Source organism: Yunchengibacter salinarum (genome assembly GCF_037658235.1).
In the GTDB taxonomy this organism is placed as follows: Bacteria; Pseudomonadota; Alphaproteobacteria; order Sphingomonadales; family Kordiimonadaceae; genus Yunchengibacter; species Yunchengibacter salinarum.
Genome location: NZ_JBBJLN010000004.1, coordinates 1 through 57,671, shown reverse-complemented (window position 1 = coordinate 57,671; position 57,671 = coordinate 1). Strand labels below are relative to the sequence as shown.

The following is a 57,671-nucleotide window of genomic DNA, read 5'->3' as shown; positions in this document are numbered from 1 at the left end:
CTCTCCGGGCTCAGGGGATATGCATTTCAGAAATGGCGATAGCCGATGGTGTCAGTTTGCATCACCGCGCCGCTGCGATCAAGCAGGCGCACGGTGGGGCCGTCCGTTTCCACGCTGTGCTCCAGTTCACCGATATCGGTAAGCTGAATGCCAAGTGCTACCCCGGCCCGCATGAAATCAGGGGCCTTTTCCGGGCGTACCGCCAGAAGCGGGGTATAGTCATCGCCGCCAGACAAGAGCGCCAACAGGTCTTCAGGGTGATCATCCAGGTGCGCGCGCGCCGCATCCGAAAACGGGATCAGGCCCACATGAAGGCTGGCGCTTTCGCCGCTGGCGCGGGCCAGATGGGCGCTGTCCGCCAGCAGGCCATCGGAAATATCCACCCCGGCGCAGGCCATGCTGGCTATGGCACCAGCCAGCGCCACAGGCGGACAGGGGCGTTGATAGGCGGCAAGCAGGGCATCACCGGGCGCCGCGCCTTTTTCAAAGCGCTTCAGGGCAAGCGCGGCATCGCCTATCGTTCCCGCCAGAATCAGCCTGTCCCCGTCCCGCCCGCCTTGCCTGCGAACGCCCGTACCGCTTTCCGGCGCGCCGAAGGCGGTGATGGTGATGGTGGTCGGCCCCGTGATCACGGTGGTATCCCCGCCCACAAGCGACGCGTTGAAAAAGGCGCCCGCCTCCGCCAGCCCGGCGGTGAAGCTCTGCATATAGGCGTCGGCATTGTCCCGGTCACGCTCGCCAAGGGCCAGCGCCAGTGTGTAACGGCAGTGCCCCACCCCCTTTGCCAGAAGGTCGGACACATTCACCGCCAGCGCTTTCCAGGCCACGCGATCCGGTGGGTCCTCGCCGCGGAAATGGGTGCCGCAACTGATGGTGTCCGTGGTCATCACGAGCGGCGCCGAGCCATCCACCACCATGAAGGCGGCATCGTCCGTCAATCCCAGGCCCGCTTCATCGGCAAGCGGGGCAAAATAGCGGTGTATCAGCTCAAATTCGTCCAATCGGTCCTCGTCTGGCGCTCGGCGGCACGCGCTTCAGCGCACGTCCCTGGCAATGCGATCCAGCACACCATTGACGAAGCGCGCTTCCGCCCGCTCCACAAAGGCATGGGCCACATCCACATATTCAGTGATCACAACGGCGGTGGGCACATCGGGCCGCGCCAGCAATTCATAGGCGCCCGCGCGCAGAACGGCCCGGATCAGACGCTCCAGCCGATCCAGCGGCCAGTCCGCGCTCAGGGTGTCACTGAGAAGGGGGTCGATCTCGGCGCGGCGCCCCCAGGCGCCTTCCACAATGTCCCGGAACAGGTCGGAATCCGCCTCCACATACTGCTCGCCCTCGATCTCAGCGCCGAGACGGTGGCTGATATATTCCTGAATTGCCGTGGTGGGCTTCAGGTCCGGGTCCATCTCAAGCTGGTAAAGCGCCTGCACCGCCGCAAGCCGGGCGGCGCTACGCGGCCCGCCCTGTTGGCCGCCGCCTTTTCGCGCGGTTGCGTTCATGCCGATTCCCCAAAAAAGCGCTGCTTCAAGGCAGCCATGGCCATGGCCGCCTCGGCGGCATCGCGGCCCTTGTTTTTTTGCGCCCGATCGGCACGCGCCCAGGCCTGTTCACGATTTTCCACCGTCAGGATACCATTGCCCAGCGCCACATTGGAGAACAGCGCAATATCCATCAGGCCACGGGCGGATTCGCCACACACATAATCATAATGGCTGGTTTCACCCCGGATCACGCAGCCCAATGCCACATAGGCATCGAAATGCTCCAGATCGCCATCCTCGGCCATCTGGATCGCCGCAGGTATTTCCAGCGCGCCGGGCACCTGCACCCGCTCCACGGTGCCGCCAGCGGCTTCCACCGCGGCAATGGCACCCGCCGCCAGTTCATCGGCAATATCGTCATAAAAGCGTGCCTCGACGATCAGCACGCGCATCGCATTGGACATGATCTATCCCTTTTGGCCGTCGGCGAACCGGGTGGTCGCCGGGATCGGGCGCTGTTCTACAATGTCCAGGCCGAAACCTTCAAGGCCGATCACATGGCTGGGCGTGTTGGACAGCAGAATCATGTTGCGCACGCCCAGATCCCGCAGGATTTGCGCGCCGATGCCATAATCCCGAAGCGCGCCATCGCCGCCCCTGCCAGTGCCTTCTTCCAGCAGTGTGCTGGGCCGCTCCGCCATCATGCCGGGCAGCAGCACCAGAACACCGCGCCCTTCGGCCTCGATACAGTCCATGGCCCTTTGCAACTGACCGCTGCGGGGGCTGTCCTGGCCGAGAATATCCTCGAACGGGTTGAGCGCGTGCATCCGCACCGGCACCGGCGCGGTGCCCGAAACATCCCCCAGCACCAGCGAGACGGTTTCACGATTATCAGCATCCGCCCGGTGGACGGCCAGTTGCCAGTCTATGCCGCTGGCACGGGTAAAGGGCGCGGTGGTCACGCGCGTTACCATATGGTCATGCTTGAGGCGGTAAGCGATCAGATCCCGGATGGTGGCCACCTTCAGGTCGTGATCGCGCGCCACTTTGACCAGATCGGGCAGGCGCGCCATGGTGCCGTCATCATTCATGATCTCGCAGATCACGGCGCTGGGGTTGAGCCCGGCAAGGCGGGCAATGTCCACCGACGCCTCCGTATGCCCTGCGCGCACCAGAACACCCCCATCCCGCGCCTGAAGCGGGAACACATGGCCCGGCGTGGCGATATCGTGTTTACCCTTGGTGGCATCGATCGCCACGGCAATGGTGCGCGCCCGGTCGGCGGCGGAAATCCCGGTGGTGACGCCCGTGCGGGCCTCGATCGAAACGGTGAAAGCGGTCTGGTGCCGGCTTTCATTATGGCTGGCCATCAGGGGCAGGCCCAGTGCCTCGATGCGTTCCGCCGTCAATGTAAGGCAGATCAGCCCCCGGCCATGCTTGGCCATGAAATTCACCGCATCGGGCGTGGCCATCTGGGCTGGAATGACCAGATCGCCCTCATTCTCCCGGTCCTCATCGTCCACCAGAATGAACATGCGCCCGTTTCGGGCGTCGGCGATCACATCCTCGATCGGTGACAAAAAGCGTTCCGACACGATACGTCAGCCCCTTTCCCTGAGCCGCGCCACATAGCGCGCAAGCACATCAAGTTCCACATTTACCCGATCCCCCGCCTTTGTGGCACGGAAGGCCGTTACCTCCCGCGTGTGGGGAATCATGTTGATACTGAATACGGTGGCCTCTGCGCGGTCCTCCACCGTGTTGACGGTCAGGGACACGCCGTCCAGCGACACGCTGCCCTTGGGCGCGATCAGGGCGCCCGATGCAGCGGGAATAACCACATCCATTCTCATGCTGTCGCCCACGGGCTCCCACACCTCGATGGTGCCCACACAGTCCACATGGCCCGCCACGATATGGCCGCCAAGCTCATCCCCCACCTTCAGGGACCGTTCCAGATTGACCAGGCTGCCTTCCCGCCAGCCCCCAAGCGCGGTGACCCGCAGCGTTTCGGCGGACACATCCGCGGCAAACCACGCTGCCTCAGCGCCGGGGCCGCTTTTATCCACCACGGTCAGGCAGACCCCGGAACAGGCAATGGACGCGCCGATCTCCAGCCCGGTCAGGTCCTGCCCGGTGGCGATGCGAAGGCGGGTATCGCCGCGTTGCTCCACTGAAAGCACGCGGCCCACATCGGTGACAATGCCGGTAAACACGGGGTTATTCCTCCCTCGTCATGGTCCATTTCAGGTCTTTGCCGATCGTCGCGGGCGGTGTGCCCGTGAAGGTGGGGGCGCCGTCCAGATTGGCAAGGCCCAGCGGGCCCACCACGGGTCGTCCATCCGCCCCGATCACCTTCGGCGCCTGATACTGCACCAGATGATCCACCAGACCGGCCTGAATGACACTGGCCACAAGCGTTCCGCCGCCTTCCACCAGCAGGCGGGTAATGCCACGTTCCGCCAGATGCGCCAGAACGGTTCTGATGTCGCGGGTGTCCGGCACGGAGATGATATCCACTCCGGCGGGCATGGCGAGGCGGGCCGTCGCCACATCCTTTCGGGGTGCATCCGTGATCACCCAGGTGGGTACCTGCCCCGCCGTCTGCGCCAATCCACTGTTCACAGGCAGTCGCAAGCGGCTGTCCATCACCACGCGCACCGGGCTGTAGGGTGTGCGCCGCGGCAGGCCCGGCAGACGGCAGGTGAGCGCCGGGTCATCCTGAAGCACGGTTTCGGACCCCACCATGATGGCATCATGGTGAAGCCGCAAGCGGTGGCCGTCCTGGCGCGCCTGCGGCCCCGTGATCCACTGGCTTTCGCCGGACGACAGCGCGATGCGCCCATCCAGGCTGGATGCCAGCTTGCAGGTAACCAGTGGCCGGTTTTCCGTTTTGGTCAGGAAAAAACCCCGGTTGAGCGCCGTGGCCTCCGCCGCCAGCACGCCCTTGCTCGCGGCGATTCCGGCGGCGATGAAGCGATCCTCACCCTGGCTCCGCATATCGGGGTTGGGGTCGTCCACGGCAAAGACCAGCCGGGCGATGCCCGCCTCCACCAGTGCCTCCGCGCAGGGGCCGGTCTGCCCTTCATGGGTGCAGGGCGCCAGCGTCACATAGGCCGTGGCGCCGCGGGCGGCTTCCCCCGCCCGGTCCAGCGCCACCCGCTCCGCGTGTGGGCGCCCCGCCTCGGCGGTGACACCGGCGGCGATAAGCCGCCCATCCTTCACCAAAACGCATCCCACGCTCGGATTGGGCGCGGTGAGCCCCAGCCCCTGTTCGGCCAGCGCCAAAGCGTGGCGCATCCAGCGCACATCCTCTCCCGATGGGGCGGCGGGCATTACATGTCTCCGTCGGAGCAATGGGAAACGGGCTGTGTGGCGGTCAGGCCCTCGATCACTTCTTCCCTGGTGACCACGCTGCCCAGACCACCCAGGAATTTCTCGAAATCGGATGCTTCCCGGAAATTGCGATACACGCTGGCATAGCGCACATAGGCCACCTGATCCAGCGAGGCGAGCCCCTCCATCACCAGGCGACCGATCTCGTCGGACGGCACGTCGCCATCCCCGGTACTTTCCAGTTGCCGCACAATGCCATTGATCATGCGCTCCACATGATCCGGGTCCACCGGGCGTTTGCGCAGCGCGATGGACAGCGAGCGCTCCAGCTTGTCCCGGTCAAAAGGCGCACGGCGGCCATTTTTCTTCACCACGGTCAGTTCACGCAGTTGCACCCGCTCAAAAGTGGTGAAGCGGGCGCCGCAACCGGGGCAGAACCGCCGCCGACGGATGGCGGATCGGTCCTCGGTGGGCCGCGAATCCTTTACCTGGGTATCTTCATGGCTGCAAAACGGACACCGCATGGCCCCCTCCCCCCTGTTTCGGCGTCAGCGGTAAATGGGGAACTGCGCGCACAGGTCCGCCACCCGGCCACGCACATCCTGCTCCACCGCCGTATTGCCGGAGTCGCCATTTTCCTTGAGCCCGTCCAGCACTTCAGTCATCCAATCCGCAACCTGCCGGAATTCCGCTTCCGTGAACCCGCGCGTGGTGGCGGCGGGGGAGCCGACCCGGATACCCGATGTGACGAAGGGCTTTTCCGGGTCAAAGGGCACGCCATTCTTGTTGCAGGTGATTCCGGCGCGTTCCAGCGCGGCATCCGCCGCCTTGCCGGTCAGGCTCTTGGGGCGCAGGTCCACCAGCGCCAGATGAGTATCCGTGCCGCCGGAAACGATATCGAAGCCGTTTTCCTTCAAGCGGTTCGCCAGCACCTGAGCGTTAGCGATCACCTGGCTGGCATAGGTACGGAAGCTGTCGTCCAACGCCTCGTGAAACGCCACGGCCTTGGCCGCGATCACATGCATGAGCGGGCCGCCCTGCAAGCCGGGAAAGATCGCGGAATTGACCTTTTTCGCCAGTTTTTCGTCATTGGTGAGGATCATGCCGCCACGCGGGCCGCGCAGGGTCTTGTGCGTGGTGGTGGTAACGATATGCGCATGGGGAAAGGGGCCGGGATGCGCCTTGCCCGCCACCAGGCCGGAGAAATGCGCCATATCCACCATCAGCCATGCGCCCACTTCGTCGGCGATGGCACGGAAGCGGGCAAAGTCGATCTGGCGCGGATAGGCGGAACCGCCCGCAATGATCAATTCTGGCTTGTGCTCCCGTGCCAGGCGCGCCACTTCGTCAAAGTCGATCAGGCCGTCTTCCCGACGCACACCATATTGCACCGCATTGAACCATTTGCCGGACAGGGCCGGCGGGGCACCGTGGGTCAGATGGCCGCCCGCATCCAGGGACATGCCCATGACCGTCGCCCCCGGCTGCAACAGCGCCAGCATGACCGCGCCATTGGCCTGCGCGCCCGAATGGGGCTGCACATTGGCAAAGTCGCAGTCGAACAGTTTGCAGGCCCGCTCGATGGCCAGATTTTCCGCCACATCCACGAATTCGCAGCCCTGATAATAGCGCTTGCCGGGATAGCCTTCGGCATATTTGTTGGTCAGCACCGAGCCCTGGGCTTCCATTACCGCGCGAGAGGCAAGATTCTCCGAAGCGATCAACTCAATCTGGGTTTGCTGCCGGTGCAGTTCCCGATCAATGGCGCCCTGGATTTCCGGGTCCGTCTCGGCGATCGGACGGTCGAATGCGCGACGTTCAGGTGCATGGTTCATGGCGATCTCCCTGCCCCGGTCAGAGCTTGGCCACGCGATCCGCGTGGCGCCCGCCTTCGAACGGGGTTTCCAAAAAGGTGAACAGACAGTCTTCCGCCACGGCGGGGCCGATCAGGCGGGCGCCGAGGCTCAGTACATTGGCATCATTGTGTTCCCGCGACAGCCGGGCGCTCACATGGTCGTGAACCGTGGCGGCCCGCACGGCGGGAAAGCGATTGGCGGCGATGGCAATACCGATTCCGCTGCCGCATACGATCACGCCGCGGCCCGCCTTGCCTTCGGTAATGGCGCGCCCCATGGCGGCCCCGTAATCGGGATAATCCACCCGGTCCTCGCTATGGGTGCCCAGGTCGATCACGGCATATCCCGCCGCTTCCAGCGCGCCGCGAAGCTGCTCCTTCAGGGCAAAGCCCGCATGATCGCTGGCAAGAGCGACGGATTCGGTAATGGTGGTCATGGTTCTAGCCCCCACAGTCCTGATGGCTGCCGACAGCCCCGGCGGGCCGAACGGATCATCGTCTGGCCACGGGTCTAACCCATTTTTATGCCCCGATGAAACGCTTAAGTGACCCCCTTGGCGGGCAACCACAAAAATCGGACGGAAAATCCCCGTCAGCGCCGACCGCGCGGGGACTCCGCCGCCTTTTTCGCCTTCACCCGCTCCAGCTTGCGCGCGGCAATGGTGCGCAGAGTGTTATCGCTCGCCATGGCATCGCCCACAATGCTCACCTCAACACCGGTGCGGGTGCAAATGGCGCTGACCTTCACATAAAGCCCCCGGGGAATGAACTCGAAAATGATTCCGCCCCGCTCTTCCATGCCCTACCTCAGGAAACCGCGCTGATGGCGCCCGGATTGCGCGGCAGGCCATGGCGCTCCCACACGGTTTCCAGCGCGCGGATCAGGTCGTCCATCGCGGCATCGCCGTGATAGGGGCCGGGCGTGAAGCGCAGGCGCTCGGTCCCGCGCGGGACGGTTGGGAAATTGATCGGCTGCACATAAATGCCGAATTCGTCCAGGAGATCATCCGATACCTGCTTGCACAGAACCGGATCGCCCACGAACAGTGGCACGATATGGCTCTGCGAGTCCATGACCGGCAGCCGGGATGCAGCCATTTCGGCCTTGAGCCGGGCCGCCCGCTCCTGATGGGCGGCGCGCTCCGCGTCCGACTGGCGCAGATGGCGGATGGAGGCCAGCGCACCAGCCGCCAGCACCGGGCTCAGCGCCGTTGTGAAAATAAAGCTGGAAGCATAGGAGCGGATCACATCCACCAGAGCCTGCGAACTGGCGATATATCCGCCCATCACGCCAAAAGCCTTGCCGAGTGTGCCCTCTATCACGGTGAGGCGATGCGCCACGCCGTCCCGCTCCGCCACGCCGCCGCCCTGATGGCCATACATGCCCACAGCGTGCACTTCGTCCAGATAGGTCATGGCGCCGTACTTGTCCGCCAGGTCGCAGATGCGGCCAATGGGGGCGATGTCCCCGTCCATGGAATAAACGGATTCAAAGGCGATCAGCTTCGGCGCGGCCGGGTCCGCCGCTGCCAGAAGCTCTTCCAGATGATCCAGATCATTATGGCGGAAGATATGCTTTTCCGCGCCGCTGCCGCGAATACCCTGAATCATGGAGGCATGGTTCAGCGCATCGGAAAAAACGATGCAGCCCGGCAGCACCCGCGCCAGGGTGGAAAGGGTCGCTTCGTTGGAGATATAGCCGCTGGTGAACAGCAGCGCCGCTTCCTTGCCGTGCAGCTCCGCCAGTTCCTGTTCCAGCAGCACATGATAATGGTTGGTACCGCTGATATTGCGCGTGCCGCCCGCGCCCGCGCCGGTTTCATCCAGCGCCTTGTGCATGGCATCCAGCACATCCGGGTGCTGGCCCATGCCCAGATAATCGTTCGAGCACCAGACCGTGACGGTTTTCGCATTGTCGCCCGCATCATAGCGGTGCGCACGGGGATAGTTCCCGCGTTCCCGCTTGATATCGGCAAACACACGATAGCGGCCTTCCCGCTGGATGGCCTCGATAGCGTCTGCGAAAACCTTTTCGTAATCCATGGACTCTCTCTGTGTTAGGCGCACAGCATAAACCGCCGGTCCCGGCCCCGGCAAGCGGGGAGACCCGATCAGTGTGATCGCTTCAGGCCCCGGTTTCGCGCCCACATGAATAGGGACACTGCCGCGCCGGGTCCAGAGTTGTTTTGTCGCACAGGCTCCGGCCTAGAGGCCGAAATGCAGTTTGTCCGACCAGAAACGCTCCAGATTGCGCAGATTGCGGCGCAAAACCTTGAGGTCTTCGCTGGACATCAGTTCGTCCGCCAGTAATTCATCAAGCTGCTGCATGTACAATTCGTCGATTACATCGCGCACGGCGCGGCCCTCGTCGGTCAGGGAAATGCGCACGGCGCGCCGGTCATAGTCGCTGCGTTCATGGGACAGATAGCCCATTTCCACCAGCTTCTTGAGATTATAGGACACGTTGGAACCCTGATAATAGCCGCGGGATTTCAGCTCCCCCGCTGTCAGGTCGCTTTCGCCGATATTATAGAGCAACAGCGCCTGCACCGGGTTCAGGTCTTCCCGGCCCACCCCTTCGAGATGCTTCTTGAGCACGTCCAGCAAACGCCTGTGAAGGCGCTCCACCAGCGACAGGATGTCGAGAAAAAGGAATTTCGGCTCGTCGAAGGTATATGTGGTCATGGCCCCTGCCCTCAATTGTTACCTTTTGGCTTGCCTGCGAGTGTGCCACCGCATCTCCTAAGGCTTGGTTAAACCAAATTGCCGAAAATTTCATGCTTTTTTCTCGACAGACAGGGCCCGCTTCCATAATCGAAAAGGGTGGATTACCCTGCTTCGCCTGACAAAAAAGGAGACTCCATGGCCATGCGCTTTCCCCACACCCGCCTGCGCCGGACCCGCGCCCATGACTGGTCCCGCCGCCTCGTGCGTGAAAGCCGCCTGAGTGTGGACGACCTGATCTGGCCGCTTTTCGTGCGTGACGGCGAAGGAGAGCGGGAACCGGTTCCCTCCATGCCCGGCGTGGCGCGACTGAGCATCGACCTGCTTGTGACTGAAGCCAGAAAGGCAAGGGATCTGGGCATTCCCCTGATCGCGCTGTTTCCCAACACGCCATCCGATCGCCGCAGCGAACGGGGCGATGAAGCACTCAACAGCGACAATCTGGTGAACCGCGCCCTGCGCGCGGTGCGGGATGCGGTGCCCGATATCGGCCTGATGGCCGATGTGGCGCTGGACCCCTATACCAGCCACGGGCAGGACGGGCTGGTGGAAGATGGCCGGATTCTTAATGACGAAACCGTGGGCGTTCTGGTGCAGCAGGCAGTGTTGCAGGCCGAAGCCGGGGCGGACGTGATCGCACCCAGCGACATGATGGATGGCCGCGTCGGGGCCATTCGCACGGAACTGGACAAGGCCGGGCACCAGCATGTGCAGATCATGGCCTATAGCGCCAAATATGCGTCGGCCTTTTACGGGCCGTTCCGGGATGCCGTGGGCAGCGGCGGTGTGCTGAAGGGGGACAAGAAAACCTATCAGATGGACCCGGCCAATCTGGAAGAGGCCCTGCGCGAAGTGGCCATGGATATTGACGAGGGCGCCGACTGCGTGATGGTCAAACCCGGTATGCCCTATCTGGATGTGGTCCATGCGGTACGCGCACGGTTCGGGGTTCCCACCTTCGCCTATCAGGTGTCCGGCGAATACGCCATGATGATGGCGGCCCATGAACGGGGCTGGCTGGATGCGGACAGCGCCTTTCTGGAAGCGCTGGGTGCCTTCAAGCGCGCGGGCGCCAGCGGCATATTGAGCTATTTCGCGCCGCGCGCGGCGGAATTGCTGTCCGGGGATTGATCGCCGCTATCACGGTCCTCCCCCTGCCCTTCGCCGCCCTTCTCCTGGTCTGCGCCAGTGTCCGGCTGGTCCGGGTCCGATTCCGGGTCTTGCTGCGGGAATTCCACCAGCATCAGCCGCTGATTGGCGTTTGAGCGGGTGACACGCCAGCGGGTGCCGAATTCGCTCGGCTCGTAAAACACCGGCAGCCGGGTCCCCTCCGGGGCGCGGTCACACAGCGTGCGTGCCTGTTCGCGGGCGCCGGCTGCCCAGGCACGAAAGGGGGATTGTGACAGCGGTTCCCCGCTCACCCATTGAAATTCGATCCCGCGCCCGCATTCGCCCACAAGGCCGATCCAGGCCGGGGCGCTGCGCAAAACCGGAAATTCCACCATCAGGAAATAGTGGGTGTCCGCCTGCTTGATGCGCGCCAACTGGCCCGGCACGCCCTTGTACTCATAGCCCGGCACCATGGCCGATGCGTGGCGCCAGCTATAGGGCTGCGGGCCATAGAACTCAAAAAGCTGGAAATAACTGCCGCTGGTGGGGTCCTGAACGGCCTGCCCCCGCGGTTTGGCCACTGCGGTCCCCGTGGAATCCACCCCCTGCCCCACTGCGCCGGATGACAATGCCATGCCGACGGCAAAAAAGGCCGCGATCAACAGACTTGTCAGGCGTGGAATGGCGTGCATACCCGTTTCCTTTGCACCAACCCGGTACATCATGGTCGGATCGGTAGGCTACAGTGTGAACCCCCAAAGCTAAACTGCGGCTGAACGGACTTGTCAACGCTCGGGCCGTGGGCGCACCAGTGTCTTGATGATCCCACGCCATGTCTGCACTTCCTGGCGGGTGAAGCGGCCACTTTGCAGCAGATTGCGCAACATGCGCCGCTGTGTGTCCCGCCGGTCCACGCTGCGATAAAAGCCGCGCGGCACCAGCTCCGCTTCCAGATGCGCCATGAGGCCGTCCAGTTCGTCCTTGGTGGCCACCTCCCGCTCACTGGCGCCCGGTGTCGCCGCCAGGTCTCTGCGATGGCGGGAAACATCATAGGCCACCAGAATCACCGCCTGCGCCAGATTGAGGCTGCCAAAGGCCGGGTTCACCGGCACGGTCAGAACCCGATCCGCATGGCTCACCTCGTCATTGTCGAGCCCCGCGGATTCCCGCCCGAACAACACCGCGGATCGGCCACCCCCGCTGGCGGCTGTGGCCATGTGAACGGCTGCTTCTTCCGCCGTGACCACGGGCTTGGACATGGCGCGGCTGCGCACCGTGCTGGCATAGACATGGGCACAGTCCGCCACCGCATCCGCCACGCAGGTGAACACCCGCGCCTGATCCAGCACACTGTCGGCCCCGCTGGCGGCGGGGCGTGCGCTTTCATTGGGCCAGCCGTCGCGCGGCGCCACAAGGCGCATGTCGGTAAGGCCGAAATTCAGCATGGCGCGCGCCGCCTTGCCGATATTCTCGCCAAGCTGCGGGCGCACCAGCACAATGGCGGGGCCCGTGGACGTGTCTGGTGCGACGGCGCCCATCAGTCCGCCCGGCGCCAGGTGGTGCCATTGGCGCCGTCCTCCAGCGCCACGCCTTTTGCCAGCAGATCATCGCGGATCCGGTCCGCGCGGGCAAAGTTCCGGTCCCGGCGCGCCTGATTGCGCTCTTCGATGGCGGCGTCGATGGTGGCCACGTCCAGCCCTTCCGGCGCGGCCTGAAACCAGTGCGCGGCGTCCTGATTCAGAAAGCCCATAAACTGTGCCCCGGCCTTGAGCTGATCGGCGGTTTCCGGCCTGGCCAACGCATCCAGGGCGGCAATGGCCTCCGGCGTGTTCACGTCCTGCGCCAGCGCCGCAAGCACGCTTTCCGGCACGGTGGGCGCCGCCTCCACGCCGTCGGTCAGCCGGTACCAGCGATCCAGATGGCGGCGCTGTTCCGACAGCGACTCCATCGAAAAATCAACGGGCTGGCGATAATGGGCTGCCAGCAACACCATGCGGATCGCCTCGCCCGCATGATCCTTCAGCAGATCGCGCACGGTGTGGAAATTCCCCAGCGACTTGGACATCTTCTCGCCCGCCACTGTCAGATAGCCATTGTGCATCCAGGTGCGCACAAAGGGCTTGTCATGGGCGCACTGGCTCTGGGCGATCTCGTTTTCATGGTGGGGGAAGATCAGGTCCTGGCCGCCGCCATGAATGTCAATGGTGTCGCCCAGATGCTTTTCGATCATGCAACTGCATTCCAGATGCCAGCCGGGGCGCCCCCGCCCCCATGGGCTGCCCCAGCCGGGCTGATCGTCGCTTGATGGCTTCCACAGCACGAAATCCGCCGGATTGCGCTTATAGGGTGCCACTTCCACGCGGGCGCCCGCTTCCAATTCGTCCTGGCTGTGCCGCGACAGGGCGCCATAATCCGGCATGGAGGAGATGTCGAACAGCACATGCCCTTCCGCCTCATAGGCGTGACCCTTTTCGATCAGGGTGCGGATCATGGCGATCATCTGCGGCAGATGCTCGGTCGCCCTGGGCTCTAGGTCCGGCATCAGGGTTCCCAGGGCGGCCATGTCCTCCCGGTAGGCATCCGCGAAACGCCGGGTGAGCGCCTTCACGCTCTCCCCCGCTTCCGCCGCGCGCTCCATGATCCTGTCGTCAATATCGGTGATATTGCGGGCATAGGTCACATGATCCGATCCGTAAACCTGCCGCAAAAGGCGGTAAAGCACATCGAACACCACCACGGGGCGGGCATTGCCGATATGGGCAAAATCATACACGGTGGGGCCGCAGACATAGAGCCGCACATTGGCCGGATCACCGGGTACGAAAGGCTCCCGCCTGCGGGTGAGCGTGTTGTAAAAGGCCAGTTCCATAACGTGCCCCAGATCCTCGATTAACGTTCCTCGCCCGCCAGCCGGGCCAACACCTTGTCCCGCCCGATCAGGGGCAGGATCGCGGCCATGTCCGGCCCATGACTCTGGCCCGTCAGCGCCTGGCGCAGCGGCATGAACAGGCCACGGCCCTTGGCGCCGGTTTCTTCCTTGATGGCATCGGTCCACTGTTTCCAGCTTTCGGCCGTGAGCGGGCCATCAGGCAGCAGATCCCGGCAACGGGCGATGTGCTCCGCGTCCTCGATCACCGGTGTCACCGGGCCCTGAATGAGCCTGTGCCAGTCACCGGCTTCATCCACACGGGCCAGGTTTTCCCGCACGGCAAGCCAGAAATCCCGGTCCACGCCTTCCGGCAGGCGGTCCCGCACCGCGTCATAGGGCATTTCATGAACGATACGGGCATTCAGCTTTTCCGTATCCTTCGGGTCCAGCCGGGCGCTGGCGCGGGAGAATTTGGCGAAATCGAACCCTTCGATCAGCGGCGTGATTTCGCTTTCCGCCTTCACCGGCTCGCTGCTGCCAAGGCGGGCCAGGTGGGAAAGCACCGCCATGGGCTCCAGCCCCGCTTCCTCGCGCACGTCCTCGATCGCCATGGCGCCGGTGCGCTTGGACAACCCCTCTCCCTTCGCGCCGGTCAGCAGCGCGAAATGGGCCATGGCGGGCGCTGTGCCGCCCACCGCCTCGAAAATCTGCATCTGCACGGCGGAATTGGTCACATGATCCTCCCCGCGCACGATATGGGTGATGCCATAATCCACATCATCCACCACGCTGGGCAGGGTATAAAGATATGAGCCATCCTCCCGGATCAGGATGGGATCGGACACGCTGGCCAGATCGATGGAGACATCACCCCGGATCAGGTCCGTCCACCGGGCGCGGGCGGGCGTGTTCAGCTTGAAGCGCCAATGGGGCCGACGGCCCTCGGCCTCATAGGCAGCCCTATCGTCATCGGACAGGGCCAGCGCCGAGCGGTCATAGACCGGCGGCTTGCCCCGCCCCATCTGAATCTTGCGCTTCATGTCCAGCTCTTCCGCCGTTTCATAGCAGGGATAGAGCCGCCCTTGTGCCTTCAGCTTTTCCACCACCGCATCATAACGGGCGAACCGGTCGCTCTGGTTGAAGGTATCGTCCCAGGTCAGCCCCAGCCAGGTCAGATCGCGCTTGATCGCCTCTTCATGGGCCTTGCTGGACCGTTCCCGATCCGTGTCATCGATGCGCAGAATGAACGTGCCGCCCTGCTGGCGCGCGAACAGCCAGTTGATCAGGGCCGCGCGAATATTGCCCACATGCAGCTTGCCTGTGGGGCTGGGGGCAAAACGTACCGTAACCGTCATCTGGGAAATCCCCGTTGTTTCAAATTGCCAACCCGGCAAAGATTCTGGCGTTAGGCCGGGCGCTGGCCGGTTCGATAGGCATTGACCAGTGGATAGCGCCGGTCACGCCCGAAATTGCGCCGGGAGACTTTCGTGCCCGGCGGCGCCTGATGGCGCTTGTACTCGGCCATGTACAGCAGCTTTTCCACCCGCGCAAGGTCGTCCCGGTCAAAGCCCCTGTCCGCCAGGTCGGCGACGCTGGCTTCCTCGTCCACAAGGCCGCGCAGCATGGCATCCAGCACATCATAGGGCGGCAGGCTGTCTTCATCCTTCTGGTCCGCACGCAGTTCAGCGCTGGGCGGCTTGGAAATCACCCGCTCCGGCATAACCGGCCCGTCCGGCCCCAGAAGGCCATCGGGCCGGTGCCCGTTGCGCCAGCGACAAAGCGCCATCACCTCGGTCTTGTACACGTCCTTGATGGCATTGAAGCCGCCATTCATGTCGCCATAGAGCGTGGCATAGCCCACCGCCAGTTCCGACTTGTTGCCGGTGGACAGCACCATGTGCCCGAAACTGTTGGACAGCGCCATCAGCACCACGCCCCGCAGTCGGGACTGGATGTTTTCATCCGTAACGCCTCTCTCGGCGCCCGCCAGCACATCGCCGAGCATGGTGTTCATGGCCTCCACACCCGGCTCGATCGTCACCGTGTCGCAGCGGATGCCCAGCAGGTCGGCCACGGCGGCCGCGTCCTCAAGGCTTTCAGCGCTGGTGTAGCGGGATGGCATCATCACCGCCCGCACCCTGTCGGCGCCCAGCGCATCCACCGCGATGGCGGCGGCCAGCGCGCTGTCGATACCGCCGGAAAGGCCCAGCACCACACCGGGAAAGCCGATCTTGGTCACATAATCACGCAGGCCCAGCACCAGCGCGTAGTACATGGCCTCATCCCCGTCCGGCTGATAGCCACTGAGCCGGGTTGCCACGCTCCAGCCGTCGTCCGTGCGGTCAAAGGCTACCACGCACCCGCCGCTGTCCCAGGCATCCAGCCGAACGGGCATATGGTCCGCGCCATCCGTGACGAAACTGGCCCCGTCGAACACAAGCTGGTCCTGCCCTCCCACCTGATTGCAGAACACCAGCGGCACGCCGCCCGCTTCCCGGCTGCGGTCATGGGCATGGGCTTCGCGCTCCGCTTCCTTGCCCATGGTGAAAGGGCTGCATGTGGGCACCAGCAGCATATCCACGCCCGAGCGCCCCAGCGCCGTGGCACAGTGCGGCAGCCACATATCCTCACAGGTCATCAACCCCAGAGACAGCCCGCGAAAGGCCACCGGTTCGGGCAACGGGCCGGGCGTGAAATGGCGCATTTCGTCAAAAACGCCGTAATTGGGCAATTCGTGCTTGGCACGCACCGCCTGAATTTCACCGTCCGCCAGCAGGATCGCCGCATTATAGAGCGTGTCGCCATCCGCCCAGGGCGCGCCAACGATCAGGCCGGGCTCCCCCTCGCCCGCGGTGATGGCGGCCAGTGCCGTCACCGCGCGGCGGGCATCCGCCACGAAAGCGGGCTTGTTCACCAGGTCTTCGGGGGGATAGCCGATCACCGACAGTTCCGGTGTCAACACCAGATCGGCGCCCGCCATCAGCCCCGCCGCATAGGCTTCCGTAATGCGCTCGCAATTGGCCTGAATGGCGCCGAGCGTGGGGGCAAGCTGTGCCAGATATAGCGTGAAACCCGCGGCCATTGGGCTGTTCTCCCGTATGTATCGACAGGGTCTGTCTGGTTCGTGTTCCGGGCCAGCCTTGTAGCCCAGCCAACAGCACACCACAAGCATATGGCTTTGTGTGAAACCGGCTTTTCCAGAACGAGAAGCGCCGCCGACGGGCTGCGTCGGCGGCGCTTTCATTCAGGGTCACATCAGGGACCGGGGCGGACCATCAGGCCGCGTGCGTGTCTTTCATCGCGTCCCGTTCCTGTTTCAGGCAGTCCGCCACCTGAAATGCCATTTCGATGGACTGCATGGCATTGAGCCGCGGGTCGCAGTGGGTGTGATAACGGCTGGCAAGCCCGTCTTCCGTGATCGCCACGGCGCCGCCGGTGCATTCGGTCACGTTCTGGCCCGTCAGTTCCAGATGAATGCCACCCGCATAGGTGCCCGCCTCCCGGTGGCAGGCAAAGACCTGCTTCACTTCGTCCAGCACACGGTCGAAGGGCCGGGTCTTGTAGCCGTTGCCGGTCTTGATGGTATTGCCGTGCATGGGATCGCAGGACCAGATCACATTGCGGCCTTCCCGCTTCACGGTTTCCAGGATGCGCGGCAGATGGTCGGCAACCTTGCCCGCGCCGAAACGGGTGATCAGGGTTAACCGGCCCGGTTCATTGCGGGGGTTGAGAATGTCGATCAGGCGCAGCAGTTCATCCGGGTCCGTGCTTGGCCCGACCTTGGAGGCGATGGGATTGGCGATCCCGCGCAGAAATTCCAGATGCGCGCCATCGATCTGCCGGGTGCGATCCCCCACCCACAGCATATGAGCCGAAGTGTCGTACCATTCGCCGCTGGTGCTATCCACGCGGGTCATGGCCTGCTCATAGCCCAGAAGCAGCGCCTCGTGCGAGGTGTAGAAGTCCGTCCCGCTCAGTTGTTGAACGCTTTCCGGGTCCACGCCGCAGGCTTCCATGAAGGCCAGCGCTTCCGAAATGCGGCTGGCCAGTTCCTGATATTTCTCGCCCGCCGCGCTCTGCTCCACGAAATCCAGATTCCAGCGGTGCACGGAATGAAGATTGGCATAGCCGCCCTGTGCGAAGGCGCGAATCAGGTTCAGGGTGGCGGCTGCCTGGCTGTAGGCTTTGAGCAGACGGTTCGGGTCCGGCTGGCGGGCGGCATCGGTGAAATCGATGCCATTGACAATATCCCCGCGATAGCTGGGCAGTTCCACGCCGTCCTTGTTTTCCATGTCGCTGGAGCGCGGCTTGGCGAACTGACCCGCCAGGCGCCCCACCTTCACCACGGGGCAACTGGCCGCGAAGGTCATCACCACAGCCATTTGCAACAGCACCCGGAAGGTGTCGCGGATATTGTTGGGGTGAAATTCGGCAAAGCTTTCCGCGCAGTCACCGCCCTGCAACAGGAACGCCCGGCCATTGGCCACATCGGCAAGCTGACTGCGCAACTGGCGCGCTTCCCCGGCGAACACGAGCGGCGGATAGCTGGACAGCTCGCTTTCCACATTGGCCAGCAGCGCCTTGTCTGGATAGTCGGGAACCTGCCGTACCGGTTTGGTCCGCCAGCTATCCGGTTTCCAGTCACTCATCGTCAACCTCAATCCTGTTTCGCGCGGCCCATGCCGAGCCTGGCGCCTCATATCTTCCAACCCATGGCCAACATACCGGCGCGATCAAACCGGTCTGCAAAATCGCGCCCCTTTAAACATGGGGCTTTTTCCATGACAAGAAAAAAGCTGCGCAAACCACCCTGAAAAAAGCAACATTGTTTCACGGGTAACGGCCCGCCTTCGGCCTTGCCAGACCATGTGGCAGCCCCTAATGCTATGGCGGAAATTGCCATGATCAAGGGACCGCACCATGCCCCACACCCCCCCGTTTCCGGCTCGCATCATCCTGCTGGACCTGGACGGCACCCTGGTTGATACCGCGCCCGACCTGCATCGGGCAACCAATCATGTGCTGGAAAGTCTGGATCGCCCGCCTGTGTCCCTGGATCAAACCCGGCATATGGTGGGTCAGGGGGCAAGAAAGCTGATCGAACTGGGGCTCAAGGCCACTGGCGGCGACAGTGATATTGGCATGGAAACCCTGCTCGATCGCTTCCTGACCTTCTACGGCGCCCATCTGAGCGAGGCCAGCACGCCCTATCCCGGTGCCCACACGCTGCTGGGCGATCTGGCGCAGGCGGGATACTGGCCGGCGGTGTGCACCAACAAGCCTGAGGGGCTGGCCCGCCGCCTGCTGGCGGAGCTGGAGCTGGACAGGCATATCCGCACCCTCAGCGGCGGGGACAGCTTCACGTTCCGCAAGCCGGACCCCCGCCACCTGAGCGAAACCGCACGGCGGCTCGGCCCCGATCCGTTCCTGCTGGTGGGCGACAGCATCAGCGATACCCGCGCCGCCACCGCCGCCAATGTGCCCTGTATCGTTGTCAGGCACGGCTATTCGGATCGCCCGCCGGAAGAACTGGGCGGCAGTTGCCTTGTGGCGCATCTGGCGGACATTCCGGCCCTGTTGCGGCCAGTCGGCTGAGGTCGGCTCATCCCCTGATCACAAGGTCGGAACTCAGGGGGTTGGAATTCAGGGGCGCAGGCGCCGGGCCAGCTTCACGGCGGCGTGCCGCGCCAGCGCCAACAAAGGCATACGCAGCCAGTGCGCCCGGCCCCACAATACCGCCGCCGCCACCCACCCGGCCAGCCGGTAACCCGGCCCGGCGCCGGGTATTGTGGCGGCAAACCGCGCGCGGGCCAGCCGGGGCACACACCGCACCGGATGGCCGGTGTGCCGCCGCCGACCAAACAGCGCCAACAGGGCCATGGCATCCTTGTGGACACGGGCAAGCCCCACCTGCTCGGCCCGCGCGGGCAGCGCCGCCCGATCTTCCGGGTCAAGGCTGTCAAACAGGTGGGCCAGTTCCAGCACGCGGCGCACCGGCGTGTCCATCTGACCATCGCCCAGATGATGAAGTGCCGCATGAAGAAACCGGTCCACCGGCGTGAAAACGCGCACATGCGCCCCGCCCCAGCCGGGCAACGGAATCGCCGCCGCCATCATGGCTTCGTGGTCCACGCGGATGCGCCCCCGGCGCGGCGTCAGCCGGAAGTGCACATCCAGCAGGGTTCCCCTTGCCTCGTGGCGCAGGGGCGGCAATTCATGCATGTGCTGGCGGTAATAATGTTGGTCATAGGCCCCGGCGGCATGGCTGTCGATCATCCAGCCCGCCGCATGAAGGGCCGCTTCCGCCCGTCGCAGGTCCGCCGGATCGACCAGTATATCCAGATCGGACACACGCCGCCCGAAGCCCGCAGCAGCGCCAAGGGCCGCATGGGCGCCGCCTTTCAGCACCACAAAGGAAACATCCTCCGGCACGAGTATCTGCGCCACCCGGTCCAGTTCAAACAGCACCATGCGCTGATCCGGCGCCACGGCGCGCATGGTCTCCGCCAATTGATCCGGTGGTACCGGCCCATGGCCACGAGCGTGCCAGGCATGGGCCGCCTCTCCCTGTGCAAACTGCTGCCCCGCCCAGTTCCAAAGCGCCGCCGCCCGTGAACCGGACCATTGGCCCTGGCCGTCTTCCGGCGCCTCCCCCATCAGAAAGGCCAGTGCTAACGGCGGCGTAACCGGCTTCATGACAAACCTTCCCCGGTTTCACTTTCAGCGCGCGCCACCAGCGCCAATGACTGATCCGCCGTGCCATAGCGCAGTTCAAAGGCCGGGGCGCCGTCCAGCAGCGCTGTCAGGGCGGTGAAGCCTTCCTCCCCTAGCCGGTCCAGATTGGGGGAGCCGGTCATCAGCCGCATCATGGCATCGGCCTTCGGCACGGGGGTCAGGCTCCCCTCGTCGCGGCCCTGCTCAAAGACCGGGAACAGCACCCGGCTGATCCGCACCGGGCGCCCGGCGTCGGCAATGTCACTGGCGCGGGGGCGGCGATAGGCAATGCGGCCCTTGGGTGTATCGTGTAGAACCGCGGACAAGGCCCCGGCCCCGACCACGGCGCGCACCACCGGGATGGACTCGTTCTTCAACGATACCGGGCGCGGATACGGGTAAACCCGGCCCGCTGCGGCGCCCAGCGCCATCAGCGCGAATTCGTCGGACAGCAGCCGATAACCCTTTTCCATCAAAAGTGCCGTCAAGGTGGATTTCCCGCCCCCGGACGTGGCCGCCAGAAGCAGGCCGGACTCGCCCCTTGCCACCACCCCCGCATGGAACAGCGCGAACCGGGCGGTACGCAACGCCACCTGAAGATTGAACGCCATTTCGATCGCCAGCGGCGCCTGTGTGCGGGGCAAAGGCACGATATCCAGCCCGCCGCCATCCAGCGGCGTAATCTGCGGCCCGGCGGGCACGCCCGGAAGGCCGCGCAGTACCCGCGCCAATCGGCCACCGCCAGAGCCCAGCCGCACATGATGATCGCAGAAGCCTGTCTCGCCATGTGGCAGGGTGTGGATCGAAACGGCGCCATAGGCATCCTGCATATGGGCAATCCCCTCCCGGAAAGGCATGGTCAGGCGCTGGCGAAACGGGCCGAGGGTCAGCACCAGGCGGCCACTGGCCAGACGGGCCGCCAGATCGTCACGGCTGAGGCTGTCCAGCCTTTGCCCACCCGGTTGCGGCGGGGCCGTTAAAGACGGCGGCGGGCCTGGCCAAAGGGGCATGGCGGGCGGCGGGATGTGCTCTGGTGCCAGCAGCCCGAAGCGGGCCAGATCCCGCACGGTACGCTCGACCAGGCTGTCGGGGCACAGGCCATCGTCCGCGCCCACAGCGGCCCGCACGCGCGCGGCCAGTGCGGGTACCGTGTCCGGCTGTTCCCGCGCCGCATCCACAATGGCAAGCGCCAGAAAGTTCAGGGCGTGCACATCCCCTGAAACCCGATGACAGGCGAAGGAAACCTCCCCCATGGCAACATGCCGCACGGGCACATCGCGGGCCGACCAGCGCACGGCTTCAGTCACCGGCAATCAACCGCCGCGAACATAATTCAGGATGGACACATAACAGGACAGGCCCGGCAGGCTGCCGCTCTGGCCATAATGATACACATAGCGGCTCAGGATCAGGGCGAACAGTCTTTCGTTGCGGCTGCCGGGGGCGATGGCGCCGTCTTCGCTGAACAGATCGCCGATCACCGTGCCGTCCAGGCTTGACAGGTCGGTCAGCGCATAACGACATTCCAGATTGCGGGGTATGCCGCCATTGGACTCGAACTCGTCATCATCATCGTCATCATCATCCCGGTCGTCTCCGCCGCCGGGATGCGGGATTCCCTGCCGTTCGTCCTCGTCCCCGTCCTCATCCAGCGGGTCGTTCCAGAAGGCTTCCGCGTCCAGACGGTCTTCGGCATCGCACCCGCCGGGGCGAAATTCCTCGTCCACGCTGCCCTCCGGCAAATGAATGCCGAAACGCTTGAACCGGTTGACCAGCCCCGGCGTGATCTTGCCGCTGCCAACATTGATTGTGGCAACCCATGCCTGACCGTCAGAGGCCACAAGGGCATAGAAGCTGTTGGGCACATTGATCGCGCAATCCACCGCGGAAGCCAGCGCATTGGCGGCGGACGCCCGCACGGAAAACACCATGGGCGCCCCGGCCAGGCCCAGTTTCAAAAGCTGGCGCCGCCCGGCGCCCAGTTGACCGCCCGCCTCATCGGGGGCGACCACAGGGGGTTCGCCGGATCGGGGTGCGTTGCTGTGCTGGTCGTCCATGCTGGTTCATCTCCCGGATCAGCCTTGCGCTGCCATGCTTTCAATCTAGAGGAAAGAGAGAACAGACGCCACCCTTTATCATTGCATCGCGCCGGGGCTTTGCCCACACTGGTCCGGCCTTGTCGCGGTCCTGCAAAGGCGTGTTTCAAGGGAACAATCCGAAATGAGCCTTTCATGAAAACACCGTCAAACAAGCGCCTGGAATCATCCCTGTTCAATGAATATGCCCTTGCGGCGGCGGTCACATTGCTGGCCGCACTGGCCTATGCCCTGGGGGATGCGGCGGTGTGGCTGCCCATCACGGTTGCCGTCCTGGCTTTCTATATCGCCGCGCGACTCGTGATTCGGCGGCGATTTGAGACCCTCCAAGGGCATCGGGAACAAATGCGCGCTGGCCGGCCCGGCCAGAACCGGGCCGTGAAAGCGGTTCGCGCAAAGGCCCTGAACGCGCTGCCCTCGCCGATTCTGGTGGTGGCGCAGGATCATCGCATCGCCTTTGCCAACAGCGCGGCGAAGGCATTGCTCGGCGCGGACGTGGTGGGCAGCGATGCCTTTCTGCACCTGCGCCAGCCGAACCTTGTAGCCAGCCTTGAATCCGCCCTTGAGGGGGAGGCCGACCGGCTGGACGGCGTACAGTATCATACCACATCGGGCCGCGCCTTTGATGTGACCATCGCCCGTGTGCCCGGCGCGAACAAGGGCGATGCCCCGCAGGTAATGGTGTTTTTCTATGAAGTAACCAGCCTTTTGCGCACCGAGCAGATGCGGGTGGACTTTATCGCTAATGCCAGCCACGAACTGCGCACGCCGCTGGCGTCCATCATGGGGTGCATCGAAACGCTTCAGGGGCCCGCCGCCGACGATACCGAAGCGCAGGCACGGTTTCTCGATATCATGGGGCGGGAATCCACCCGAATGACACGGCTGATCGATGACCTTCTTTCCCTGTCGCGGATCGAGGCCGCGCGCCATGTGGACCCGCAGTCCCGCGTGGATGTGGCACAACTGATCCAGCATACCATCCGCGCCGTGGAAGCCATCCGTTCCGAACGGGGTATCACTATGACGGCGGATGTGGCACCCGATCTGCCCCCCGCCGTGGGCGACGCGGACCAGATCGCCCAGGTAATGACCAATCTGGCCATGAACGCCGCCAAATATGCCACGGAAAACACCCGTGTCACGCTGCGCGCACGCCTTGGGGAAAGTGGCCGGCAGATTCATCTGAGCGTGCGGGACGAAGGCCCCGGTATCGCGCCCGAACACCTGGCCCGGCTGACGGAGCGGTTCTACAGGGTCGATGCGGCCCGATCCCGCAAGATGGGTGGCACCGGGCTTGGCCTTGCCATCGTCAAGCACATTCTGCTGCGTCATGACAGCCAGTTGGACATGCGCTCCGAGCCGGGCAAGGGGTCGGTCTTTTCCTTCAAGCTGAAAGTGGCGCCGAACGCACGGGGCGAACGGAGCGAACGAGCGGGCGCAAAGGCGGAGCAGAAAAGCGGTGCGGACGCAAACCGCGCGGCCACTGAAACAAAGCCGCCTCAATGATGGCATGGCGGGACCGGCCAGCATGAGCCGAAAGCGGAATGACGGGGCGACTCCGCGCCGTTGTAACATGTCCATTGACGAGCGAGAGGGCTGAAGCGCGGCCCTTTCAGGCGAGCATCCCTATAAAAATGCGGCCTGTCATGAGTCTGTCATAAAGGATCGATAGGCAGTGTCCGGGCGCCGCCGCAGGGCGACGCACCCTTCATCCCTGTTGGAGTGTCATAATGCGCAAGCGCCAGACAGGCTCCCCACATCCCGCCCGAAACGCCAGCCTGACCGGTTCGCGGGCAAGCGCCCCGGCATATCGCTCCGCCCCCGGTATTGTCCGCCTGTCCTGCCGTCTGGGGGCATTGATGGCCGCCATGCTGACCGGCCTCGTTTTTGGCGCCGAAAGCGAGGCCCAGAGTCGCAATCAGATGCGGATTACCGGGTCGTCCTCGGTCTTTCCCTTCTCCACGCTGGTGGCCGAGGAATTTGGTCGCTCCACCCGATTCCGCGCGCCCATTGTGGAAAGCATCGGCTCTGGCGGCGGCTTGCAACAATTCTGTCAGGGGCTTGGAGCCAACACACCGGATATTGCGAACGCATCCCGGCGGATCAAGCAGTCGGAAGTGGATCTGTGCGCCAGCAACGGCGTACGGGACATTGTGGAAATCCGGTTCGGCTATGACGGAATCGTCCTTGCCAATACCAAGGCGGGCGATGCGTTCCGACTCAGCCTGCGGGAAATCTATCTGGCCCTGGCCAAGTCCGTGCCCGCCCGGCTTGCGGGCACGAAATCCACCCCGACGGGTGACGCCGCATTCATGGAAAATCCGTTCGACAACTGGACGGACATCAACCCGGACCTGCCCGATCAGGAAATCATCATACTCGGCCCGCCGCCCACAAGCGGCACGCGGGATGCCTTCAATGAACGCGCCATGGAAGCCGGCTGCAACATGATCCCGGAAATCCGCGCGCTGGAGCATGATCAGCCAGGCCGTCACAAACAGCTCTGCCGGGCTTACCGGGAAGATGGCCGCTATGTGGAAAGCGGCGAAAACGACAATCTGATCGTGCAGAAAATCCAGGCGGACCCGGATGCGATCGGCATTTTCGCCTTCAGCTTTCTGGACCAGAACAGCGACATTCTTCAGCCCATAGGCGTGCGCAACAAGGCGGGTGAACCGATCTATCCCACATTCGCCAATATCGGCGAGGGGCGTTATCCGATTTTCCGCTCCCTGTTCTTTTATGTGAAAGCGGCCCATGCGCAGGTGATCCCCGGCGTGAAGCCCTTCCTGCTGGAATTTACGCGCGAACGCACCTGGGGTCCGTTCGGTTATCTGGTGGATCGGGGTCTGATTCCGCTGTCTGAAAAGGATCGGAAACTGTACCGGCTGACGGCACGGGAGTTGATTCCACTGGATCTGTCTGTCAACGGGCCGGCGCCCGAAGCGCGGCGCCTGCTTGAACAGAGGCGCAAGTCGGATATGGCCCAGGACGAGGAGCCGACCGGATGACCAATGCGGCAATCTTCATCCTGATCATCATTCTGGCACTGGCGGGCTTCACCGTCGCGCGGGAGCGTGCCATCCGTTCGGCAACTGCGGCGGGCCGGGCACTGCATTCCCTGCCCCGGCATTATGGCTATCTCACCGCCACGGCGGGCTTTCTGCCGGGCCTGATGGTTCTGGTCGCGTGGCTGCTTTTCGGCGAAGGCGTGATTGAAAAGCTGGTGATCCAATCCCTGAATGCCGCCACCCGGGGCGAGTTGGCGGAAACCCGCGACCTGCTGATCAACCGGCTTCAGGTGGCCGTTCGGTATGGTGAAAAGCTGGAATCCGATCCCGTGATCCTGAACGCGGCAGAGCGGTACCGCGCCCTTTATACCCAGGGCATCTGGGGCACCTTCCTGCTGGCCGTGGGCAGCGGCATTGCTGGAACGCTGTTGACCCTGAGGCGGATCAACCCGGATTTCCGGGCCCGCAACCGCTTTGAAAGCGTGCTGATGTGGGTGCTGATCCTGTCTTCCGGTATCGCCATCCTGACCACTGTGGGCATCGTGGCATCCCTGCTTTATGAAAGCGTGCGCTTTTTCCAGGATGTGCCGATCCACGACTTCCTGTTCGGCCTGAAATGGAGCCCGCAAACGGCCCTGCGTGCGGATCAGGTGGGGTCGAGCGGGGCGTTCGGCGCGGTGCCACTGTTTGCCGGAACCTTCCTGATCAGCCTGATCGCCATGCTGATCGCCGGGCCGATCGGCCTGATGGGGGCAATCTATCTAACCCAATACGCCTCGGCGCGGATGCGCAATATCGCCAAACCGCTACTGGAAATCCTCGCCGGTGTGCCAACGGTGGTTTACGGCTTTTTCGCCGCCATCACCGTGGCGCCTTTCTTCCGTGAAAGCGGCGATTTTTTTGGCCTGCCCATCGCCAGTGAAAGCGCGCTGGCCGCCGGGGTCGTCATGGGTATCATGATCATACCCTTCGTTTCCTCGCTGTCCGACGATGCCCTGACAGCGGTGCCACGCCCCCTGCGGGACGGGTCCTATGCCCTGGGCGCCACCAAATCGGAAACCATCATCAAGGTGCTGCTTCCCGCCGCCCTGCCCGGTATTGTGGGCGCCTTCCTGCTGGCCATCAGCCGCGCCGTCGGGGAAACCATGATCGTGGTCATGGCTGCCGGTATGCGTCCGAACCTGACCGCCAACCCGTTCGAGGCCGTGACCACCGTAACGGTACAGATCGTTGCCCTGCTCACCGGGGATCAGGAATTTGACAGCGCCAAGACACTGAGCGCCTTCGCGCTGGGGCTGGCCCTGTTCGTCATCACCCTTGGCCTGAACATGCTGGCGCTTCGCATCGTGCGCAAGCACCGTGAAATCTACGAGTGAGGCCGCCCATGGAAGACCATGACATGCCATCAAGGGAAACCGGGCGCGACGCCCGTCACCCAACCGACTGGATGGGTCCGGCCATGCAGGCACAGCTCAGGCGGCGCTATCGCCGTGAAAGGCTGTTCCGCGGAATCGGGCTGGGCGCGCTGCTGGTGGCCGGGCTGTTTCTGGCCACCCTGTTGTTCACCATTGTGCGGGATGGCGCGGGCGGCTTTTTCCAGACCGAGATCGCGCTCGATGTTCCGATACAGGAAGATGTGGTGGGCGATCCCGAAAGCATGACCCCAAGCGCTTTCGCGGATCGGGTGAAAAAGGCCAATATGCTGGACCTGATCATGCCGGCCCTGCTGAACCAGTTTCCCGAAGTGGAAACGCCCGCCATGCAGCGCCGCCTGCGCAAGATCCTGAGCCGGGGTGCGCGGATGGAAGTGCGTGATTTCATCCTGTCCAACCCGAAGAGCGTTGGCGAAACCCGCCGCCTGTGGCTGCTGGCGTCGGACGACCTGGACCAGGTGAACAAGGGCAATGTGGATATCTCCCTGCCCGAAAGCGACCGCCCCATCAAGGATCTGGAGCTGGGCTGGTTCAACGACCTGGAAAGTGCGGGGCAGGTGGACACGCGCTTCCATACCCTTTTCCTGTCCACCGGCGCCTCGCGGGACCCGGAACTGGCCGGCATCTGGGGGGCGGCTGTGGGCTCGTTCCTGACCCTGTTGGTCACTTTTCTTGTGGCGTTTCCGCTGGGGGTGCTGTCCGCCATCTATCTGGAAGAATTCGCCCCAAGCAATCGCATCACCGACTTTATCGAAATCAACATCAACAATCTGGCCGCCGTGCCCAGCATCGTTTTCGGCCTGCTGGGGCTCGCGGTCTTTCTGGGGACGTTCGACCTGCCGCGTTCCGCGCCGCTGGTAGGGGGGCTGACCCTGTCGCTGATGACGCTGCCCACCATCATCATTTCCAGCCGGGCGGCAATCAAGGCGGTGCCCTCCTCGCTTCGGGATGCGGCCCGCGGGCTCGGCGCCTCGCCCATGCAGGTGGTTTTCCATCAGGTGGTGCCCAGCGCCATGCCCGGTATGCTCACCGGCTCCATCATTGGCATGGCACAGGCGCTGGGTGAAACGGCGCCGCTGTTGATGATCGGCATGGTCGCCTTCATCGTGGATGTGCCCACGGGCATTACGGATGCGGCCACCGCCCTGCCCGTTCAGATATATCTATGGGCGGACAGCCCGGAACGGGCCTTTGTGGAAAAGACATCCGCCGCCATCATGGTGCTTCTGGCATTCCTGATCTTCATGAATGCCATCGCCATCTGGCTGCGCAACAAGTTCGAGACCAAGTGATAACCGGTTCGGCTGACACAGGGCCGACAAGTATGAGACCGTCATGACCCAGAGAGGCAACACCAAGGTATCCGCGCGCAACGTTCATGTGCACTATGGCGACACCCATGCCATCAAGGGTGTGGACCTGGACCTTCACATGGATGAGGTGACCGCCCTGATCGGCCCGTCCGGTTGCGGCAAATCCACCTTTCTGCGCTGCTTCAACCGGATGAACGACGTGGTGGAAAACTGCCGCGTCACCGGCACCATCACGCTGGATGGTCAGGACATTTACGATCCCAAGATCGATGTGGTCCAGTTGCGTGCCCAGGTGGGCATGGTGTTTCAAAAGCCCAACCCGTTTCCCAAGTCGATCTATGATAATGTGGCTTACGGCCCGCGTATTCACGGCCTGGTGGCCAATCGCGCGGAACTGGATGAGGTGGTCTCCACCTCGCTGGAAAAGGCGGGTCTGTGGGATGAAGTAAAAGACCGCCTGGATGCGCCCGGAACGGCCCTGTCCGGCGGGCAGCAGCAGCGGCTGTGTATCGCCCGCGCCATCGCGGTCAGCCCGGAAGTGATCCTGATGGACGAGCCCTGTTCGGCGCTGGACCCGATCGCCACTGCCAAGGTGGAAAGCCTGATCGAGGAACTGAAAGGCCGGTACGCCATCGCCATCGTCACCCACTCCATGCAACAGGCCGCCCGAATTTCGCAGAAGACGGCCTTTTTCCACATGGGCCACCTGATCGAAGTGGGGGATACCACGGAAATTTTCACGTCTCCCACCGAGGAAAAGACGCGAGATTACATAACAGGTCGATTCGGCTAGAATCTGATGGTTCGGATTTGAACCTTTGAGGAGCAGACATGAACGAGCATATTGTGCGGTCCTATGATGACGAGTTGCAGCAATTGCGCAGCATCGTCAGTCGCATGGGCGGCATCGCTGAAAGCCAGCTTGCCGGCGCCATGGAAGCGCTGGAGACCCTGGATGTGAGCGCGGCCAACACGGTGCGCGCCACGGACAAGGATCTGGACAAGCTGGAAATGGAAGCGGAAAAGGCCGCCATTTCCATGTTCGCCCGTCGCGCGCCCGTGGCCGACGACCTGCGCGAGGTGGTTTCCATTCTGAAAATGACGGCGATGCTGGAGCGCACGGGCGATTATGCCAAGAACATCGCCAAGCGCATCACCGCCCTGAGCGCGGTGTCACAAGACCCCATGCCAGCCGTATTGGCGCGCATGTCCGGGGAGGCGCGCTTCATGATCAACCGGGTGATGGACGCCTTCGTGCACCGGGACAGCGATCTGGCCGTGGATGTGTGGGAACATGACGAAACGCTGGATACCCTGCACAACGAGGCTTACCGGCAGCTTGTGGCGCACATGAGCGAAATGCCGGACCAGATCGGCGCCCTGACCCATTATCTGATGATCGCCAAGAATATCGAGCGTATCGGGGATCAGGCCACCAACCTGGCCGAACTGATCTTCTACATCATCGAAGGCGACAAGCTGGATCGCAGACCGAAGAACGACATCACCTCGGAAGACCCGTTGGATTCCTTATAGGCCCCGACCCTTATGGGATCAGGCCCTGCTACGGAGATCGGCACGTGAAAACGCGCATTCTGCTGATTGAGGATGACGAAAACATCACCGAAATGGTGCGCTACAATCTGGAGCGTGCTGATTTCGAAATAGAGACCGCGCTCGACGGTGAAGAAGGCCTGATGCGCGCCACCGAGGAAGTGCCCGACCTGGTTCTGCTGGACTGGATGCTGCCAAACCTGTCGGGGCTAGAAATCTGCCGCCGTCTGCGCCGCACACCGGAAACCGGCAATGTGCCCATCATCATGCTGACGGCCCGCACCGAGGAATCAGACCGCGTACGCGGCCTGGATACCGGCGCCGATGATTATGTCACCAAGCCCTTCTCGCCCAAGGAACTGATCGCCCGGATACAGGCGGTTCTACGGCGGATGCGCCCGGTGCTGACCGGGCAGCAACTGACCTTCAATGAAATCACCCTGGACAATGTTTCCCATCGGGTGGACCGGGGCGGGCGTGCCGTTCATCTTGGCCCCACGGAATACCGGCTGCTGCGGCATTTCATGGAAAATCCGGGCCGGGTCTTCAGCCGGGAACAATTGCTGGATGCCGTCTGGGGCCATGATGTTTATGTGGAACCCCGCACAGTGGATGTTCACATCCGCCGCTTGCGCAAAGCCATCAATGAAAAGGGTGAACCGGATTATATCCGCACCGTGCGCTCGGCGGGCTATGCGCTGGATAACCCCTGAAGCGATGGCCTGAAGCGATGGTCTGAAGCGCACAGTTCCGCAAAGCCGCCCGCGATCGCCGGATCAAGGCCCCGTCTGGTCGGTCACGCCGGGGTCAACCCTGATATCCAGCGCTTTGGCGCAGCGATCCAGCACCAGCAGGGACCACAATATCTGGCCGTGATCCCCGTGGCCCGCCTTGTGGGCGCGCACCAGATCGGCGACCCGCCCCGGATCGAACAGACCGCTGGATGCCAGCCAGCCTTCTTCCGACAACAGGCTGTCCAGCGCCGGGGCCATGGCACCGCGCAGCCACTGGCCCAGCGGCACATCAAAGCCCTTTTTCGGGCGGTCCAGCACACTGTGCGGCACAAAGCCGCGAATGGCACGGCGCAGCGGCCATTTGCCCTGCCCTTTTGCGATCATGCCGTCAGTGGGCAGGGTCAGGGCCCAGTCCACAAAGTCCCGGTCCAGAAACGGCACCCGCACTTCCAGCCCACACGCCATGCTGGCCCGGTCCACCTTGGTCAGGATATCCCCCGGCAGCCAGGTCTTCAGATCGATGTGACGGGCGCGGGCCAATGGCGGCAGAGAGGCCGCTTCCCGATCCAGCCGCTCGAACCGGTGAACGGCCCGGTAATCCCCCAGCCGGTCGCGCGCATCCCGGCTGTAAAGCGGCAGGCGATCCCGATCCGGCCCACGGGCAACACTGTTGAAATACGCCTGGGCGCTGGTTCGGGCCAGCCCTTCCAATGTGGCCTTGGGCCGCAGCCAACGCGGCGCCCGATCCAGCTTCGGCATCAGGCGAGCCAGCGGCGCGATCACGCCTTTTTGCAGCCAGCGGGGCAGCCAGCGGCGCAGCCGCTCTTCCATCCCATGCATCCGATAACGGCGATAACCGAGGAACAGTTCATCGGCGCCGTCCCCGGAAAGGGCCACGGTCACCCTTTCGCGCGCGAGCTGCGACACCCGGAAGGTGGGCAGCGCGGAAATATCGGCCAGCGGCTCCCCGTAAAGCGCGGGGATCAGATCGAGCAAGGCGCCGTCCGTGGCGGTGGCGGTGCGCGCCTGATGGTCAGCGGCGAAATGGGTGGCTACCTCCTGCGCGGCGGCGGCCTCGTCATGGGCGGGATCATCACTGGCGATCACGCAGGTTTTCACGCCCGGCCCGTTCAGTCGCGTCATCAGGCCCACAATGGTGCTGGAATCAAGGCCGCCGGACAGAAAGGCCCCCAGCGGCACATCCGCAATCAGGCGGCGTTTCACACTGGCGCTCAGCCGGTCCAGCAGCGTGCCAGCATCAGGCCGGGCATCATCGGGCCGGGCATTCGGGTCTGGCGGTGCCACAGCGGGCGCCCAATGCTGCTGACGCCGGGCCGCACCGCGCACCGGTACGGATATCATGGACCCCGGCGGCAGCTTTTCCACGCCTGCCACCAGACAGTCCGGGTCCGGCACATAACCAAGCGCCAGATAGTCTTCCAGCGCGGTCATGGACAGCACGCGCGGGCCATTCCACGCTTCCAGCAGGGCGGGCAGTTCGCTGGCAAACAATAGCCTACCCTCATCCAGGCTGAAATAAAGCGGCTTGATGCCCAGCGGATCGCGCGCCAGATGGCAGGTCTCGCTGCGGCCATCCCACAGGGCAAAGGCGAACATGCCCCGCAGGCGGTCCACCACCGACAGCCCCCAGGCCAGATAGCCCACCAGAATCACTTCCGTATCGCAATGGGTGCGGAAGGTCCAGCCGTCCCCTTCCAGTTCCCGCCGCAACTGGCGGAAATTATAGATTTCGCCATTATAACTGATGGCCACCCGGTCGCTGTCATCCACCATGGGCTGAGCACCGGCTGCCACATCCAGAATGGCGAGCCGCCGATGGGCCAGCCCCACCGCCCCCCTCAGATAGCGGCCTTCACCGTCCGGCCCGCGATGGGCCAGCTTGTCCGCCATACGGTCCAGCACGGCGGACTCCGGCGGGGATGCATCGCCAAGGGCCAGATATCCGGCAATTCCACACATGGCTACCCGCCCCCCAGGAACGACCAGTCAAAACCCGGCGGGCCGAGCATGGGCACCGGCCAGTCCGGCAGCGTCAAGGCACCAAGGGCGAGCAGCGTAACAAGGCCGATCAATGGCCAGGGAGACACCCGGCGCGACGGCGGCAGCGCCAGATCGCACGGGGGCCGGAAAAGCAGCGCGTCCCGATCCCGCATCCACAAGGCCACGGCCACCATGGCCAGCAGTACAAGCGACAGAAAGGCCCAGCCATAGATCAGGTGATCCACCCCCTTCATGGCGTCCTGCCCTGCCGCTTCACCCAACAGGATCAGGCCGTAAACCCTGACACCATTGGCCAGTATCGGCACGCCGAGGCCCGCCAGCACAAGCGCCACCCGCTTCATCGGCCGCGTTACGGCCAGGTCCGCCAGAAACAGTCCGATCACCACGCTGGTATAGAGAAACCGAACCCCCGCACAGGCTTCGGCCACTTCGTAAAGCCCGCCGGGAAGCCGGATCAGCATGGCATCCACAATAGGGTTGAACCCGCTGAAACGGAGCGCGCCAATAACCCATTCCGCCGTCAGATGCTGAAGGGGAGTCACGATACCGGTTCGCACCGGTACCATCAGGAACAGGAACAGCAACGGCACCAGCAGGATACGCGCCGCCCGTGGCCCCAGCGCTGCCCATACCACGCCCTGACAGGCCAGCACCAGGCTGATATGGGCGGGCAACCGCGCATCCATGCCGCGCGCCGTGGCCAGCAACACCAGGGCCAGGGCGAGCAATGCCAGCCCGCCACCGCCCGGCGCCGGTTTGACCCGGATCAGCCAGGGCCGCCGCAACCACGCCATCCAGCCCGCCATGAACGGCACCGCCAGACCATAGGAATGCAGGTCCCGTGTCAGCCACAGGCCGACCATGTGCACCAGCGTATCCCGCCAGACAATAAGCACCAGCAGCACCAGCAGGCCCAGAAACCAGAGCCCGCGCGCCCAGTCATAGCGCATGGTCATGCCGTCGGTCATGCGGGTTGATCCCCTGTCAATTCCGCCACGAGGCGGTCCACATTTTTCAAAATGGCGGGCCAGGCATGATGGTGGTGCACAGCCGCCCGCGCGCGTTCACCGAGGGCCCGCGCCCTGCCGGGCTCCGCCATCAGGCCAAGCAGGCTGTCCGCCATGTCAGCAGGTGCATCCACCACCATCAGATCCTTTCCCGCCACGGCCAGAATGCCTTCATGGGCGGCGGATGTGGCCACCACGGGCCGGGCCATCGCCATGCCCTCCAGTACCTTGTTCTGCAAGCCCCGCGCCGTCTGAAGCGGGGCGATCACAATGGCCGCGGCGGCGATATGCGCGGCCATATCTTCCACCGCACCGGTCTGGCGCACATCGCCGGGTGCACGGGCCACAACCGGCCCAAGCGCCGCGCCGCCCCGCCCCGCGATCACCAGCCGGGCGTGTGGCCGGGCCGCCACCACGGTGGGCCACACATGGGCCAGAAACCAGCGCATGGCTTCCTGATTGGGGGCATAATCCATATCGCCGGTAAAGACCAGATGATCAGGCGCGTCGGGGGCGGCGTACCGATCCGGGTCAAAGGCCGACAGATCCACGCCGTTGCCGATGGCCACCACCCGATCCACCGGCACATCGGGCAAGCGCTGCCGGGCGAGTTCCGCTTCGGGTTCGGATACCAGGCTGACCCGCCGCGCCGCCGCGCTCAGGCAGGCTTCCGCCCGCGCCACCCGTCGGGCTTCAAGCCGGTACAGGGCCGCCATGAGCCCGCCCCCGGCGCCATAAGCGGCCCATTTGGCGGAATCCACATCCACCATGTCGAACCAGACGGGGCATCCATTCGGCACAAGCGGCATGGCCAGATGGGCGCTCACGCCCGAAATGCAGAGCACCAGATCAGGTGGCCGGCTGCTTAATCGCCGACGCACCCAGCGGCGCATCGCGCGTGCCGGATAGGCCCCGAAACTGAGCGGCCGCCCGGTAAACAGGGCCATCAGGGCGCCCAACCACCGGGTGGACTTCGACACCTTCACCACCTTGAGCGCGGCCAGCGCCGGGCGGAGCCGGGCCTTCAATGGCGCTATCTGTACCGCGTCCGCCGGGTCGTCCATATAACAGCCAAGGTCCAGACTGTGACTTCGGGCCAGGTGGTCCAGCAGATGGAAGGCGCGAATCTTGTCCCCCTTGTTCGGGGGGTACGGCAAGCGATGCACCAGAACCAGAATATGCGCCATCACCCTACCCCAAATGCCGCGCCAAAGGGGGGCCGAGCCGGTTCGCCACCGTCAGGGGCAGATGGCGCCATATCCGGCTGGCGAGCGCCATCAGGCCGTGTTCCCGATCCGGAGCCAGTGGCGTGGCGCCGGGCGCCAAATGCCAGGCTGTGGCCAGTGGTTGCGGCGTGAAGCCCCAGTGTTTCTTGAAGTGATAGGGGCCGCTGCCCACCCGGCTGCGGCCAAAATCAAAGCGCGTGAAGCCCCTTTCGGCGGCCCGGTTCATCAGGTCGAAATACATGAAATCATGGGCGCCGAGGCGCCGTGCCTCCGCCACGCTGCCCGCATAATAGGGCATCACCGTATGCCCGTGATAAAAGCTCATCAGGCTGGCGACGGGGCGATCATGCCGATCGCGCACCAGGGCGATTTCCACATTGTCGGGAAAGGTGCGGAGCAGCATCCGAAACAATGTTGCCGGAAAAACCGGGGTGCCCAGCCGGTGCACACTATCGGCATAGAGGGCGTAGAAGCTGTCCAACTGATCGGGCCCCAGCGTAACCCTGAGCCCGGCCTTCAGCGCCTTGCGCACCACGGCGCGCTGCTTGCGGGGAATGGCGGCAAGGCGGGCGTCTTCGCTTCCGGCCAGGGGGCCCACAAAACTGGCGCTGGTCCCGTCATCCACATGCCAGCCCGCCCGCCGGGCCTGATCCGCCGCCACCCCGCGATATTCCAGTGCCCGCCCGCCAATGGCGCGGGTGCGGCGCCACGCCTCCTCGTCCAGCGCGCGCAGGCTTTCCCCGTCGTCCGCCACCGGCCCGGCGGCGACGCAGAAGGGCAAGGACACCCCGCTGCGCCCGAAAAGCACGCTGCGCCTGAGCGCAAGCGGCAGGATACCGCTAAGGGAGCCGTTTCGCTCCGCCAGCAGGAAAGGCGTATCATAGCCGGTGGTGCGGCTCACCACATCCTGCCAGCCGGCCCTGTGCAGAAAACCCGCCTGGTCACTGGCCGCCACATAGGCATCCCAGGCCACGCGATCCGCCGATACCATGGGGCGCACGCGAATGCTCACGATGCACCCTCGCCCGGCCCATTCAGGTGAGCCACATAGGCGCCCATGGGCGACCAGACCAGCGCCCGCATCAGGCGCGGCACCTTGGCGCGCATTCGCCTGAGTCCGATGCGATGGCGAAACCGCGACTTGAGCGGCGCCGCCGGAACCCTTGGCTGGTCGGGGTCCACTTCCCAGGGGTGCATGTAAAAAATGCCCGGCGTGCCATTCTGGCGCGCCCCCGCCAGAAACAGCGCCTTTCCCAGCCAATACGGCATGAGCCGGAAATACCCCCCGCCGGATACGGGCAGATTGCGCCCCAACCAGTGCAGACGGGTCATGGGAATTTCCAGCAGCTCAGTTCCGGCCATAGGCTTGAAGGGCCGTGTTGGCGCCTCCGCCATACCATAATGGTCGGTGGTCACGGGGTACAGGCTGCTGGAATAGCTGAAGCCCTGACGGGACAGTTCCTCATACACCCACCACTGGGCGCGACCGAGCGAAAAGCTGGGCGCGCGGTAGCCCGCCACCCGCGCCCCCGTCACGTCTTCAAGCCGGCCTTTCGCGGTCTTCAGATCGGCGGCAAATCCAGCCGGGTCCAGCGCGGTCAGTCGGCGATGATCATTGCCATGACAGGCGATTTCGTGCCCCGCCTCGGCGATACGGCGGATCAGGTGCGGCTGGGTCCGCCCCACCCAGCCCAGGCAGAAAAAGGTGGCCTTCACATGGGCGGCGGCCAGGGCATCCAGCAGAAAGGGGACCTGTTCATCCAACCGACTGGAAAGGCCCGGCCAATCGGCGCGATCAATCGTGGTTTCATAAGCACCCACCTGAAACCAGTCTTCCAGATCAATGGTGAAGACGTGACCGGAAAAGGCAGCCGGGTCACCGGGTGGACGGTCAAAGCCCTCATTCTGCCCCACAGCCGCGCCCGGTTCAGGAATCATCCTTCTCATCCGCCAGACGACCCATCAACTGGGTGAGTTTGTCCAGGGTTTCGCTCTGTCTCCGCAATGTGGATTCCAGATCACCGATCCGCCCTTCCATCTCAGAAATGCGGCCCTGCTTTTCGTCCTGATCGTCCCGATTGCCGCCGCCGCGACCGATACCGAGCGTTTCGCGCCGTGGTGCGCGTTCCAGTGGCACCGTGCCGTCATTATAGGGATTTACCGGCCCGTCATCACGGCTTTTGCTGGCCTGGGCGGAGGGTGACGCCTGTTCCCCCACGGGGCGCACCTCTTCGGCCATGTCCTCGATCACCGTGGCCACAACACCCTGATCGATCTCGTGAATGTCCTCAAGTGCCCCGAAAAGCAGGATACGGGAACACAGCGCATTGAGCCGCCGCGGCACGCCGCCCGAAAAGTCATAAATGGCCTCAACGGCTTCCGGCGTGAAGGTGGGGTCATCGTCCCAGTCCACCAGCCGCAGGCGGTGCTCGATGTAATCGGCCACCTCTTCCGGGTCCATCGCCTCAAGGTGGTGGGTGGCGATCACCCGCTGGCGGAATTGTTCCAGCTCCGGCGCGGAAAAGACCCGGTCCCGAAATTCCGGCTGCCCCACAAGGAAACTTTGCAACAGCGCCATGTTGTTTTCCTGATAGTTGGACAACATGCGCATTTCTTCCAGCGCCGCATTGGACAGGTTCTGCGCCTCATCCACCACCAGAAGCGCGCGACGCCCGGCGCGGGCCTGTTCCCTGAGATAGTTTTCCAGCATGGACAGCAGCGCGCCCTTGTCCGCCGCCTTGGTGGAATCCAGCCCGAACGCCGCCACCACGCTGCGCAACAGGTCTTCCGCATTCAACTGCGTGGACACGATCATGGCGGCCACGAATTCCCGCCGGTCCAGGGTTTCGAACAGATGGCGTACCAGCGTCGTCTTGCCGGTACCGATGCCGCCCGTGACGATGATGAAGCCTTCACCCTGGCTGAGACCATAAGTCAGATAGGCCATCGCCTTCTTGTGGGTCTTGGAACCAAAGAAAAAGCGCGGGTCGGGCGTCAACTGAAACGGACGACCGGAAAGGTTGTAGACTTCTTCAAACATTCAAACCTCTAAAAAAGGGCTGTCATCTGGAATCTTACAGCGTTTTCCAACAAGTCTCCACCCGGTGTATTGGAAAAACGCTGACTGAAATCATAAGACAGGCTCATTCGTATATTTTCATAGACCCGTTTCTCCAGGCTGAGGCTGGCCAAAAGGGTTTCATCCACCCGGTCGGACCCTTCAAAGGCATTCCGCCGATAATTGCCGGAGGCACTGAACCGGGTCTGCCTATCCAACTCACGGCTGTACCGCGCACCCACGCCCCAACTTTTGGCCGTGCCGGTTTCATTGTCAAAGGTGCGGCGCTCGGTATCCGCGGAAAGGCTTACCCGATTCCGCCGATCCCGCCAGGTGAGCGATCCATTGATGGTGCGGCGGCGAAAGTCCACGTCCGACAGGGTGAAGTTGGGCTGGGAGTTTCGCACCGGCTCCCCGTCCGTCCCCAGAACCCCATCCGAAAGATTGCTCGACAGACCATCCAGACGGTCCAGGATCACGCCGGTATTGCTGGCCACGCCGTCGCTGACTTCCCCGTTCAGTGTCAACCGCGAAGACAGCGTATAGCGCAGATTGCCCCGCCAGGTGGTCCGGTCCCCCTCGGCCCCGCGAAACAGCTCCAGGCTCAGCTTGCGGCCCGGTGTCAGCCGCACACCGCCTTCCCAGGCAAAGCCGTCTTCGCTCAGGGTCGTTCGATCCAGATTGTTGTCCGACACCCCCGCCACGGCAAACAGCTTCACCATGCGGGACAGTTCCAGCGACACTTCCCCCACCGCGCGGGAACGGCGAAAATCGGTTACATCCAGCGAGCGATAAACCTTCTCAAACTGACCGTCCAGCGCAAATCCCAGATGCCCGAAGCGCTCCCCGGACTCCAGGCGCAAGCTGGCCTGATTGGAAAACGTATCGGAAAAACGCTGGGTGATGGTGTCGTCATCCAGATTGTCCGCCGGGCTCAATGTGGCGCCGAACCGGTAGGACGCGGTCCAGTCCATCAGATTGGTGAGCCGCCCCCGCACCCGCGCCGTGCCCGAATAGTTCTGCACCAGCCGCCGATTGTCGGAAATATTGGCACTATTGCCGGACAGGCTGTCCCGCTGGTTCAGAAAGGTCTGCTGCACACTGGCCCGCCCGCGCAAAAACAGGCGCCGCTTGATGGGCTCGGCATTCAAGACCCCGAACAGACGATGCCGCACATCGTCCACCCCGGCATCCAGAAAACGCAGATATTCCGCGCTGTAATCCACCGAAGCGCTGAGCCGGGGCCGATCGGTGGTGAAGCGCAGGCCCGGTTCCACGGTCAAAACGAAATCCCGTTCCCGCAGGCCCTGTCCATCGGGCTCGATGGATACATTATCGGTCCAGACACCGGCGGCGGACACCCGCACCTCCAGTTCTTCCCGCGCCTCGGCGGCTGGCACCCACAGCACGGACAGCACCACCAACAAGCCCAGCAGCACCGGCACACCACGCCTCACCGCTTCAATGCACAAGGTGGAGACATCCGGTCTCACCGGCACAGCCTAGCCCCTGCCATAGCCATAATAGGCGGCGAACTTCTTGTTGCTGCCGCTATGGCGGGTCTTGTTCAGCAGCAATGAGATATGCTCGCACCCACTGATCATGGACAGGCTTTCCTTGATCTGCGGCTCGGTGGTTTTTTCCGCCTCGACCACAAAAACGATCTGACCCATGTAAAGGGCCATGACCGAGGCGGCGGAACTGGCAAGCACCGGCGGGCTGTCGAAAATAATGATCCGGTCGGGATAACGCTCGGCGATCTCTTTCATGATGCGCTCCATCCGCTCGGAAGCCAGCATTTCGGTGGTCAGATTGTGCTGCCGCCCGGCGGGCAGAAGCACCAGATTGCTGATATTGGTGCGCACCAGGCAATCCCCCACATCCAGAGTCTTGTCCGCCACCACATCCATCAAACCCTTGCCACCCCGGACCCCCAGCCGGTTGAGCACTTCCGGCTTGGAAAAATCCGCGTCCACCAGCAGCACGGTCACATCCTGTTCGGATGCGATCGACAGCGCCAGATTGATGGCGCAGAAAGACTTTCCCTCACCCGGATTGGCGCTGGTGACAAGCACCAGATTGCCCTTCTCAACACGGCCTTCGCTTTTGGAAAAGGCATTCAGCAGCAGGCTTCGCTTGATGATGCGGAATTCCTCCGACATCAGGCTCGGCGGCATATCCGGCGTGATATAGCCCGCTTCCCTGAGAGCGTTCAGGTCCACGTCTTCGTGCAAAGGCGCAGGCCCGCCGCCTCGGCCAGTGGTTTTGGCCGGTGAGTCAGGCCGGGTGGCCGCGGAAGCCGGGCCCGGCCTTTCATGGACGGTGCCAGTGGTCCGCGCCTTACCGATCTCTCTGCCCGATCCGCGCGGCGGCGTGGACCGTGCGGCCCCACGCCCAGGAAAGGTGAAGGCATCCGCGCTGGAGCCGATAATGCCTCCCTCCCGTCGCCGTTTGGTGGCATCGGCGGCAACGCCCATGGCGCTGGGATCACGCGGGGAATCGTCATTGAATCGGGGCTGCTTGCCCGCCTCAGACTCCGTGGCGGCGCCGGATTTCTGTTCGGGCCGGTCCACACTCTTGTCCGACGGGCCTTTTCCGCGCCCCTTGCCGGGCGAACCGATGCCGCGCGTCTGCGCCTGCCCGGCACTGGTGGAGCGTTCAACCGCACGCTCCACAAGCGAAGGGCGTTTTTTCGGATCATTGGTCATAGACACCACAACAATTCCAACCGCCAGTCCGGGTCACTTAACGCCCCCCTATGGTGGGCGCGCCAAAGATATCCAGCGCGACAAACCCCACATATGCCAGAAAAAGCCCTCCGGCGATCAAGCCGAACACCAGAAGTTCCATACTTTTCTGGCGACTTTCCTCATCCGACAGAACACGGGTCACATTGCCCAGCACGGGCATGTCGAAGCTGGCGCGCAACTGATCGACGGTCACCACCACCGGGCGGATCTGACTGGCGATCAACGCCACCCCAAGACCACTGGCCAGCGCCCCGACCAGAACGAAGGTCAGATACAGCAAGCGCGGCGGACCACTGGGAAGCTGCGGGGTTACCGGCGGCTCCACCACGCGCATGGACACGGATTCATCCGCCCCTTCCACTTTCTGCTTCAATTCCAGATCCTGCTGTTCCTGCAACAATTCCGTATATTGGCGGCGAATGGTGGCATAATCCCGTCGCAGGCGTTTTTCCTCGGCCTCGATTTCGGGCACCTTCTTCGCCTTTGCCTCCATTTCCTGAACCACCAGGATCTGCTCTTCTTCCCGTTTTTCAAGCTTGGCGAGCTGGGTCCTGTTGTTGATCAGTTCCAGCATGAGCTGCTCATACAGGCGATTGGGGCTTTCCGTGCCGGACGTGGATGCCGCCCCCGCATCGGCGCTGCCTTCCAGTTGTGCGCGGGCTTCCTCGCGCTTGGCGGCCAGTTCCTCTTCCAACTGAACGATCTGGCGCTGCACATTCTGCACGTCCGGGTGCTTTTCCTTCATGCCCCGGCTTTTCAGTGTATCATACTTCTTCTTCAGTTCACTGATGCGTTCTTCCAGCGGATCGCGGTCATCCGCACCGCCCGATTGACTCGATCTGGCCTGGCGCACGGTGGGCGGCACATTCTTCAACTGCTCTTTCAACGTGTCCACGGTCACCTGAAGCTCAGACAGTTCCGAGCGCGTTTCCGACAGGTTGCGCCGCGCTGTCTCGAGGCGGGACAGAAAACTTTCCTGACCGCCCAGATATTGCATGTTTTCCTGCTTGAATTCGGCGTGGATGCGCTCGCTTTCCTCCAGCTTTTCAGTATATTCACGAATCTGGCTGGACAGAAAATCCACCGCACCGGCGGACTTGCTCTCCCCGCCACGGGAATTGCGCTCCATGAAAAAACTGAGCAGATTATTCACCACGGATTTGGCCACTTCCGCGCGCTGGCGATCGCTCAGGCGGCCATCGGCAATCTCGAACTTGATGCGGAACATGCCGCCTTCCAGCGAGATCACCTGAATATTGCGCTGAAGCATCCGAACCATCTCATCCATTTCCTTGCCTGTCTGGGCAAAGCGGTCCAGATAATCGGACCTTCGGATGATCTTTTCCAGATTGGGGCGCGTGACCAGCGTTCGGCGCACCACATCCACCTGGCGCATCACATCGATATTGATGCCCATGTTCTGCGCGATACGCGGAAGGATCGTCTGGGTGTCCACAAAAACCTGGGCCCCCGCCTCGTATCGATAAGGCATGGTGGAAACGGTACCCCACCCCACCAGACTGATGAACCAGGCCGTTGTCAGCAGGTACCAGCGCTTGCGCCAGATCCCGTAGGCAATGGACATTACCTGCTGATAAAGTTCATGTAAGCCCAGCGTATTCGCCATTACTCCGTCGCCTTTTCGGTACACGCCACCACGCGCACCCTTGTTCCCTTACAGGAAGCTTTCGGGAATGATCAGAACATCGCCTGGCATGATCTTCACATTCTTGTTTATCTTGCCGTCCCGCAACAGGCTGTCGATCTTCACCCCATATTCCCGCTGCTCGCCGTCCTCGAAACGCACCAGTGTGGCACCGTTCCCGTCAGCGAATTCCGTAAGGCCGCCCACATCGATCATCACATCCAGCAAGGTCATGTTGGCCCGATACGGGATGGTCTGCGGATTGGCCGCCTCCCCCACCACGCGCACCTGCTGGCTGAACGGCCCGGTAAATCCCTGCACGATCACTGTCACGATCGGCTGCTGCAAATAATCGCCCAGCCGGCTTTCAATATCGCGGGCCAGTTCGCTGGGGGTTTTGCCTGTCGCGGGCAGGTCATCAATCAGCGGCATGGACAATCGACCGTCGGGTCGAACGGTGACACCCACCGACAGTTCAGGATTACGCCAGACAAAGATGGATAGATCATCCAGCGGTCCCACAAGATAGCTGGGGCCCGGCCCTTCATCAGGCGCCACGAAGGGCGCCGAAGGTAATTCCGGGTGCGATCGGCCACATCCCGCGACCATCAGCAGCAACAGCGCCACCAGGAAAAATCGCCCGAAGCCAGCCGCAAAACCCGGCCATCCAGCTTCCCTTTGGCGGGTTTCCAGATGGGATGCCCCATCAGCCGTTACAAACATCGTCATCAGGTCGATCCTCACCCTTTCTGGCGCGGGGGCCGCCCAAGCAAGGCGGCCACTCTCTACCCACTGAATGAATAGAATTTTACAGAAAAGCAAGCCTGCGGCCTAAGAAAAAGTCGCGCCGCAGCGATGATGGCCATCGATATTTCAGCGGTATTCCCATTATATTTCAGTGATATTAGTGCCGACCGCCCGCCGCGCCATCACCCCCGGTGCGGTCAGGGGGCACAGCCTGATCCCTGTGGGGCATATCCTGATCCCTGTCGTCATTATGGCCCCCGCCATGCCCCCTGCCGGGGTCGTCACCTTTCGCGGGGCGCCAGCCACGGGGGCGGAACCCTTTTTTCTCAGTGGCTTGTTCGAACCGGCGCATGTCATCTTTAAAGAACCCCCAGGCGATGATGGCCACGATACCCAAGCAGAAAAACGCGAAATAAAGGGTTTCAAGCATGACTTTTCAACGTGCTGTCTGCGTTGTTTTGTCTCGCCCCGTGTTCGCCGTCACAATATCCGGCGGCCAGGCCACTTGCCTTCAGCCAGGACAGGCTGTCGGACAGAATACCATCCAGCCCGCGATGGCGGCCCTGCCAACCCAGCGCCGCCGACAGGGCACCCGGATCGGCAATCACGGAAGCCGGATCACCGGCGCGGCGGGCCACAACCCGGTGGGGCACCGCCCGGCCAAGCAGGGTGCCCACCGCATCCACCGCTTCACGCACCGATGTTCCCGCGCCATAGCCCAGATTGAACAGACGCGGCGCACCCGTTTTCAGCAGGTCTGCCAGCAAGGCCAGATGGGCGTCGGCCACATCCATCACATGAATATAGTCCCGCACGCCCGTGCCGTCGGGGGTGGGGAAATCATCACCGAAAATATCCAGCGGCGGCGCCAGGTCCAGCCCCGCCGCCAGAGCACGGCCCAGCAAGTGCTTGGGCACCGCCTGCCACTGGCCATGGCGCTGTTCCTTGTCCGCGCCCGCCACATTGAAATACCGGAACGCCCCGACGGCCAGATCGCTGGCCCGGCCCGCATCGAACAGGCAGGCTTCCGCCTGAAGCTTGCTCTGCCCATAGGGGTTGATGGGCCGGGTGGGGGTATCCTCGTTGACCACGGGGCTGTCCGGCTCGCCATACACCGCTGCGGTGGACGACAGCACGCAGGCGCGCACCCCCGCATCCACCGCCGCCCGCAGCGTGGCCATGGTGCCCAGCAGGTTATTCTCGTAATATTTCAACGGGTTTTCCAGGCTTTCATCTACCCGGATGGAGCCCGCGAAGTGCAGCACGGCCACCACATTTTCCCGCTTCATGAAGGCGCTCAGCCGGTCGCTGTCCTGCACACGCGCCCGCAGCACCGGCACATCGGACAGGAAATCCGCCTCCACACCGGTGGAAAAATCATCCACCACCGCCACAGGCACCCCCGCGTCCATCAGGGCAAGCACGGTCTGGCCACCGATATAACCAGCCCCGCCGGTCACCAGAACGCGCCCCTCACCCACCTGCTGCTTCAAGGTCCAACTCATTTGACTGTCTCCACACCTGATCCGCATTCCTGTCCATGCCTGTTTATGGCGTCCCGAAAAATATCCGCCTGTGCGCGGCTGATGCGGGACCAGCCAAAACCCGCCGCATAGGTGCGCACCGCCTTGCGGTCAATGGCGCCGTCGCTCAACAGATCGCGCACGGCGGCGGTCAGGCGGGCCACAAGCGCCTTACGGGGCGCGCCCTCTGGGCCTTCGACCATGCGCCCGGCGCGCGGGTCTTTCATCAGGTCCGGGGCGCCGCCCACATCACGGGTGACCACCGGTGTGCCACATGCCATGGCTTCCAGCAGCACATTGGCCCAGCCTTCCCGTTCGCTGGGCAATATCAACAGATCAGCCGCCGAGTAAAGCTCCGGCATGGCCTCCGGCCGCTGCTGGCCAAGAAAGCGCACCCGGCTCTGCAAGCCGCGCCGCGCCGTCTCCCGCTCCAAACCGGAACGCAAAGGTCCATCCCCGGCCAGAAGGACGGACACATCCGGCAAAGCCTCCGCCAGGTCCAGCATCAGGTCCGGCCTTTTGCGCGGGATCAGCCAACCGGCAAACAACAGCACCTGCCCCTTCAGCGCCAGCCGCCGCCGCACGGCAAGCCGGTCCCGCGGCTGGAAATACCCGATATCCACCCCGTTGCGCAAAACACTGATGCGATCAGCCGCCACGCCCATATCCATCAGTTCGTTCGCCAGAGCGCGGGAAACCGTTATAATCCTGTGCGCGGCCTGCGCGGCGGCAAGAATCCGGGCGCGGGCACGTGGATAATGGCGGGCGATAGTGGTCACGTCGCTACCCCGCGCGGTCATGACAAAGGGCAGGTTCAGCCTTGAGGCCATCCGACACGCGGCCACCCCGTCGGGATACAGGTAATGGCTGTCCAGAAGGTCGGGCACATAGCCTTCCGCCTGCAAGCGCCGCACGGCCTTCAGGCCGGCATGGGCCAGAAAGGTCGGCGTCAGCCCCATGCCCACGCGTGGAAGAACCACAAATCTGGGATGCTGCACATCCAATCCGTGCCGTTCCTCCCGACCGGGGGCCGCCGCCATGCGGCCATAGCGCCCGAACAGCGGGCTTGCCACGGGAAACCACGGAACCGGGGCCACCACGCGGGCGGTCACGTCCGTATCCTGCACCAGTCGGCGCAAGCGGTTTTCCACGAACACCCCCAGCGAAGGTTCCGCCGCATTGGGATACAGGCTGGAAAAGGTGACGATACGCACGCCCTAGTCATCCGACAATTGAATAAGCTGGCGCCGGGCCACATCGGCATCAGCGAAATCCGGGTCCAGTGACAATGCCTGGCTCAGGGCCGCGCGGCCAGCATCCCTCTGGCCATCCGCCAGATAGGCCATGCCCAGATGATACCGCACCAACGGATCGCTGGGGGCGCGCCGGGCAGCCTTTTCCAGCGCTGGCAGGGCCGTTTCCACATCCCGCGCCGCCTGTAGCTTCACCCAGCCATAGGTGTCGAGAATGAACGGATCATCCGGCAGCATCAAATAAGCCCGCTCCGCCAGGGGCACGCTGTCCCGGTCACCGATTTCCAGATAGGCACGGGCCAGTTTCGCGGTCAGCCGGGCATCGGCAACTCCCTTTTGCAGAATAGCGAAATAATGCCGCGCCGCATCCCGGTGCTGGTCTGCCTGTTCATACAGTTCCGCCAGATGCACCCTGAGTTCGCGGTCCTCGCCGCCCGCTTTCAGATAGGCTTCCAGGGTTTCCCGCGCGGCCTCGGCGCGGCCCAGGGCCATATGGGCATCCGCCAGTGTCCGGCGCAGGCGCGGCCCGTCCGCGCGGGCGATGGCGCCTTCAAGATGATCCACCGCCTTTTCCGGCTGCCCACCCGCAAGATAGGCCCGCCCCACCAGCGCGCGAGATACATCCTCCGGGCGGCTGTCGGGGTCCAGTTCCGCCAGCCGGGTCAGGGCATCGTCGGCCCGGCCCGCCGCCACATCCGAGGCAAACAGCAACCAGCGCGCTTCCATGCGCGCACGACCGTCCAGGTGTTTTTCCGCCCGACCAAAAGCCTGCCGGGCACCGGTGTGCAGACCGGCGCGATACAATGCCAGGCCGTGGTCCAGATTGGCCTGCCCGTTCGCGGGATCAAAGGCCACCACACGGGCGAACAGGCTGCTGGCCGCCCGCGGCTGCCCAATATCCATCAAAAGCCGCCCCAGACGGGCAAGAGACGCGGGATTGCCAGAGGCTTCACGCCGCAGACGGCGAATCTGGTCCACCGCTTCGGCGGTTCGGCCCGCGGCGGCCAGGCTTTCCGCATAATCCAGCCGCAAGGGGGTCTGATCCGGCATGGCGCGCAAGGCTTCGCCGAAATAGCCAGCGGCCTCCCCCGCCCGGTCAAGCCCCATCAGCGCCCGGCCCAGAAGCGCCTTCGCCCGGTTGTCCCCCGGCGACCCGGACAACAGACGGATCAGGTCATCCGCCGCGATCTGGAACCGGTCAAGCGCTAGCGCCGCCAGCGCGCGATTGCGGCGCGCGGAATCGTAATCTGATTTCATATCAACAGCCTGGTCGAATTCCTTAAACGCCTGATCGAATTTTTCCTGGCGGTAAAACACGGTTCCAAGCATGTTGTGGCCCAGCGCCCGATCGGGCGCCACGGCGATCAGGCGGCGGGCACTGTCCGCGGCCCCTTCCAGATCGCCACCGCGCAACTGCATACTCGCCAACAGCCCCAAAGCGCGGATATTGCGGCTTCTGGCCACCCCTTCCCCGCCACCGGAAAGATGGGCAAGGCGGTCGCGGGCCTCATCGGGCCGCCCGGCCACAAAGGCCGCCAGCGCCTGATTGATGGCCCGCTCCACGGCCACGGTTTCTTCCGTCCCCCCCGCACCGGATGGCAGGCGGTCATAATAGGCACGGCCCCGCTCCCGGTCCCCGGCGGCCATGGCGGCGGACGCGGCAATCGCCAGCGCGCGGGGATCGTCCCCTTCCAGAAGCGGCTCTATCGTACCGAGCGCACGGGCCGCCTGACCGCTTTTCAGCTCCGCCGCCGCCAGCGTCAAGCGCGCCGGACGGTTACCGGGCCGGGCCGACAGCACCCGCCGCAGCCGGGTCACGGCATCCAGGTGATTGCCGATCTGATAGGATACCAGCCCCTGCACATAAAGCGCCGGAAGATACCGGTCTGTCAGGCCGCGCGTGCGCAGCAGCAGGCTGTTGGCGTCCTCGAAATCCCCGGCGCGGGCCTTCACCACGGCGGCCAGATACAGCGCCATGGGATGGTTCGGCATGGCCGCCCGTACCCGCTGCAACTGCGCCTGGGCCGCGCCGGTCTCGCCCGCATCCACCATCAGGGCCGCCAGTTCCAGCCGGGCCAGGTGATTGCTCTCCTCCTGCGAGAGGGCCTGTTCGAAAAGATCGCGGGCCTCATTGGTGTCGCCCTGATACCGGGCGATCAGACCCTTGGTATAGGTCACCATGGTCTGATCCGGGTTGCGCTCAAGCGCTCCGGTGGCCCATCGATCCGCCTTTGCCAGGTCGCCGCTCTGCAGGGCGATCCGGGCCAGCCCCAACCAGGGTTCATAACGCGTATCGTCAGCAGCCCGCGCGGTTTCATAGGCATCCGACGCCGCATCCAGCCGGCCAAGGGCAAACAGGGCATCCCCGCGCACCACCTGCCTGGTCACGGCGTCCTCAGCGGACAGATTGACCCCCTGCATGGCATCGAGCGCGGCCCGGTATTGGCCTTGAACCAGCAGGGATCTGGCATAGACCAGCGCCGACCCCGCATAATCCGCGCCCAGCTTTCGGGCCCGGTCCACAGCGGCTTCCGCCGCCACCCCGGCACCATTGCCCACATGCGCCTCGGCCAGCAACAGATAGGCCCGCCACCCCGCATCGCCCCGCGCCTGAAGGGCACTGAGCCGCTCCACCGCCTGTTGGTATTGTTCCTGCTCGATCAGGGTGCGTACGGAAGCCAGCTCCGGCCCGTCCTGCCCGTGTGCCGGCAGCGGCATGAACACAAGGCTGTTCAGCAGGGCGCCCGCCAGACCGGCGGCCATGATATGGCGGCGCCGGGCGCTTTTCGTGGCCGGTCGGAACGCATCAGGAAACGGCACGGGTGACTCCCCTTTATTAACGGGCACCACCGGGAAACAGAATTACCCGGATGGTTTGCAACAGGATCAACACATCAAGAAACACCGAATAATTCTTCACATAATAAAGATCATACTCAAGTTTTCGGCGTGCGTCTTCAACAGAAGCACCATAAGGATAACTGATTTGCGCCCAGCCGGTAATTCCCGGTTTCATGGTGTGGCGCTCATCATAGAACGGGATCGCCCCCGACAATTCACGCACAAAACCGGGCCGTTCCGGGCGCGGCCCCACAAAACTCATCTGCCCGGCCAGCACATTCAGCGCCTGCGGAAATTCATCGATCCGCAGGGTGCGGATGATCCGCCCCACCGGCGTGACACGCGGATCGCCCTCGTCGGCCCAGCGTTCCCCCGTCTTTTCCGCATCCATCACCATGGAACGGAATTTCAACAGGTTGAACGGCACACCGCCGCGGCCGATCCGCGCCTGCCGATAAAAGACCGGCCCCTTGCTGCTCAGCCCGACGGCAAGCGCCGCCAGCGCAAAGATCGGCGAGGTCAGCACCAGAAACAACAGCGACACCACCACATCGCCGCCCCGTTTGACCAGCCGCTCCGGCAGCGTGCCGCCCTGAAAGCCATCGCTCATCAGCAGCCAGTCGCTGTCCAGATCATTGACCAGAACGCGCCCGCCGATCCGCTCCACAAAGGACAGGGCATCCAGCACCGCCACGCCCTTCAGGCGGCACTGAATCAGGCTGTGCAGCGTCTCGCCCCCCAGCACGGCACCGCGCGCCACCACAATCACATGCACGCCGCTGGCCAGCGCGTCCTGAATGGCCGCCGGGCCGGGGTCTTCGGGTATATGGCGGGCCAGTATCATGCCAAGGGGCCGCCTGCCGCCAGCCTCAAGCAGGGTCCGCACCATATCCACGCCGCCGCTCTCCCCCAGCAACAGCACTTTCTGGCTGATCCGGCGGCTGCGCAACAGCCCCAGCGCCAGCCAGCGCCAGACAACCATCATGGGCAGAACCAGCACCAGCATCAACGCCATCACCGAACGCCACAATGGCAGACCCGGCATCAGGAACAGCATGGCCGAAAGGATCACCAGCCCCCCGAAAAGCCCCACCAACACCCTCAGCATATGCTGGCGTCGATCCGCCAGTGTGGTGGGTTCATAGGCACCAACCGCCACAAGCCCGGCGCCCATTACAATGGCTGCCAACAGGGACGACAGGGCCAGATAGCCGGGCTCCGGCGGGGCCAGCGCCGCGAAATCGTGCCGCCAATGGGTTGCCAGAACCGTGGCCAGCCCCACCAGAGCCATATCCCCGGAAACGAGAAGCAGCTTCGATCCGGCCACATAATGTCTGAAAATGCGCGCCATGGGCGGGTCCTCTCACCGGGTCATGGGCTGGGATACAGCACTGACGCTACCTTTTGCTGAAGAACAGGTACCACTTCTTCTTCGAAAAAGCGATTTCGTTTCAGCCATAGCCTGTTGCGCGGCGACGGGTGCGGCATGGGCAGGATACCATTGGCCAGATGGCTGCGCCAGTTCTGCACCGTATCCGCCAATGTGCGGCCACGCGCGGGGCCGAGATGATAGGCCTGTGCATAGGCCCCTATGGCCAGTATCAGGGCCTGCTTCGGCAATGTGGCCATCAGCCGGTCGTGCCACAGCGCCCGACAGGCGGGATGAGGTGGCAGATCACCGCCCCCGCCGCGGCCCGGATAGCAGAACCCCATGGGAATGATATTGATGCGGCCCGGATCGTAAAACACCTTCCGGTCAATCCCCATCCAGTGCCTGAGCAGATCGCCGGACGGATCATCGAACGGCAGGCCGCTGGCATGAACACGGGTGCCCGGCGCCTGCCCCGCCACCAGTATCCGCGCCCGCGACCCCACCTGTATCACGGGGCGCGGGCCCAGCGGCAAATCCGCGGCGCAGTGGGTGCACGCCCGCACCTCGGCGGCGAGTGACGCCAGCGAGCGTGCCGGTTCCGCCGGGCGACGCGGCTGGGGCATGTCCGCCTTACGCGCCATCCACCAGATCGAAAAGCGAAACGGCCTGTTCCAGAATGCCCGCCGCCAGGGCCAGGGCCGCGCCCGGCCCGGCGCCGCTACCCGCATTGGTCAAGGGGCGATGGCCCAGCCGTTCCAGCGCCGTGGCCTGCACCCCCTCGTCGGCACTGGCCACCAGGCAATGGGAAATGGCATCGGGGCTGAGGGCGTGCAGCACCGCCGCCCCCGCAAGCGCCGCCCAGCCATCCAGAAGCACCGGCAAACGGGCACTGCGCGCCGCTATGATGGCGCCCACCATGGCGGCAATGTCCGGCCCACCCAGGCGGCGCAGCGCATCCAACGGGTCGGCGGGTGTGCCCGCCTGCTCCAGCGCGCGATATAGCGACAGGCCCTTCGGGTCCAGCATATCCGGCCCCATGGCGAGCAGATACACGATCAGGGCCGATGCCGCCGCCTGGTTGCCAAAGGCCAGATCGCCAAGGCCGAGCACATCGCCGCGTTGGGCGGTGGCCTCCATGCCGAAGGCCACGGCGGCCATGCAGTCCTTTTCCGACCAGGCCGGATTGGCCGGAGTGACGCTGTGCGGCATGTCCACGGCCATTTCCAGCACCCTGAGGCCCAGCCCCTGCCGCACCGACAGCAGATTGACCGGCGCCCGCCCGCGCGCCGCCAGATCAACCCAGGCGCGAATGTCCTGTGGCGGCGGCCCGCCCTGATAGCTGGCGGCGAACAGGCAGTTGTGGGTTTCCCGGACCCCCGGCACCTGCCGCCCCTGCCAGGCGGCGAGAAAAGCCGCCAGCCCCGGCAGGCCGTGCGGCGACAAGCCGGGCGGCACATCCAGCGTGCCCTTGGCCGTCAGCGCCGCGCGGGCGGCATCGAAGGCGCTGTTATCCGCACTGGGCAACTGGGCCAGCAGGCTGCGCAGGTCGTCGAAAGGTGCATGATCAGTCAAGAAAGGCCTCCGGTACAGGGGAAAGAATACTGCGTTACAAGATGACAAATACGATAAAATGCGACAGAATAAAGAGTGATGTTCGGCTAGCCCCGATTTTGTCCGGTGGCAGACCGCTCATGGTAAGGATGGAATGGCTCTGTTTTCCTCTGCAAAATCCGTTGCGATCGCAACTCTGCTGGGTGGCACGGCGCTGGCTGGCGGCGTAATGCTGTATGGCGCGCTGAAAGAACCGGCGCCCCTGCCGGTTCTGAATACGGACCTGCCCCCCGTGGTCGGCGAGAATCTGTTGCCGCCGCCGCCCACCTATCTGATGCAGGAAGAACCGCCCAGCCTGCCCGGCGTGCGCAAGCTGAAGGTGATCCGCCCCACATTGAGCAATGATCCGGTCTCTGGCGATCCGGCAGTGCCCGGCCAGACGGAGGCAAAGCCCTCTGCCGATTTCTACCTGACCGGCACGCGCAGCGCCGACCTGATCCGCGAACCCGTGGAAGCGCGGCTTGAAACCTTTCCCACCGTGGACCTGGATCAGGCCGTGGAAGGCGCGCTTTCCGTGGATGAGTGGGGCTTTCAGGTGGTGCAGGCCTATTTCAACCAGGCGCTGGGCGACTCGGATGCGGTCAAGCAACGGGTGGAAGCCCTGCTGGCCGGGATTGAGGCCAAGGCGGGAGAATTTGACCTGACCACCATTTCGGATGCGGTCAATCTGGTGGTGGAAGCGGGTGCGCGCACCTATTGGTCCGCCTATATGGCGCCGTTCGTGCTGGACCAGAATTTCAAGCTGACCGGCGGCTATGGCTGGGACCTGGGGCCATCCACCAGCGAGCCGTATGAAGATTTCGTCCGCGTGGGCGCCAACAGCAAAATGCTGGTGGGTGAAAACATGCAGGAGCTGACCGACGGCAGCGGCTCCACCATCACGTCCGACGGTATCCGAAACATGGCGGAATTCGTCGTCAACAATATGGAAAACGGTCAGTATCGCATCATCATCGTGACTGCCCCCAAGCCGGATGGCGAGGAAGTGCTCTATCCCTTCGGCGTGGATGTGAAACGCAACGGGGCCAATATGAATCTGGTGGACACCCGCGCCACCGACGATCTGGTGCCCGTGATGCGCCTGGCCAGCGAGGGTCTGGGCCGCCTTGGCGCGGACGGTGCGAAGATAGACCCCGATGAGAAAATGGAAACCGGGCATATCCTGGCGACGCGCGCGGAAGTGACGGATGGCACGCTGCGCATCAATTTCCGCCAACTGGGCGGGCAGGACACCTATGTGACCGCCGTGATGGCCTATCCCGAGCCGGCCAATGTAATCGATCAGGAACTGGCCCTGACAGTGGCGGATTTCCTGCAACGGGTCGCCCCCGCGGCGGGCGCGGACCTGACCCCGGAACAGATACTGGATGTGCAACTGCCCGTGGTGGACCCGGTGCAGGTCTTTGCGGACAATGCGGGCGGACTGCCCACCAATGAAGGCATCGCAGCCACGCCCCGGCCCGGCCCCGGTGTGATAGACACGGGCAGCCCGGACCCCGGCGCCGACACCCCCACTGGCGGTGGGGGCAATCCCGCTGACCCGGATGCCGGGGAGCCTGACGGCGGCGGCGATACCGGTGGCGGCGACACCGGTGGCGGCGACACGGGCGGCGGTGATACTGGCGGCGGTGATACTGGCGGCGGTGATACCGGTGGCGGCGATACTGGCGGCGGTGATACTGGCGGCGGTGATACCGGTGGCGGTGATACCGGTGGCGGCGATACCGGTGGCGGCGACACGGGCGGCGGTGATACTGGCGGCGGTGATACCGGTGGCGGCGATACCGGCGGCGGTGATACTGGCGGCGGCGACACGGGTGGCGGTGACACGGGTGGCGGTGATACCGGCGGCGGTGATACTGGCGGCGGCGACACGGGCGGCGGTGATACTGGTGGCGGTGATACTGGCGGCGGTGATACCGGTGGCGGCGATACCGGTGGCGGCGACACGGGTGGCGGTGACACGGGTGGCGGCGACACGGGTGGCGGTGACACGGGTGGCGGCGACACGGGCGGCGGTGATACCGGTGGCGGTGATACTGGCGGCGGCGACACGGGCGGCGGTGATACCGGTGGCGGTGATACCGGTGGCGGTGATACCGGCGGTGGTGATACCGGTGGCGGCGACACGCCGGAACTGGTCGCCGATGCGGGTGTCTATGACCCCATCCCCCTGGGGGAAGATTTCACGCTGGATGGCTGTGGCTCCACCTTCGCGGACGAAGCCATTTGCAGCCTGACGGACACAACGGAATTCGAGCTTGAATGGCTGCTGGATGGGGTCAGCCTGGGCACCGGTGAAACGCTGCTGGTTCAGACCGGCGAAGGCACGCTGTTCCCCACCACGGGCGACTTCGAAGTGACCCTTCAGGTGCGCTTTGACGGCAGCATCATCAGTGGGGACAATCTGGTCAATCTGGCCGGGGGCGGAACGCTGCTGCTACCCGGTGATCTGCGCCTGACCAGTGTGCCCTCAACGGCCACTATTCGAATTGTTGCCGCCTCGGTTCCCGAACCCGCGGGGCTGCTGGTCATGCTGCCGGGACTTGCCTGGCTGGCCTATCGCCGGCGCCGCACAGCCCGGCGCCGCACAGCCCGGCGCGCCTGAAAGGCCGGTTCCGCCAACCCCTGCCGCCTTGAGAAAAAGGGCGGCAGGGCATAAAAAAAGAATGCGCCGAAAGCACATTCTGACAGAGCACCATCATCAGCCGGGACAAGGCCGGGATCAAACCGCCCGCCCAGGGCTGCCCATACAGGGTGCGATGCCCTGCCAGGCATCGCCAGACCCCGTACCGCAGCTTCACATCCCGTATTCGTCCACGCCACTGGACAAGAGCCGGGCCAGCCCCAAAACCTTTTTGCGGATACGCGGATCGGCAATCCGGTAATAGGCTTCCACCAGTTCCTGCGTTTCCTGCTTTTCAAAGGTATCGCCGTCAATCCCTTCAGGCACCGGATCATAGCCGGGCATCTTGGTTTCGGCACCTTCGAAGAAATAGGAAACCGGCACATCCAGCGCATTGGAAATTCTGAACAGTCGGCTGGAGCCAATGCGGTTCGTACCGCGCTCGTATTTTTGGACCTGCTGGAAAGTGACACCCAGATCCTTACCCAGTTGCGTCTGGGACATGCCCAGCATCTTCCGGCGCGCGCGAACGCGCTGCCCCACATGGATATCAATGGGATCGGGGCCTTTCGCTTCTTCCATCGTCATAGTTCTACCTGTTATTGGTGGTTAATATGTCGTGCCTTGGGACACCAACTCATTCACCCGGAACAAAGCCAGAATTGTAAGCGGAACAACCTCACGCCTCATAATATAGGACGCTGACCCAAGAATCACAATCACCCATGTCGGCAAAAACATCAGAAATCTGTATTTTTCGCAAGAAACTTATCGAAACCTGACAAATTTCGCCCGGCGCGCGGCACCGGGCGATGGTGTTGGGATCAACCGTCCTCCAACGCGCGGGTCACCATTTCGGTCACATCACGGCTCAGATCAGGGTGCGCGACGATGCGATTCAATTCCGCCTTCATCAGATCGCGGGCATGATCGCCAAGGCGCTGAAACCGCCCAAGCGGCGCCACAAGGCGCGCCGCCGTCTGCGGGTTCAAAGCATCCGTCGCCAGCACATGATCCGCCAGAAAGGCATAGCCCGCCCCGTCAGGCCGATGGAAATGGCGCTGGTTCAGCATGGCGAAACTGGCGATCAGGGAGCGCAAACGGTTAGGATTGCGGTGCGTAAAGTCCGGGTGGTCCACCAATGCGCGGATACGGTCAAAGGCACCATCCGCCGAAGACGCCGCCTGAACGGCAAACCATTTGTCCACCACCAGCGGGTCGTCGCGGAACCGGTTGAGGAAGGCATCAAGCGCCGCGTCTTTCCGATCCGGGTCATGGGCCACCATCAGGGTGAGCGCGGAGATGCGATCCGTCATCAGTTCCGCTGTGTCATAATGAAGGCGCAACCGGTCCACTCCGCCCGCGGCAGGGGCCTGAAGGGCCAGAAGCGCGCCGACCAGGCGGCGACGCGCCTTGGCCACCGGCCCAAGGTCCGTATCGCCGTGCACAACCAGCGCATCATAGCGCGCCCGCGCGGCATCCCCCAGGCGCGCGGCAAGGCATCGCGCCACGTTTTCCCGCGCTTCGTGCAGGGCTTCGGCCCTGAGCGGGCGCATGGCCTGGCCGCAATCCATCTCACCGGGAAGGGTCAGCACCTCCGCGAGCAGCGCGGGGTCGCTTTCCTCGTCCGCGATCAGCCCCTCCAGCGCGGAGACATGATAATCCGGCAAACTTACCTGATCAGCGGCCACATCCACATGCTCCAGCACCAGTTGACGGCCCAGTTCGCGGGCGGCATCGGCGCGGGCATAGCCATCCGTATCGAACCGCACCAGATGGGCCAGTTCCCGCCTGTCCAGATCACTTTCCAGGATCACGGGCGCGGAAAAGTCCCTTAACAAGCTGGGCACAGCACCATCCGGCACGCCCGCGAAGGTCACCCGGCTTTCCGCCTCCGTGATTTTCAGCAGGCAGCCATCCGGCGCCCAGGTGCCCTCCCCCTGTACCAGATCGGGGGTAAGCAGCGTGCCGTCCGGGCCGATCCAGCCCATCAGCAACGGCAATGTGTGGGGCTTCTTGCCGGTCTGTCCGGGCGTGTCGGGAATGGTTTGCCGAATGGTCAGATGCACATTGTCACCGTCCCGTTCCCGCGAGATGGCCAGCGTCGGCGTGCCCGCCTGAACATACCAGCGCCGGAATTGGCCAAGGTCCACACCGCTGGCATCTTCCATCGCGGTGACGAAATCATCCGTGGTGACCGCCTGCCCGTCATGCCGCTCGAAATAAAGGGTCATGCCGCTGGCGAATCCTTCCGGCGTGATCAGGCGGCGCATCATGCGGATCACCTCCGCCCCCTTGTTATAGACGGTGGGGGTATAGAAGTTATTAATCTCCACATAGGATTCCGGGCGCACCGGATGGGCCATCGGGCCGGCATCCTCCGGGAACTGGATCATCTGCATCAGGCGGGCATCATTGATCCGCTTGACAGCGCGCGACCCCATATCGCTGGAAAACTCCTGATCCCGAAAGACGGTCAGTCCCTCTTTCAGGCTGAGTTGGAACCAGTCCCGGCAGGTAACGCGATTGCCCGTCCAGTTATGGAAATATTCATGCGCGATCACGGCCTCTATGGCATCATAATCCCGATCCGTGGCGGTCTCGGATGAAGCGAGCACGAACTTGGTATTGAAAATGTTCAGGCCCTTGTTCTCCATGGCGCCCATATTGAAGTCGGGCACGGCCACCACATTGTAAACGTCCAGATCATATTCCAGGTCGAACACGTCTTCGTCCCAGCGCATGGCACGCTTGAGCGATTCCATGGCATGGCCGGTCTTGTCCGCGTCTCGCGGCAGCGTGTAGATATGCAGATCCACGGCGCGGCCTGATCGGGTGGTGAAGCTGTCGCTCCGCCGGGCCAGGTTTCCCGCCACACAGGCAAAGAGATAGCTGGGCTTGGGAAAGGGATCATCCCACACGGCAAAATGGCGGCCATCCGGCAGGGCGCCGCTTTCCAGCGGGTTGCCATTGGCCAACAGGACCGGGCAGGCTGCCGCATCCGCCTCCAGCCGCACGGTGAATCGGGTCATCACATCCGGCCTGTCGGGGAAAAAGGTGATGTGGCGAAACCCTTCCGCCTCGCACTGGGTGCAGAACATGCCGCCGGACTTGTACAGCCCTTCCAGGCGGGTGTTCTCCGCCGGTTTCAGATCGGTCACGGTCTCCAGCCGGAAGCGATCCGGCACGTCATGGATGGTTAGAACTTCCCCCTTTCGGGACATGCTCCCGGCGCCCAGCGGCTGCCCGTCAAGGGTGGCGGAAACCAGATCAAGGCCGGCACCGCCATCCAGGATCAGATCCCGCACATCCTCATCATCGCGCTCCACGTCCAGAACGCTGACCACGCGGGCGGTGTCGCCGTCGAACTGAATGGTCAGTCGGGCGCGCGGCACCTGAAAGGCGGGCGGCGTATAATCCGCCAGATAGATCGGCTCTGGCATCTGTCTGGTCGCGTGGCCTTCGGGTTGTGTGCGGCTGTCAGCCATCTGGGGTGTCCTTTCCTTGATTCATCAGGGCGTATCCGGCTCGGCGAAAGCAAGCGGCACGGCGGTGGTGAACTTGATGCGTTCCATGGCAAAGGATGAGGTGACATCCGACAGGGCCAGGCGATCGATCAAATCCTGATAAAAGGGGACTATCCTGAATTTTGTGCTCTGGCGTGGTAACGGTTCTGAAAAGGAGACCACGAATGAGCATCGACAAAGACCTTTTGGACAAGCTGATGGAAGGCCGGTCAGCCGGCGATCTG

49 protein-coding genes and 1 pseudogene are annotated in these 57,671 nt (G+C 63.7%); 10 read left to right on the top strand and 40 right to left on the bottom strand.

Annotated elements, in window-relative coordinates:
- Positions 1-26: 26 nt before the first annotated feature.
- The 12 genes from thiL to WGH93_RS05195 form a co-directional block, all read right to left on the bottom strand.
- On the bottom strand, positions 27-1,001 hold the full coding sequence (thiL, locus tag WGH93_RS05250; protein ID WP_374763816.1) for a thiamine-phosphate kinase: 975 nt from the start codon (positions 999-1,001) through the stop codon (positions 27-29).
- Between the two features lie 33 nt (positions 1,002-1,034).
- Positions 1,035-1,505: a transcription antitermination factor NusB gene (nusB, locus tag WGH93_RS05245; protein WP_374763815.1), complete on the bottom strand. Its 471-nt coding sequence runs from the start codon at positions 1,503-1,505 to the stop codon at positions 1,035-1,037.
- The gene (locus tag WGH93_RS05240) at positions 1,502-1,951 is read right to left on the bottom strand and encodes a 6,7-dimethyl-8-ribityllumazine synthase (RefSeq protein ID WP_374763814.1); all 450 of its coding nucleotides are present in this window, start codon (positions 1,949-1,951) and stop codon (positions 1,502-1,504) included. The genes nusB and WGH93_RS05240 overlap by 4 nt, the downstream gene beginning before the upstream one ends.
- A gap of 3 nt (positions 1,952-1,954) precedes the next feature.
- Positions 1,955-3,082: a 3,4-dihydroxy-2-butanone-4-phosphate synthase gene (ribB, locus tag WGH93_RS05235; protein WP_374763813.1), complete on the bottom strand. Its 1,128-nt coding sequence runs from the start codon at positions 3,080-3,082 to the stop codon at positions 1,955-1,957.
- Positions 3,083-3,088: 6 nt separating this feature from the next.
- On the bottom strand, positions 3,089-3,703 hold the full coding sequence (locus WGH93_RS05230; RefSeq protein ID WP_374763812.1) for a riboflavin synthase: 615 nt from the start codon (positions 3,701-3,703) through the stop codon (positions 3,089-3,091).
- Positions 3,704-3,707: 4 nt separating this feature from the next.
- Positions 3,708-4,823 carry a bifunctional diaminohydroxyphosphoribosylaminopyrimidine deaminase/5-amino-6-(5-phosphoribosylamino)uracil reductase RibD gene (gene ribD, locus WGH93_RS05225; RefSeq protein WP_374763811.1) on the bottom strand — a complete coding sequence of 372 codons (1,116 nt, stop codon included), beginning with the start codon at positions 4,821-4,823 and terminating at the stop codon, positions 3,708-3,710.
- Entirely contained in the window at positions 4,823-5,347 is a 525-nt protein-coding gene (nrdR, locus tag WGH93_RS05220; protein WP_374763810.1) for a transcriptional regulator NrdR, read from the bottom strand. The genes ribD and nrdR overlap by 1 nt, the downstream gene beginning before the upstream one ends.
- Before the next feature lie 24 nt (positions 5,348-5,371).
- The gene (gene glyA, locus WGH93_RS05215; protein WP_374763809.1) at positions 5,372-6,658 is read right to left on the bottom strand and encodes a serine hydroxymethyltransferase; all 1,287 of its coding nucleotides are present in this window, start codon (positions 6,656-6,658) and stop codon (positions 5,372-5,374) included.
- A 19-nt stretch (positions 6,659-6,677) separates the two neighbouring features.
- Entirely contained in the window at positions 6,678-7,115 is a 438-nt protein-coding gene (gene rpiB / locus WGH93_RS05210) for a ribose 5-phosphate isomerase B (RefSeq protein ID WP_374763808.1), read from the bottom strand.
- A gap of 155 nt (positions 7,116-7,270) precedes the next feature.
- Entirely contained in the window at positions 7,271-7,477 is a 207-nt protein-coding gene (locus tag WGH93_RS05205) for a DUF6898 family protein (protein ID WP_374763807.1), read from the bottom strand.
- A gap of 8 nt (positions 7,478-7,485) precedes the next feature.
- Complete coding sequence (gene hemA, locus WGH93_RS05200; protein WP_374763806.1) at positions 7,486-8,721, bottom strand: 5-aminolevulinate synthase; 1,236 nt, start codon at positions 8,719-8,721, stop codon at positions 7,486-7,488.
- A gap of 162 nt (positions 8,722-8,883) precedes the next feature.
- Complete coding sequence (locus WGH93_RS05195) at positions 8,884-9,363, bottom strand: MarR family winged helix-turn-helix transcriptional regulator (protein WP_374763805.1); 480 nt, start codon at positions 9,361-9,363, stop codon at positions 8,884-8,886.
- Positions 9,364-9,540: 177 nt separating this feature from the next.
- On the opposite strand from WGH93_RS05195, the gene hemB reads away from it, so the two are divergent.
- Positions 9,541-10,533, top strand: coding sequence for a porphobilinogen synthase (gene hemB, locus WGH93_RS05190; protein WP_374763804.1), 993 nt, complete (start codon positions 9,541-9,543; stop codon positions 10,531-10,533).
- Here hemB and WGH93_RS05185 read toward each other — a convergent pair.
- The 6 genes from WGH93_RS05185 to WGH93_RS05160 all read right to left on the bottom strand — a co-directional run bounded on the left by WGH93_RS05185 (position 10,491) and on the right by WGH93_RS05160 (position 18,030).
- Entirely contained in the window at positions 10,491-11,204 is a 714-nt protein-coding gene (locus WGH93_RS05185; protein ID WP_374763803.1) for a C-type lectin domain-containing protein, read from the bottom strand. The two genes, hemB and WGH93_RS05185, sit on opposite strands and share 43 nt — an antisense overlap.
- 93 nt (positions 11,205-11,297) lie before the next feature.
- Complete coding sequence (locus tag WGH93_RS05180; RefSeq protein WP_374763802.1) at positions 11,298-12,050, bottom strand: RNA methyltransferase; 753 nt, start codon at positions 12,048-12,050, stop codon at positions 11,298-11,300.
- On the bottom strand, positions 12,050-13,381 hold the full coding sequence (cysS, locus tag WGH93_RS05175; RefSeq protein ID WP_374763801.1) for a cysteine--tRNA ligase: 1,332 nt from the start codon (positions 13,379-13,381) through the stop codon (positions 12,050-12,052). The genes WGH93_RS05180 and cysS overlap by 1 nt, the downstream gene beginning before the upstream one ends.
- A 20-nt stretch (positions 13,382-13,401) precedes the next feature.
- Positions 13,402-14,736, bottom strand: coding sequence for a glutamate--tRNA ligase (gene gltX / locus WGH93_RS05170; RefSeq protein ID WP_374763800.1), 1,335 nt, complete (start codon positions 14,734-14,736; stop codon positions 13,402-13,404).
- A 50-nt stretch (positions 14,737-14,786) separates the two neighbouring features.
- Positions 14,787-16,463, bottom strand: a complete 1,677-nt coding sequence (locus WGH93_RS05165; protein WP_374763799.1) for an NAD+ synthase — start codon at positions 16,461-16,463, stop codon at positions 14,787-14,789.
- 193 nt (positions 16,464-16,656) lie between these two features.
- Positions 16,657-18,030, bottom strand: coding sequence for a class II 3-deoxy-7-phosphoheptulonate synthase (locus tag WGH93_RS05160; RefSeq protein ID WP_374763798.1), 1,374 nt, complete (start codon positions 18,028-18,030; stop codon positions 16,657-16,659).
- 271 nt (positions 18,031-18,301) lie between these two features.
- Between WGH93_RS05160 and WGH93_RS05155 the strand changes: the two genes are divergently transcribed.
- Entirely contained in the window at positions 18,302-18,976 is a 675-nt protein-coding gene (locus WGH93_RS05155; protein ID WP_374763797.1) for an HAD-IA family hydrolase, read from the top strand.
- A 48-nt stretch (positions 18,977-19,024) separates the two neighbouring features.
- Here the strand turns inward: WGH93_RS05155 and WGH93_RS05150 are convergent, their stop codons facing one another.
- The 3 genes from WGH93_RS05150 to WGH93_RS05140 are packed head-to-tail and all read right to left on the bottom strand — an operon-like array spanning position 19,025 to position 22,152.
- Positions 19,025-20,077 (bottom strand): nucleotidyltransferase family protein, encoded by a 1,053-nt coding sequence (locus WGH93_RS05150; RefSeq protein ID WP_374763796.1) that lies wholly within the window; start codon positions 20,075-20,077, stop codon positions 19,025-19,027.
- Positions 20,074-21,402 carry an HprK-related kinase A gene (locus tag WGH93_RS05145; protein WP_374763795.1) on the bottom strand — a complete coding sequence of 443 codons (1,329 nt, stop codon included), beginning with the start codon at positions 21,400-21,402 and terminating at the stop codon, positions 20,074-20,076. Before WGH93_RS05145 ends, WGH93_RS05150 begins: the two co-directional genes overlap by 4 nt.
- A gap of 6 nt (positions 21,403-21,408) precedes the next feature.
- A complete protein-coding gene (locus WGH93_RS05140) occupies positions 21,409-22,152 on the bottom strand; it encodes a hypothetical protein (RefSeq protein WP_374763794.1) in 744 nt (247 codons plus the stop codon).
- A 174-nt stretch (positions 22,153-22,326) separates the two neighbouring features.
- On the opposite strand from WGH93_RS05140, the gene WGH93_RS05135 reads away from it, so the two are divergent.
- The 7 genes from WGH93_RS05135 (at position 22,327) to phoB (ending at position 30,218) form a co-directional block, all read left to right on the top strand.
- Positions 22,327-23,700: an ATP-binding protein gene (locus tag WGH93_RS05135; RefSeq protein ID WP_374763793.1), complete on the top strand. Its 1,374-nt coding sequence runs from the start codon at positions 22,327-22,329 to the stop codon at positions 23,698-23,700.
- 224 nt (positions 23,701-23,924) lie between these two features.
- Positions 23,925-25,205, top strand: a complete 1,281-nt coding sequence (locus WGH93_RS05130; RefSeq protein WP_374763792.1) for a substrate-binding domain-containing protein — start codon at positions 23,925-23,927, stop codon at positions 25,203-25,205.
- On the top strand, positions 25,202-26,581 hold the full coding sequence (gene pstC / locus WGH93_RS05125) for a phosphate ABC transporter permease subunit PstC (RefSeq protein WP_374763791.1): 1,380 nt from the start codon (positions 25,202-25,204) through the stop codon (positions 26,579-26,581). Before WGH93_RS05130 ends, pstC begins: the two co-directional genes overlap by 4 nt.
- A gap of 8 nt (positions 26,582-26,589) precedes the next feature.
- A complete protein-coding gene (pstA, locus tag WGH93_RS05120) occupies positions 26,590-27,930 on the top strand; it encodes a phosphate ABC transporter permease PstA (protein WP_374763790.1) in 1,341 nt (446 codons plus the stop codon).
- Between the two features lie 43 nt (positions 27,931-27,973).
- A complete protein-coding gene (gene pstB, locus WGH93_RS05115) occupies positions 27,974-28,744 on the top strand; it encodes a phosphate ABC transporter ATP-binding protein PstB (protein WP_374763789.1) in 771 nt (256 codons plus the stop codon).
- A gap of 38 nt (positions 28,745-28,782) precedes the next feature.
- Positions 28,783-29,487 carry a phosphate signaling complex protein PhoU gene (gene phoU / locus WGH93_RS05110; protein ID WP_374763788.1) on the top strand — a complete coding sequence of 235 codons (705 nt, stop codon included), beginning with the start codon at positions 28,783-28,785 and terminating at the stop codon, positions 29,485-29,487.
- 44 nt (positions 29,488-29,531) lie between these two features.
- On the top strand, positions 29,532-30,218 hold the full coding sequence (gene phoB, locus WGH93_RS05105) for a phosphate regulon transcriptional regulator PhoB (protein WP_374763787.1): 687 nt from the start codon (positions 29,532-29,534) through the stop codon (positions 30,216-30,218).
- Between the two features lie 63 nt (positions 30,219-30,281).
- Here the strand turns inward: phoB and asnB are convergent, their stop codons facing one another.
- The 16 genes from asnB to WGH93_RS05025 form a co-directional block, all read right to left on the bottom strand.
- Positions 30,282-32,219: an asparagine synthase (glutamine-hydrolyzing) gene (asnB, locus tag WGH93_RS05100; RefSeq protein WP_374763786.1), complete on the bottom strand. Its 1,938-nt coding sequence runs from the start codon at positions 32,217-32,219 to the stop codon at positions 30,282-30,284.
- Positions 32,220-32,221: 2 nt separating this feature from the next.
- A complete protein-coding gene (gene xrtA / locus WGH93_RS05095) occupies positions 32,222-33,229 on the bottom strand; it encodes an exosortase A (RefSeq protein WP_374763785.1) in 1,008 nt (335 codons plus the stop codon).
- Entirely contained in the window at positions 33,226-34,455 is a 1,230-nt protein-coding gene (locus WGH93_RS05090) for a TIGR03087 family PEP-CTERM/XrtA system glycosyltransferase (RefSeq protein WP_374763784.1), read from the bottom strand. The genes xrtA and WGH93_RS05090 overlap by 4 nt, the downstream gene beginning before the upstream one ends.
- A gap of 4 nt (positions 34,456-34,459) precedes the next feature.
- Positions 34,460-35,506, bottom strand: coding sequence for a FemAB family XrtA/PEP-CTERM system-associated protein (locus WGH93_RS05085; protein WP_374763783.1), 1,047 nt, complete (start codon positions 35,504-35,506; stop codon positions 34,460-34,462).
- Positions 35,503-36,432 (bottom strand): XrtA system polysaccharide deacetylase, encoded by a 930-nt coding sequence (locus WGH93_RS05080; RefSeq protein WP_374763782.1) that lies wholly within the window; start codon positions 36,430-36,432, stop codon positions 35,503-35,505. Before WGH93_RS05080 ends, WGH93_RS05085 begins: the two co-directional genes overlap by 4 nt.
- Positions 36,422-37,534: an XrtA/PEP-CTERM system-associated ATPase gene (locus tag WGH93_RS05075; protein WP_374763781.1), complete on the bottom strand. Its 1,113-nt coding sequence runs from the start codon at positions 37,532-37,534 to the stop codon at positions 36,422-36,424. Before WGH93_RS05075 ends, WGH93_RS05080 begins: the two co-directional genes overlap by 11 nt.
- A gap of 8 nt (positions 37,535-37,542) precedes the next feature.
- Positions 37,543-38,997: a TIGR03016 family PEP-CTERM system-associated outer membrane protein gene (locus WGH93_RS05070; RefSeq protein ID WP_374763780.1), complete on the bottom strand. Its 1,455-nt coding sequence runs from the start codon at positions 38,995-38,997 to the stop codon at positions 37,543-37,545.
- 57 nt (positions 38,998-39,054) lie between these two features.
- Positions 39,055-40,260 (bottom strand): XrtA-associated tyrosine autokinase, encoded by a 1,206-nt coding sequence (locus tag WGH93_RS05065; protein ID WP_374764035.1) that lies wholly within the window; start codon positions 40,258-40,260, stop codon positions 39,055-39,057.
- 37 nt (positions 40,261-40,297) lie between these two features.
- On the bottom strand, positions 40,298-41,929 hold the full coding sequence (locus WGH93_RS05060) for an XrtA system polysaccharide chain length determinant (RefSeq protein ID WP_374763779.1): 1,632 nt from the start codon (positions 41,927-41,929) through the stop codon (positions 40,298-40,300).
- A gap of 48 nt (positions 41,930-41,977) precedes the next feature.
- Entirely contained in the window at positions 41,978-42,556 is a 579-nt protein-coding gene (locus tag WGH93_RS05055) for an XrtA/PEP-CTERM system exopolysaccharide export protein (RefSeq protein ID WP_374764034.1), read from the bottom strand.
- Between the two features lie 560 nt (positions 42,557-43,116).
- Positions 43,117-44,199, bottom strand: coding sequence for a UDP-glucose 4-epimerase GalE (galE, locus tag WGH93_RS05050; protein WP_374763778.1), 1,083 nt, complete (start codon positions 44,197-44,199; stop codon positions 43,117-43,119).
- The gene (locus tag WGH93_RS05045; RefSeq protein WP_374763777.1) at positions 44,196-45,431 is read right to left on the bottom strand and encodes a glycosyltransferase; all 1,236 of its coding nucleotides are present in this window, start codon (positions 45,429-45,431) and stop codon (positions 44,196-44,198) included. Before WGH93_RS05045 ends, galE begins: the two co-directional genes overlap by 4 nt.
- 3 nt (positions 45,432-45,434) lie before the next feature.
- Complete coding sequence (gene prsT / locus WGH93_RS05040) at positions 45,435-48,290, bottom strand: XrtA/PEP-CTERM system TPR-repeat protein PrsT (protein WP_374763776.1); 2,856 nt, start codon at positions 48,288-48,290, stop codon at positions 45,435-45,437.
- A 16-nt stretch (positions 48,291-48,306) separates the two neighbouring features.
- Positions 48,307-49,662, bottom strand: a complete 1,356-nt coding sequence (locus WGH93_RS05035; RefSeq protein ID WP_374763775.1) for a TIGR03013 family XrtA/PEP-CTERM system glycosyltransferase — start codon at positions 49,660-49,662, stop codon at positions 48,307-48,309.
- A gap of 20 nt (positions 49,663-49,682) precedes the next feature.
- Complete coding sequence (locus WGH93_RS05030) at positions 49,683-50,306, bottom strand: uracil-DNA glycosylase family protein (RefSeq protein WP_374763774.1); 624 nt, start codon at positions 50,304-50,306, stop codon at positions 49,683-49,685.
- Between the two features lie 7 nt (positions 50,307-50,313).
- The gene (locus WGH93_RS05025) at positions 50,314-51,255 is read right to left on the bottom strand and encodes a nicotinate-nucleotide--dimethylbenzimidazole phosphoribosyltransferase (RefSeq protein ID WP_374763773.1); all 942 of its coding nucleotides are present in this window, start codon (positions 51,253-51,255) and stop codon (positions 50,314-50,316) included.
- A gap of 133 nt (positions 51,256-51,388) precedes the next feature.
- Between WGH93_RS05025 and WGH93_RS05020 the strand changes: the two genes are divergently transcribed.
- A complete protein-coding gene (locus WGH93_RS05020; protein WP_374763772.1) occupies positions 51,389-53,902 on the top strand; it encodes a hypothetical protein in 2,514 nt (837 codons plus the stop codon).
- Positions 53,903-54,094: 192 nt separating this feature from the next.
- Here the strand turns inward: WGH93_RS05020 and WGH93_RS05015 are convergent, their stop codons facing one another.
- From WGH93_RS05015 to WGH93_RS05005, 3 genes and pseudogenes are all read right to left on the bottom strand, one after another.
- Positions 54,095-54,508 carry a helix-turn-helix domain-containing protein gene (locus WGH93_RS05015; RefSeq protein ID WP_374763771.1) on the bottom strand — a complete coding sequence of 138 codons (414 nt, stop codon included), beginning with the start codon at positions 54,506-54,508 and terminating at the stop codon, positions 54,095-54,097.
- Between the two features lie 236 nt (positions 54,509-54,744).
- Positions 54,745-57,408: an aminopeptidase N gene (gene pepN / locus WGH93_RS05010; protein WP_374763770.1), complete on the bottom strand. Its 2,664-nt coding sequence runs from the start codon at positions 57,406-57,408 to the stop codon at positions 54,745-54,747.
- A 24-nt stretch (positions 57,409-57,432) separates the two neighbouring features.
- Positions 57,433-57,671: pseudogene (locus tag WGH93_RS05005) on the bottom strand (hypothetical protein); the annotation flags it as partial.

What these genes read in the sequence shown, in the direction of transcription:
- nusB (WP_374763815.1), bottom strand. Translation starts at nt 1,505, where the DNA reads ATGAACGCAACCGCGCGAAAAGGCGGCGGCCAACAGGGCGGGCCGCGT.
- WGH93_RS05240 (WP_374763814.1), bottom strand. Translation starts at nt 1,951, where the DNA reads ATGTCCAATGCGATGCGCGTGCTGATCGTCGAGGCACGCTTTTATGAC.
- ribD (WP_374763811.1), bottom strand. Translation starts at nt 4,823, where the DNA reads ATGCCCGCCGCCCCATCGGGAGAGGATGTGCGCTGGATGCGCCACGCT.
- nrdR (WP_374763810.1), bottom strand. Translation starts at nt 5,347, where the DNA reads ATGCGGTGTCCGTTTTGCAGCCATGAAGATACCCAGGTAAAGGATTCG.
- glyA (WP_374763809.1), bottom strand. Translation starts at nt 6,658, where the DNA reads ATGAACCATGCACCTGAACGTCGCGCATTCGACCGTCCGATCGCCGAG.
- rpiB (WP_374763808.1), bottom strand. Translation starts at nt 7,115, where the DNA reads ATGACCACCATTACCGAATCCGTCGCTCTTGCCAGCGATCATGCGGGC.
- WGH93_RS05205 (WP_374763807.1), bottom strand. Translation starts at nt 7,477, where the DNA reads ATGGAAGAGCGGGGCGGAATCATTTTCGAGTTCATTCCCCGGGGGCTT.
- hemA (WP_374763806.1), bottom strand. Translation starts at nt 8,721, where the DNA reads ATGGATTACGAAAAGGTTTTCGCAGACGCTATCGAGGCCATCCAGCGG.
- WGH93_RS05195 (WP_374763805.1), bottom strand. Translation starts at nt 9,363, where the DNA reads ATGACCACATATACCTTCGACGAGCCGAAATTCCTTTTTCTCGACATC.
- hemB (WP_374763804.1), top strand. Translation starts at nt 9,541, where the DNA reads ATGGCCATGCGCTTTCCCCACACCCGCCTGCGCCGGACCCGCGCCCAT.
- WGH93_RS05185 (WP_374763803.1), bottom strand. Translation starts at nt 11,204, where the DNA reads ATGCACGCCATTCCACGCCTGACAAGTCTGTTGATCGCGGCCTTTTTT.
- WGH93_RS05180 (WP_374763802.1), bottom strand. Translation starts at nt 12,050, where the DNA reads ATGGGCGCCGTCGCACCAGACACGTCCACGGGCCCCGCCATTGTGCTG.
- cysS (WP_374763801.1), bottom strand. Translation starts at nt 13,381, where the DNA reads ATGGAACTGGCCTTTTACAACACGCTCACCCGCAGGCGGGAGCCTTTC.
- gltX (WP_374763800.1), bottom strand. Translation starts at nt 14,736, where the DNA reads ATGACGGTTACGGTACGTTTTGCCCCCAGCCCCACAGGCAAGCTGCAT.
- WGH93_RS05165 (WP_374763799.1), bottom strand. Translation starts at nt 16,463, where the DNA reads ATGGCCGCGGGTTTCACGCTATATCTGGCACAGCTTGCCCCCACGCTC.
- WGH93_RS05160 (WP_374763798.1), bottom strand. Translation starts at nt 18,030, where the DNA reads ATGAGTGACTGGAAACCGGATAGCTGGCGGACCAAACCGGTACGGCAG.
- WGH93_RS05155 (WP_374763797.1), top strand. Translation starts at nt 18,302, where the DNA reads ATGCCCCACACCCCCCCGTTTCCGGCTCGCATCATCCTGCTGGACCTG.
- WGH93_RS05150 (WP_374763796.1), bottom strand. Translation starts at nt 20,077, where the DNA reads ATGAAGCCGGTTACGCCGCCGTTAGCACTGGCCTTTCTGATGGGGGAG.
- WGH93_RS05140 (WP_374763794.1), bottom strand. Translation starts at nt 22,152, where the DNA reads ATGGACGACCAGCACAGCAACGCACCCCGATCCGGCGAACCCCCTGTG.
- WGH93_RS05135 (WP_374763793.1), top strand. Translation starts at nt 22,327, where the DNA reads ATGAAAACACCGTCAAACAAGCGCCTGGAATCATCCCTGTTCAATGAA.
- WGH93_RS05130 (WP_374763792.1), top strand. Translation starts at nt 23,925, where the DNA reads ATGCGCAAGCGCCAGACAGGCTCCCCACATCCCGCCCGAAACGCCAGC.
- pstC (WP_374763791.1), top strand. Translation starts at nt 25,202, where the DNA reads ATGACCAATGCGGCAATCTTCATCCTGATCATCATTCTGGCACTGGCG.
- pstA (WP_374763790.1), top strand. Translation starts at nt 26,590, where the DNA reads ATGGAAGACCATGACATGCCATCAAGGGAAACCGGGCGCGACGCCCGT.
- pstB (WP_374763789.1), top strand. Translation starts at nt 27,974, where the DNA reads ATGACCCAGAGAGGCAACACCAAGGTATCCGCGCGCAACGTTCATGTG.
- phoU (WP_374763788.1), top strand. Translation starts at nt 28,783, where the DNA reads ATGAACGAGCATATTGTGCGGTCCTATGATGACGAGTTGCAGCAATTG.
- asnB (WP_374763786.1), bottom strand. Translation starts at nt 32,219, where the DNA reads ATGTGTGGAATTGCCGGATATCTGGCCCTTGGCGATGCATCCCCGCCG.
- xrtA (WP_374763785.1), bottom strand. Translation starts at nt 33,229, where the DNA reads ATGACCGACGGCATGACCATGCGCTATGACTGGGCGCGCGGGCTCTGG.
- WGH93_RS05090 (WP_374763784.1), bottom strand. Translation starts at nt 34,455, where the DNA reads ATGGCGCATATTCTGGTTCTGGTGCATCGCTTGCCGTACCCCCCGAAC.
- WGH93_RS05080 (WP_374763782.1), bottom strand. Translation starts at nt 36,432, where the DNA reads ATGATTCCTGAACCGGGCGCGGCTGTGGGGCAGAATGAGGGCTTTGAC.
- WGH93_RS05075 (WP_374763781.1), bottom strand. Translation starts at nt 37,534, where the DNA reads ATGTTTGAAGAAGTCTACAACCTTTCCGGTCGTCCGTTTCAGTTGACG.
- WGH93_RS05065 (WP_374764035.1), bottom strand. Translation starts at nt 40,260, where the DNA reads ATGACCAATGATCCGAAAAAACGCCCTTCGCTTGTGGAGCGTGCGGTT.
- WGH93_RS05060 (WP_374763779.1), bottom strand. Translation starts at nt 41,929, where the DNA reads ATGGCGAATACGCTGGGCTTACATGAACTTTATCAGCAGGTAATGTCC.
- WGH93_RS05055 (WP_374764034.1), bottom strand. Translation starts at nt 42,556, where the DNA reads ATGGTCGCGGGATGTGGCCGATCGCACCCGGAATTACCTTCGGCGCCC.
- galE (WP_374763778.1), bottom strand. Translation starts at nt 44,199, where the DNA reads ATGAGTTGGACCTTGAAGCAGCAGGTGGGTGAGGGGCGCGTTCTGGTG.
- WGH93_RS05035 (WP_374763775.1), bottom strand. Translation starts at nt 49,662, where the DNA reads ATGGCGCGCATTTTCAGACATTATGTGGCCGGATCGAAGCTGCTTCTC.
- WGH93_RS05030 (WP_374763774.1), bottom strand. Translation starts at nt 50,306, where the DNA reads ATGCCCCAGCCGCGTCGCCCGGCGGAACCGGCACGCTCGCTGGCGTCA.
- WGH93_RS05020 (WP_374763772.1), top strand. Translation starts at nt 51,389, where the DNA reads ATGGCTCTGTTTTCCTCTGCAAAATCCGTTGCGATCGCAACTCTGCTG.
- WGH93_RS05015 (WP_374763771.1), bottom strand. Translation starts at nt 54,508, where the DNA reads ATGACGATGGAAGAAGCGAAAGGCCCCGATCCCATTGATATCCATGTG.
- pepN (WP_374763770.1), bottom strand. Translation starts at nt 57,408, where the DNA reads ATGGCTGACAGCCGCACACAACCCGAAGGCCACGCGACCAGACAGATG.